A 57671-nucleotide genomic window follows, 5' to 3' on the forward strand; every position below is an offset into this window, starting at 1 on the left:
ACCTGGCTATAGGGCCCAAGGGGGCGCCTACAGCAGCTGGTCGAGCGTGGAGCCGTAGTCGGGGAGGAACTCGCGCACGAAGTCGGCGACCTCCGGCAGCGTGGCAGCCATCTCGTCCACCTTGGTGCGGGTCGCTGCCTCGGCGGTCCTGAACTCGGCGTTGCCGGCCTGGGCCTCGTCCACGCACTTGATGAGGGCCGACAGCTTGTCTGCTGCCTTCACCAGGAGGCGCAGGTGCCCCTCGTTGGGATCCGCGTCGTCGGCGGGGAAGAATATGTCCTCGTAGGTGGGACGCAGATCCGCAGGAAGCTCGTCCAGGAGCGTGCGCTCCGCCTGCGCCTCGACGTCCTTGTAGGCGTCGCGCAGCGTGCCGTTGGCATACTTGACCGGCGTCGGCATGTCCCCGGTGATGATTTCGGACGCGTCGTGGAACAGGGCGACGAGCGCTGCCCTCTCGGCGTCGAGACGCCACCCGTGGCGGACGTTGGCGAGCGTGCAGAGCGCATGCGCGATAATCGCCACGTCGAGGGAATGCTCGGAGAGGTTCTCGGGACGGGAGCTGCGCATGAGCGCCCAGCGCTCGATGTATCTCATCCTCGACACCAGCGCGAAGAAGCTGGACCCCTGTGCCATGACAACCTCCTGACCCGCGCCTCACGACGAAGGCCTATTCCTGCTCCATCTCCTGCAGCGTTGCCATCAGAGGCGGGATGACCTGCTTCTTGCGGCTGACGACGCCGGGCAGCACCGCGATGTCGTCCTTGGGCGTAGCGCCGAAGGTGCGCGAGACGATCTCCTCGGTGTCCTGGCCCCAGTAGAGCATCTCGGTGGTCTGGGTCTTCACGTCGGTGAACATGTAGAAGACCATCGGGATCTCGTTGGCGGCTGCGGCGGCCTTGAGGTAGGGGCCGACGAGGGCCTCGGCGGCCTTGCGCGAGCTCTCGGTCATGAAGCTGCCCTGGCCCACGCCAAAGCGGACGCTGCCACGCGAGAAGACCTTGAAGTCCGAGTTGAAGACCTCCTCGGCGGTGCGACCGGTGAGGTCGGCGCCGGCGTCGAACATGGCGTCTGCGTAGCTGTCGATGTCCTCGCCGCAGATCCGGGCCAGCTGCTCGCCCACGTACTTGTCTCGGGGCGTGCAGGTGGGCGAGCGGAACGCCAGGGTGTCGGAGAGGATGGCCGAGAGCATGAGACCCGCGATGTCGGCCGGAATCTCGACGCCGTTCTCCTGGTAGATGTCGTAGATGATGGTCGAGGTGCAGCCCACGGGCATGTTGCGGAAGAGCACGGGGCCCGAGGTCTCGATGGAGCCGATGCGGTGATGGTCGATGATCTCCATGATCTCGGCCTGCTCCAGGCCGTCCACCGCCTGGGAGCGCTCGTTGTGGTCGACGAGGATGACGTGCTTCTTCTTGACGTTGACCATGTTGGGCGAGCTGACGACGCCGCAGTAGGCGCCGCCCTCGTCCATGACGGGGAAGAAGCGGTGCTGGGAGCGGGCCATGACCTTCTGGGCCTCGTCTATGGAGGTGTTGACCGAGAAGCGCAGGACGTTTTCGGCCGACAGCATCCTGGCCCGCACGGGGATGGACATGGAGACCAGGCGTGCGGCGGCGTAGGTGTCGTAGGGGGTGGTGATGACGGTGCAGCCGTTGGCCTGGGCGGCCTCCACGACGACGTGGGAGACCTGGGCACCGTTGCAGATGATCAGGCAGCCGGCGCCCGCCTCCACGGCGAAGCGCTGGGTCTCGTAGCGGTTGGTGACCAGGACGATGTCGTCCTGCTCGACGTTGCCGTCCATCATCTCGGGCGTGGTGCCGACGCGGATGTCGCCCCTCTCGATGCTGCCCTCGGGGTCGCCGCAGACCATCTCGCCGTCGAGGGTCGTCAGGAGGTTCGAGTACCTGGTCTTGGAGCTGGAGAGCACTGCGGTGTCGAAGATGTCCATGTTGGCGCTGGCAATGTCCTTCACCGCGACGAGGCCGAGGAGGTTGCCGCCCTGGTCCACGACGCAGAGCGTGCCGGTCTTGGTGTCGCGCATGAGGTTCCAGGCGGCGTAGAGGCTCATCTCGCCGTCGATGCCCCGCTGGCGCGAGATCTCGATGTCCTTGATCTGCGGAGTGACAGTGGTGATGAGCTGGGGCTCCTCGAAGCCAAAGTGCTTCAGGGCGAAGGCGGTCTCGCGGTTGATGGCCCCGGCGCGCCTTGCCTCGTACTGCGTGTCGCCGATCTGGTTCTTGAGGTAGGCGTATGCGATCGCGGAGCAGATGCTGTCCGTGTCCGGGTGCAGGTGACCGATGACGTTTACCTTGCGGATGACCTCTGGCATGTCGAATCTCCTTGCTGGTACCGGGCGGCGCGCCAAAGCCCTCGGCGTGTCCGCAGCTGCGGGGGCGGTGTCCCTTGGATTGTGACACCAGTTGGCGTCGATGGCTTCCAGCCCACAGAAAACCCGTCCAAACAGGACCCTGGGCGGAGGGTTTCTGTCGTGAGCGGGGCCCATGCGTCCGGGGATGCGCCCCGTTTCCGCGCCCGTCGCTAGCTTGCGGCAACCAGGACGCCGCGTCGGCGGCCGACGAGCTCGCTCGCCACCGCCCCACCCACGATGAGCATGGCCCCCAGGACGCGCCCCATCGTCACGGCCTCGCCCAGCGCGACGGCGGAGAGCGCGACGGCGGACAGGGGCTCGAGGTAGCCCCAGATGGCCACGCGGTGCACCGGAAGGGTGCCGATGGAGGAGAAGTAGAGGTAGCAGCCCAGACCAGTGTTCACGAGGCCGAGCGTCAGGACGGCCCCCCAGTCGACCTGTGCCAGGCAGGACAGCGTCTCCCCCGCCTCTGCGGGTGAGAGGAGCGTACGTACGAGCTGGTAGGCGGCCACCACGGCGAAGCTCGCGACGAGCTGCACGGACGCCGCCGCGAGCCCCTGGATGTCGGGCGAGCGACGTGAGAACGTGACCATGGCGGCGTACATCACGGCGGACAGCGCCCCCAGAAGGAGTCCGAGCGCGTCCATCTTCCCCCCGCCCTGCGCGACGACGAGGGACGCGCCACAGACGGCGGAGACGATGCCCGCGACCTTGGCCGCACCCAGCCGCTCGGCGAAGAGGAACGGGGAGAGGATCATCACTATGACGGGCCCGCAGTAGTAGGCGAGCGACGCAACGCCAACGCCCGCCAGGCGATATGCCTCGAAGAGGAAGAGCCACCCCACACCCAGGGCGGCTCCGGAGACGGCGAGCGCACCAGCCTGGCGCGGGTGTTGGAAGATGGGGCCCGCGCCGCGGCCAAGCACGACCAGGGCGGCGAGCGACAGCGCCCCGAGGAACGTGCGCAAGAGGACGATCTGGTGGCTGGGGAGGGCGATGCTGCTCGCAACGATCCCGTTGGAACCGAAGAGCAGAAGGGCAGCCAGGTACTTCGCTCCGTCCCTTGACATGCCACCCCTCTCGTCCGTGTCCCAGGCTGGAAGGACCAATCCCAGGTGGCATTCTCATGAAAGGGGGAGCAGAATGAAAGCGCATGTTCTGCATATATAGGATGCCATAATGTGATGGAATGACAGCATGGGGCGGCGAGACGTGGGGAGACGGTGCCCTTGGATACGAACATCCTCAAGTACCAGGCATTTCTCGAATGCGTCCAGAGGGGAAGCATAACGGCGGCGGCTCGGGCGCTGTCCTACTCCCAGTCAGGCGTCAGCCGGATGATCGCGGACCTCGAGCGCGAGTGGGGCGTGGTGCTGCTCGACAGGGGCAGGGGTGGTGCGCGCCTGACCTCAGACGGAGAGTGCCTGCTCTCGACCGTGAAGGAGATCTGCGAGGCGCACCGTCGGTTGCGGATGCAGGTCGATGACCTCAACGGACTGCGGACCGGCTCCATCCGCATGGGGGTCTTCTCGTCCGTCGCGACGCACTGGCTTCCACACGCCATCAGCGCCTTCCGGGCGGACTACCCCGACATCGACTACGAGCTCCTGACGGGTGACTACGCGGAGATAGAGCGCTGGGTGGCCGAGGGTCGCGTGGATTTGGGCTTCCTGCCGCATCGACCCACGTCACGGGGCCTCTCCTTCGAGGAGCTGGCCTCCGACGAGCTGTTGGCGGTCCTGCCGAAGGGCCATCCCTTGGCAGGGCGGGGGAGCGTGGAGGTCGCCGCGCTCTGCGATGAGCCGTTCATCCTGCTCGAGAAGGGTGGTGACGACGAGGTGACCTCTATCTTCTCGGCGGCGGGCCTCGAGGCTCGGGTCTGCTTCACCACCTGGGACGACTACGCCATCATGTCGATGGTCGAGAGCGGCCTGGGAATCTCGATCCTGCCTGCCCTCATCCTGAGGAGGGCCCCCTATCGCATCGAGGCGCGCCGCCTGGATCCGTGCGTCCGTCGCCACATCGGGGTCGTGCGGCGCGCGGGTGGTCCGCTCGCGCTCGCGGCCGAGCGCTTCCTGCCCTACCTTGCCCGCGGCGTCGCATATGAGGTGGACGTTACGGATTGTCCCGGGACTCGGCAACTCGCGTAGACTCGTGGGCATGCACCCACGAACGGCCCGCGCGGCCCGCATGCGCCTGGAGGTAACCATGGCTGACGTCAGGGAAGTCGCCGCACACATGAAGCTCGAGAGCCCCGAGATGGCCTCCGCGTCCCTGGAGTGCAGAAACGAGGCCCTCGCCCGCATCAGGCGGGGGCTCGTTGAGGCCAAGGGCGCCATCTTCGCCGCCAACGCCCGGGACCTCGCCTCCGCACGGGAGAGGGGCGTGGCTGCGGCCGTGGCAGGGCGCCTGCGCTTCGACGAGCACAAGCTTGCAGACGTCTGCGCAGGACTCGACAGTCTCGCCGACCTGCCTGACCCGGTCGGACGGGTGCTGCTGCGTCGCGAGCTCGACGAGGGGCTGGAGCTCACGCGGGTGAGCTGTCCCATCGGGGTGATAGGCGTCATCTTCGAGGCCCGTCCCGACGCCCTGGTCCAGATCTCGAGCCTCTGCATCAAGAGCGGCAACTGCGCGATCCTCAAGGGCGGCTCGGAGACCGCCCGCACCAATCGCGCCATCTTCGACGTCGTCATCTCGTCCGCGCGCGCGGCGGGGCTTCCCGCCTCCTGCCTCTTCCAGGTGGAGGCGCACAGCGAGATAGACGAGCTCCTGGGTTGCTTCGGTCTGGTCGACCTGCTCGTCCCCCGCGGCTCAAACGCCTTCGTCCGCCACATCATGGACAACACGCGCATACCGGTCATGGGCCATGCCGACGGCATCTGCCACATCTACGTGGACGAGGCGGCGGACGTCGGGAGGGGCGTGCCCATCTGCGTCGACGCAAAGTGCCAGTACACGGCGGCGTGCAACTCCGTGGAGACGATCCTGGTCCACGAGGGCATCGCGGCGAGCTTCCTGCCCCGTCTGGCCGAGGCCTATGCCGCGGCGGGCGTGGCCATGCGAGGTGACGCGCAAACCCGTGACGTCATCGCCTGCGAGGCCGCAACGGAGGAGGACTGGGACACGGAGTACCTTGCCCCCATCGTCTCGCTACGGGTCGTCGACGGCGAGGACGAGGCCATCGAGCACATTAACCGGCATGGCTCCCATCACACCGACGCCATCCTGACCGAAGACGATGCGGCTGCCGAGCGCTTCATGCGGCTCGTCGATTCCGCCGGCGTCTACCAGAACGCCTCGACGCGCTTTGCGGACGGCTTCCGCTACGGCTTTGGCGCCGAGGTGGGCATCTCTACGGGCAAGCTGCACGCGCGTGGCCCTGTGGGCCTGGAGGGCCTGGTCACCTACAAGTACCGGCTGCGCGGGCAGGGCCACCTCGTTGCGGACTATGCCGAGGGACGGAGCCGGTTCTGCTTCCGCGACCTGTGACGGCATGCGGGGACGTCGGCCTTGGGGTTTCCATGGAGCTGCCCTGGGGTCGCCCGGTGTCGCGCCCGTAGCCTCCGCACCCTATGCCTGGCGCGGCACGCGGTCGTGGTTCACGGGGCGGTAGAAGAGCTCGCGGATGCGCTGGCGGTCTCGCGTCTGGCCCAGGGCCCACATGAGCTTCGCGACAAGGGCCTCCGTGGTCATGTCGTCGCCCTTGAGGATGTCAGGATGCTCGGCGTAGGCCCGTCCGACCTCATAGACGCCCAGGTCAAGACCCTCCTCGGAGACCTGTGTGGTGAGGGCTATGGTGTGGCCGCCCTCCACCCAGTCGAAGATCGCCCGCTCCCAGGAGGCGTCGGTGCCCTGGGGTATGCCGCCGATGCCGTAGGTCTCGAGGATCACGGCGTCGAAGTTCCCCTCGAGAAGGCTGAGGATGGCGGGGTCGAGCCCCGGTGTCAGGCGCAGGACGCCCACCCGCTCGCAGAGCCTGTCATAGAGGGTCGGGGGCTTGAGGCTCCCATGCGCAGGCGCCGCACCATCCGGGGTCGCCTGTGCCGTGGGGACGCCCGTGATGGACATGCCCATCCCGCCGTCGCGGACGATGCGGTCCGCGCGGATGATGGCGGGAAGCGGGAAGTTCACGCTGTTGAAGGCGTTGAAGCTCATGGTGCGCTGCTTGTGGGCGCGCGTGCCCACGATGACCTGGCCGCCAAACACGATCGATACGTCGCTCGAGAGGTCGTCGGCAGCGTAGAGGATCGACTGGTACAGGTTGAGGCGTGCGTCCGTGAAGGGGCTTCCCATCGGCTGCTGGGATCCTGTGAGCACGATGGGCTTGGGGCTGCCTTGGATGAGGTAGCTGAGCGCGGCTGCGGTGTAGGCCATCGTGTCCGTGCCGTGCAGCACGACGAAGCCGTCGTAGTCCTCGTAGGCCCCGGCGATCGTCGAGGCGATCAGCAGCCAGTCGGCGGGGCTCATGTTGGTGCTGTCGATGTTCAGGGGCTGCACCACGTCGACCCTGGCGACCTCGGATGCCTGGGGCACGTAGTCCGCCACCTGTCGGCCACTGAGCCCGGGCGCAAGGCCCCCGCCCTGTGGGGTCGAGGCGATCGTGCCGCCGGTCGCCACGATGAGAATGTGCTTGAGCACGTCGCCGCCCCCTGGTCCCATGCGGCCCCGCCCCCAGGGGGCCCATTGATAAATTAATGAATCTAACGCATCGAGTATACAATGGATGGTCGAGAAGAGAGGCCGTCGGCGACCCGAGGAGTGACATGGCGGAGTTCATTTACCAGATGTACAAGGTGCGCAAGGCCCACGGGGACAAGGTCGTCCTGGATGACGTGACCATGGGCTTCTTCCCGGGCGCCAAGATCGGCGTGGTGGGTCCCAACGGCATGGGCAAGTCGACCCTGCTCAAGATCATGGCCGGCATCGAGGACATCTCCAACGGCGAGGCACGCCTTGCGCCGGGCTACAGCGTGGGCATGCTCATGCAGGAACCTCCGCTGGACGAGGGCAGGACGGTCAGGGAGAACATAGAGGTCGCCTTCAGCGGCCTCCTGGCAAAGATCGAGCGCTTCAACAGGATAGGCGAGGAGATGGGCGAGCCCGACGCGGACTTCGACGCGCTCATGGCCGAGATGGGCGACCTGCAGAACGAGATCGACGCGGCCAACGGCTGGGACCTCGACAGCCAGCTCTCGCAGGCGATGGATGCCCTGCAGTGCCCCGACCCGGACGAGCCCGTGAGTCACCTCTCGGGCGGCGAGCGGCGTCGCGTGGCCCTCTGCAAGCTCCTGCTCGAGGCGCCTGACCTGCTGCTCCTGGACGAGCCCACCAACCATCTGGACGCGGAGTCGGTGCTCTGGCTCGAGCAGTTCCTGAAGAACTACCAGGGAGCCGTGCTGGCCGTCACGCACGACCGCTACTTCCTGGACAACGTCGCCGAGTGGATCTGCGAGGTCGATCGCGGCACGCTCTATCCCTATGAGGGGAACTACTCCACCTATCTGGAGACCAAGGCAAGGCGCCTCGAGATGGAGTCCAAGCAGAACGCCAGACGCGCCAAGAAGATGAAGAGCGAGCTGGAGTGGGTCCGCAGCTCGCAGAAGGCGCGCCAGGCCAAGAGCAAGGCCCGCCTCGCCGCCTACGAGGAGATGGAGGCACGGGCCGCGCGTGCGGACGCCAAGGTCGACTACGCCGACATCCACATCCCCGTGGGCCCGCGCCTGGGCACCAAGGTCCTGGAGGCCAAGCGGCTTCGCAAGACCTTTGGCGAGCGCGTGCTCATCGACGACCTGAGCTTCAGCCTGCCGCGCAACGGCATCGTCGGCGTGATCGGCCCCAACGGCGTCGGCAAGTCGACCCTGTTCAAGATGATCGTCGGGCAGGAGCCCGTGAGCTCAGGGTCCCTCGAGCTGGGCGAGACCGTGAGCCTGTCCTACGTCGACCAGGGCCGCGAGGGACTGGACGGCGAGAAGAGCGTATGGGAGGTCGTCTCGGGCGGAAACGACCACATCGTGGTGGGGAGGCAGGAGATCCCCAGCCGCGCCTACGTGAGCGCCTTCGGCTTCAAGGGGACCGACCAGCAGAAGGCGGCGGGCGTCCTCTCCGGGGGCGAGCGCAACCGCCTGAACCTGGCCCTGACGCTCAAGCAGGGCGGCAACCTGCTGCTCCTGGACGAGCCCACCAACGACCTCGACACCGAGACGCTCGAGGCGCTGGAGGAGGCCCTTCTCGAGTTCCCGGGCTGCTGCGTGATCACCAGCCATGACCGCTGGTTCATGGACCGCATCTGCACGCACATCCTGGCCTGGGAGGGCACCGACGAGAACCCTGGCTCCTGGCACTGGTTCGAGGGCAACTTCGAGGACTACCAGAAGGATCGCGTCGCCCGCCTGGGTGCGGAGGCGGCGCGCCCGCATCGCCTCCACCGCAAGTTGACGCGCGACTAGCACCTGGACGGGGGCGTGCGCCTGCTGCGCCCGACGTTCGTCAGACAGCCACAGACAGGGGAGGGCCTCCCGAAGCTCGCTTTGGCGAAACTCGGGAGGCCCTTGGCGCCTGCTGCGTGCCAGCCCCTGTGCTGCGTTCCGACCCCTACATGTTGAACGCGTACTCGGCGATGTCCTCGTAGGAGGCATCGTCATAGATGTAAAGCGTGCCCTCGACGGAGCTCAGGGCCTCGGTGCCGCCGCCCAGATCGCTCTTGCTGAAGTACATGAAGCACTCCACGTACTTGCCGGGCTGGATGGTCTCGTACACGTAGGCATCGATCATCTTGCCGTTGACCGAGAAGGTCCCCATCTTGCTGCTGAAGTCGATCGCCCTGTCGGACTTGTTGGTCACGGTCATGGCGTAACCAGGATCGCCAGACCAGTCGGTCCCGATGCCTGTGACGGTGATGGTGCAGTGCTCGTCGTCGGCGATGGTGACGGCTTCGATGGGCTTGATCGTGTCAGTGTCGGACTCGGCCTCGGTGAGCGCGTTCGCCACGCTTTCGTCGGGGTTTCCGATGGTGCCGTCTGGTGCCTTCTTGTTCTCCTTGCCCTTCTTGAACATCATCGAGGTGCCCTCCTGCGAGAGGGTCAGCTCCTCGCCCGAGAGCGTTGCGGACACCGACTGCCCCTCCAGGGTGACCTCGATCTCCGCCGCAGACTTCACCTTCCAGCTGCCCCTCATCGTGGAACCGAAGAGGGCGAGCTCCATCGTATCGTCCTCGTTGAGGTTGAGGAACACGTCAAAGCCCATAGAGCGCATGAGTTCGACGTCATCCTCGCCCAGGTTGTCGTCGGGCTTGTCGCCGCTCATGCGCACGAGATCCCAGGTGCCTGTGAAAAGGGACTTGTCGGCCGGCTTGGCACCTCCTCCAGCCCCACCCGCGCTGCAGCCCACTAGGAGCATGCAGAGAGACAGCGCGGCGACGATCGTCGAGACGATGACGGGCATGCGCCTCCTCATGACAACCTCCTTCGTCCGTCGTGGCGAATCGGTTCCGCCGACTTCCCCCACACTGGGATTGGTCTCATCTTGCCAGCTATTTGCCCCCGTCGGAATGACCCCGGGGCCAAAGAGAGGGGGCCAATTTGGGACAGCTGGACCAATTGGGTCCCACACCCGATAGAATGCAGGTGAGCATCCATCCGAACGGGGGCGCAATGATCCGTGTCATGATCGTGGACGACCAGGCCATGTTACGTGACTCGCTTCGCGTTGCCATCGGCCAGGAGCATGACATGGCGGTGGTAGCGTCCCTCTCGGATGCCTCCGAGGCCCCCGCTGTCGTGGAGCGGCTCGGCCCGGACCTCGTGCTCATGGACGTCTGCACGGAGGGTGGCCAGTCCGGCATCGCCGCGGTACGGCGCATCAAGGCGGCGCATCCCACCGTCCGCTGCATCGTCATGACCGGCATGCCCGAGGTCACCTTCGTTAAGCAGGCGCGTGAGTCGGGTGCGGATGGCTTCGTCTACAAGAACGTGGGAACGCGCGAGCTTCTGGCACTGCTGCGCTCGACCATGGCAGGTTACCAGACCTTCCCCAACGCCCCGGCCCAAGACCAGCTCGTCTCGGGGCTCACGTCGGACGAGATGGGCGTGCTGCGCCTGGTCTGCGAGGCCAAGTCGCGCCGTGAGATCGCCGAGGAGCTCTTCCTCTCGGAGGGTACGGTGAAGCGCCGCATATCCGAGATCCTTGCCAAGACGGGCTACGACAGCATCATGCGCCTGGCCGTCGACGTGGTCTCGCGGGGCTACGTCGTTCCGCGCCTCAGGGGCGAGTGACGCGTGCAAGCCGCTCCCAGGTGACGCGTGCGGGGCACTTGGGAGGCATGCCGTCGTTTGGGACAAGTGGCCCATGTCCACATACCGCAAAGGGACGCGGGGACATTCCGGACCGAGGCGGGGACCGTCACCATCTGAGGCAGGCGGCTAAGGCCAACCTCGGTGACGGGAGGACCCATGGGCATCTTTGGAAACCTGTTCGAGAAGAAGACCTGCGCCATCTGTGGCGGCGAGATCGGGCTTCTGGGCAATCGCAAGCTCGAGGATGGGAACCTCTGCAAGGCCTGCGCGGCGAAGCTCTCGCCGTTCTTCAGCGACCGTCGCAGGAGCACCGTCGAGCAGATTCGCGAACAGCTCGACTACCGCGAGGCCAACAAGGCCGCCGTGACGGCGCTCAACGTGACGCGCACCCTTGGTGACAGAACGAAGATCCTCCTCGACGAGGACGCCCAGAGGTTCGTCGTCACCCCCTCAGGTGGCCGCTGGCGGGACAGCAACCCGGACGTGATGTCGTTCTCCCAGGTCACGGGCTGCAATGTCGACGTGCGCACCACGCGCGAGGAACTCTATCGCGAAGGTCCCGACGGAGAGCGCGTGAGCTACGACCCGCCACGCTATGACACCGACTACGACATCTACGTGATCATCAACGTCAACACGCCCTACTTCGACGAGATCGAGTTCCGTATCAACTCGATGCGCATCGAGAGCCCCGGCTCGCCGGACTACCAGTCCGCCATGGACCAGGCACGCGAGATCAAGGAGGCGCTCACGTCCGTGCGCGAGAACGTGCGTGCAGCCGTGGCCGAGGCGGCTGCCCCCAAGGCGGCCGTGGTGTGCCCGCACTGCGGCGCCACCACCATGCCCGATGCCAACGGTCGCTGCGAGTACTGCGGTGGTGCCGTGGCCTGACGCGCCGAGACCAGATGACGGGTATGACGGAGGAGGGAGCATGGGACTTCTGAAGGCAGGCATCGGCGCGCTCTCGGGCGTGCTGTCCGACAGCTGGCGCGACTACTTCTACTGCGAGTCACTTGCCGCCGACGTGCTTGCGGCAAAGGGCGAGAAGCGTGCGAGCGGGCGCGGTTCGAACGTCTCCGGCGAGGCCAACATCATCTCGGATGGGTCGATCGTCAATGTGAGCGACGGCCAGTGCATGATGATCGTCGAGTCCGGGGCTGTGGTGGAGGTCTGCGCGGAGCCGGGTGAGTTCGTGTACGACGCCTCGAGCGAGCCCTCGATCTTCACGGGGAAGCTCGGCGAGTCGATTGCCGCTACCTTCTCCCAGGCGGGCAGGCGCTTCACCTTTGGGGGCAGCCCCGCGAAGGACCAGCGCGTGTACTTCTTCAACACCAAGGAGGTCATGGGAAACAAGTACGGTACCCCATCCCCCGTTCCCTTCCGTGTGGTCGATGCAAACATAGGTCTGGACGTCGACATCTCCGTCAGCTGCAACGGGGAGTACTCGTACAGGCTCACGGACCCGCTGCTGTTCTACAAGAACGTCTGCGGGAACGTCAAGACGGCCTTCACGCGCGACAAGATCGACAGCCAGCTCAAGAGCGAGCTGCTCACAGCACTCCAGCCGGCCTTTGCGAGGATATCGGCCATGGGTATCCGCTACAGCGCCGTTCCCGGCCATACCGCAGAGCTCGCCCAGGCCCTGAACGACGTCCTCTCGGACACTTGGTCGGGACTGCGCGGCATATCAGTGGCCTCGTTTGGCATGAACTCCATCAGCGCGAGTCCAGAGGACGAACGCATGATCAAGGATCTGCAGCGTGCCGCCGTCATGCGTGACCCCACCATGGCTGCGGCCAACATCGCCGCAGCCCAGTCCGATGCCATGCGCACCGCAGCCGCGAACGAGAACGGGGCGATGGCCGGTTTCATGGGCATGGGTATGGCGGGCGCCATGGGCGGGCTCAACGCCCAGCAGCTCTACCAGGTGGGACAGCCCGCCGGTCCCGCGCCATCGCCTGCTTCTGTTCCGTCCCCGGATGCATGGACCTGTTCCTGTGGAGAGACCAACACCGGCAGGTTCTGCGGAGGCTGTGGCAGCCCGAAGCCCCAACCTGCGAGCGAATGGTTCTGCCCCGAGTGTGGAACCAGGAACGCGGGCAGGTTCTGCCAGAACTGCGGCCATCCTCGCGGTTGAGACAGGTGGCGGTGCCTCCCGCTCTGCTACCCTGAGGACACACGTCTTGCCTTTTGGCCGATGAGGCGTGCACCCTCCCTTTCGACGGCCTTGGGAGGTGACATGGCGACACGGTACGCATGCAGGCACGGGTGGCAGGGTCCTGCCGTCGCGGCGGCCCTGGTGGTCCCCGCGCTCCTTTCCTTGCGGTCATGGGGACCTTCCGTCGTGCCCGTGGTTCCCTATCCGCATGAGAGCCCGTTGGGGACCTCGGCCCTTATGGTCGTCGCCCTTCCCCTGCTCTCCCTGTGGGGCATCTCGGTCAGCCATCGCTGTGCGGACGCCGTCGTCAGGCGTCGGCTCCTGCTCATCGACATCCTGCTTGTCACCTGGAACATCGACGCGCTCGTCAAGTACACGGCCGTGTCGGACGCCGTCGTTGAGCTGTGCTGGTATCTCTATTACATTCCCATCGTGTACCTCCCCCTCCTTCTGGTCCTCGCCGCGCTGCGGGTGTCGGGCCTGGAGGGATGCCCGTGGGCCACCATTGTGCGCAGGGGTGCGGTGCTTGTGGGCGCCGCGCTCTTTGGTGCCGTGGCCACCAACGGTCTCCACGGCCTTGCCTTCGTCTTCGACCGGCTGGACCCCGCCTGGGACGTGAACTATGCCTATGGACCGGTTTATGCCGCCGTTCACGTGTGGACCGCGGTCATGCTGCTTGCCTTCCTTGCCCTCATCGTCATCCATGCCCGCAAGGCGCTGCGCCGCGTGGTTCTGCTGGTGGCCCTCGTCTTTGTGCTGGGCATCGCCTACTCGCTGCTGTATGCCCTGAGGGTTCCGCTTGCGTACCTGACCAACTACTGCCTGCTGTATACCTCCATCTCGGTCATCGTCGTGGAGGCCAGCCTCGACCTGGGTCTTCTGCCCTCGTATCGCGGTGTCGCCCGACTGTTCGAGGACCTCCCCCTCGATATCAAGATCCTTTCGCCCGAAGGTGCCACCGCCTTTGCGTCCCGCTCTGCCACCCCCCTCACGGAGCGGGCATGGCGTGCCTTGGCGGGCCTCGAGCTTCCCCGTGGGAGAATGACCAGCTTCAGGTTGCCCCTGCACCTCGTCTGCCATGCCTTTGGCATCCCCGGGGGCATGGCCGTCCTCACCGAGGACATCGCGGAGCTCGATGACCTGCGACGGGCCCTTGACCTGCGTCGTGAGGATCTTGAGCGGCATAACCGTGCCATCGAACGGGCTCGTGGCGTTCGCGAGGAGCTGTTGGCCCGTCGCATCGAGAGGGATCTGGTTGCCGACGTCGAGCCCCTGCTCTCGGAATCGGTCGACCTCATGCATGACATCCTGTCCTCGCTCCCAGATGCGGGGGACGAGACCTCGCGAGAAAGGCGTCGACGCCGGCTCGTCCTGGTGAAGCTGCTGGTCGCCTATTGCAAGCGCAGGGGCGCGCTCGCCCTTGCGGGGGACGGCGTCGACCCGCTGGGTGCCGAGCACCTGCATCTTTTGCTGGACGAGATCGTCGCCGACGTGCGCAGCGCGGGCATGGTCTGCGCGATGTCCGTCGACGTCTCGGGGAACCTGTCCAACGCATGCATGGGACAGCTCTATGACTGCATCCACGACCTCCTGATGCTGGTCAGCAAGGACGAGGGGGCGACCCTCATCGTCCATCTGGGAGAAGGCAGAGCGGGCCACATAGAGCTCAGGGCCGCGGTGGACGTGGGGGACGAGGAGGCCTGCGAGGCGCTGGGCCGCCAGCTGCGCGGGGACCCAGCGCACGGCCTTGCCGCATCCGCCGTCGATGTCGATGACACGGTCCTGCATGTCCATATGACGGTTTCCCGTGGTACGGTCATGTCCCAGGGGGAGGTGGGCGAGGCATGCTAGGCGGACCGCCGCATCCCGCTCTCCTGGTGTGCGAGCTGCTCGTGGTGCTGTTCTGCCTCGAGTCGGTCCTGCAGACCATCTACGTCGCATCGCTCTTCTCGCGCCAGGACCTCCCCCTGGGATCCATCCACTTGGCCCATGAGCTCTCGCTCGCGGGCGCGCTCGTGGTCACTGCCATCCTCTGCGTCGAGATGACGGAGGGGCCTGTCGTGCTCGTGGTGGAGTTTGGCGTCCTCGGCGTTCCGGTCGATGCCATGGCCGCAGTCGGGTACGCGTGCTTCGCCCTGGGAGCGCTGCGTGTCGTGGGGCCGTCATCGGGCATGGTGCCCTCCGTGCCGCCCTCCGAGGCGGAGGTGGGGGCCGGGCGCCCGGGACCTCTCCTGGGGACGCGCCTGGGCGTCGCCCTCGAGTCCGTGCTCGTGCTCCTTGCGACCACGCATGCGTCGCTGGTCGTCGGCGAGCATTGGTTCGTCTGCCTCGTCCTGTTGGCGGCGGCCATGCTCTATCGCACGGTCAGCCTCGTGCGGTGGGCGCATGACCGGCTGAACGGCTCCCTCACGTGCCTCTCACCCCTGCAGACGCTGTCCGAGCTGCCCGAGGGGGTCCTCTGCGTGACGAGGGACGGGCGGGTGCTCTTCATGAACGACTGCATGCGTCGTTGCCTCGCCACGCTGGGCCTCACGGCCGACCTGGGCGATCTGAGCGGGGCATGGGAGAAGATCGCGGCGGCTGCGATGGCGCACGATGGCGGCAGGGTGTCCGATGGCGGGGTGCGCGTGGGCGTCACCTCGGACGAGGTGCGCTACCTCATGCGCCATGACATGGTTGCGCTGGGTTCTGGCAGCGTATGCATCCTCGCCCTCGACATCACGGAGGAGGAGCGGCTGCGCCAGGGGGCCCAAGCCGTCAACCAGAGCCTCGAGGGGGCACGTCGCAGGCTTGTCGACTCGCTCGCGAACGTGGAGGAGACGGCTCGGATCGAGGCGCGCCTCACCATGCGGGCGCGCGTCCATGACGTGATCGGCCAGAGGCTCTCCATCCTCCACCGTTGCCTTGAGGACGGGGACGTCTCGGACGAGACGGTGGAGCACCTGCAGGTGCTCCTGGATGACATAACCTCCGATCTGCGTGACCCGCACGAGGCGAACCCTTGCAGGTCGCTCGACACGCTCGTGGCGGCCTTTGGCCTGGCGGGCGTGGACGTGCGCGTGACCGGGTCCCTGCCCGCAGGGCGCCCGGTCGCGGCGTTCTTCGTGAACACGTTGCGCGAGGCCTGCACCAATGCGGTGCGCCACGGGCAGGCGTGTCGGGTGTGGGTGCATCTGGACCAGACGGAGGAGCTTCTGCGCCTGAGGGTCACAAACGACGGCGTCTGTCCGGTGGACGGAAAGATCGACGAGCGCGGGGGACTGGGCGGCATGCGTCACGCGGCTGCGGCGCTGGGGGCGACGGTCCGCGTCACCGCGAGGCCACGCTTCGTCGTCAGCGTCGAGGTGCCGCTTGACCCAAGGCCCGTGTCGCGTTGAGGACGCAGAGGACCATGACCCCCACGTCGCCAAAGACGGCGAGCCACATGGGGGCGAGGCCCATGGTGGCGAGGATGAGGATGGCGACCTTGACCGCGATGGCAAAGGCGATGTTCTGGCGGGCGATCGCCAGCGTGTGTCGGGCGACGCGGATGGCCGTGGCTATCTTGGACGGCCGGTCGTCCATCAGGACGACGTCGGCCGCCTCGATGGCGGCATCCGATCCCATTGCGCCCATGGCGATGCCCACGTCGGCGCGTGCCAGCACGGGCGCGTCGTTGATGCCGTCGCCGACGAACGCCAGAGAGGCGCCCTCGCCCCTCTCCGCCAGCAGACGTTCGACGTCGTCGACCTTGTCGGCTGGCAGGAGCCCGGAGCGGCACTCGTCGATTCCAAGCTCCTTGGCCACGTGGGTGGCGACCTCCCTGCGGTCGCCCGTGAGCATGACTATGCGGCGGACGCCCTCTGCCCGAATGGAGCGTATGGCCTCGGCTGCGTCAGGCTTCACGCGGTCGGCTATGACGACGTGGCCGGCGTAGCTTCCGTCTATGGCCACATGGATCACGGTCCCGTCGTCGACGTGCCCCTCGCAGAGGGTCCATGCGGCTCCGACCTGGTCCATGAGCCTGGTGCTGCCCACGGCGACCCTCCGGCCGTTGACGCTTGCGACGACGCCGCGACCCGCGATCTCGGAGACGTCCGTGATGGAGCAGTCGTCCGCCTCGTCGGGATAGGCCTGGCGCAGGGCTGCTGCGATGGGGTGGGTCGAGTTCCTCTCGACATGGGCTGCCAGGTGCAGGAGCTGGTCTTCGTCGACGAGGGACGGATGCACGCCGCCCACCTCGAAGCTTCCTTGGGTGAGGGTCCCGGTCTTGTCGAACACGACGGTGTCCGCCGTGGCGAGGGCCTCCATGAAGTTGGAGCCCTTGATCAGGATGCCGCGGCTGGATGCGCCGCCGATGCCGGCAAAGAACGTCAGGGGCACGGAGAGCACCAGGGCGCAGGGGCAGGACACGACCAGGAAGGTCAGGGCGCGCAGCAGCCAGGTGGCGAAGTTGGCACCAAAGTCGCCGCTTGCGATGGGGGGGAGCAGGGCGACCACGATGGCCAGGCACACCACGACGGGTGTGTAGGCCCTCGCGAAGCGGCGGATGAATCCCTCGGAGCGGGACTTGTTCTGCCCGGCATCCTCGATCAGGCGCAGGATCTTGCTGGCGGTGGACTCCCCGAAGGACCGGGTCACCCGGACGCGCAGCACGCCGGACACATTGACGCAGCCAGAGACGACCTCGGATCCGACGGTGACGTCGCGTGGGAGGGACTCACCGGTCAGGGCGACGGTGTCGAGGCTCGACGCACCTTCGAGGACCACGCCGTCCAAGGGGACACGCTCGCCCGGCCTGATCACGATGGTCTCGCCCGGCCCCACGGATCCTGGGTCGACGACCTCGACCGCCCCCGCCCGCTCGACGCTTGCTGTGTCGGGGCGAATGTCCATGAGCTTGGCGACGGACTTGCGGCTGTTGTCCTCGGCCATCTCCTCGAAGAGCTCGCCGACCTCGAAGAACAGCATGACGAAGACGGCTTCGGCGAACATGGGCTCGCCGCCGGGTATGAAGCCGATGACCAGCGCTCCGATGGTCGCGACGGACATCAGGAAGTCCTCGTCGAAGGGGTCCCCGCGACCGATGTTCTCGGCCGCCTCACGCAGCGTCGAGGCGCCTGCGACGGCATAGCTGGGCAGGAAGGCCAGCAGTTGCAGCCAGAGGGGCAACTCGACGAGCCTCTGGAGGACGCTGGCCGCAAGCAGCAATGCGGCTGCCACGACGATCTTCCTCAGGCGCGCCTTGGGGTCCTCGTCCTGGTCAGCGTCGTGGCTGTGACAGCTGACCCCGGGCTCGTCATGCCCCTCGTCGTGACGGTGGCTGTGGTGTGCGGCGTGGTTGCAGCAGTGGCAGGACATCGTGCCCCCTAACGTAAACGTATGAACAATCGTTCATATATAACGATGCGAGCGTAGCATGTGGAGCACCTGCGGTCAACAGGAGCCGGTCGAGGGGGGTCCTGTCCCAGCGTTGGGCGCGCCCCTCTCGACAGGTCGTCCCTACTGGGATTTCTTGGCGGTAGTGACGGGGGTGAGGTCGAGATCGAGGTCGACCTTCCCGTTGATGCCGTCCACCGATCCCTTGCTGCTGTACTGCCAGAGCGCGAAGTTCAGGCCCATCGTGGGGTGGGACTCGTACTCGGCATACCAGAATCCGTAGGAGGTGAGGTCCTCGAGGTTGTAGTGGGCGAGGTCCACCTGGCTGCCGTAGACGACGGCGTGGTAGCCGCCCGCCTCGCAGGTGCGGCAGAACGCCGCCGCGACCTTCGTGAGCTGGTCCTGGGAGAGGCTGGAGACGCGGTCGGTCCCGCTGGCCCCGGGCTCGAGGTCGAAGGCGATGGGATAGGTGGTCGGCGTTCCGTTGAGCCTCCGGATGACGAACCCGGCCTCCTCGGCGGCCTCGTCCTCGTTGATGGCCTGGGAGTAGAAGTAGACGCCCACGTCGAGTCCGGCGGCCTGCGCACCCGAGAGGTTGGCGTCAAACGTGGCGTCGGGGGCGATGTTGCCCTCGACGGTACCGCGGTAGCCCGCGCGGATGTAGGCGAACTCGATGCCGTCGGCCGCGACCTTCGACCAGTCAATGCTCGCGTTGTGCTCGGACACGTCGACACCGAGGCGCGAGAGCGTCTCGCCATTCACCACATAGCTGTAGTGGTCGCCATTCTTGACGAGGTTGCTCCAGCTGAACGGGCTGTGGTAGAGGTCCGTCGAGCTGTCCAGACCGGTGGTGACGCGTACCTTCGACTGCTGGGCCATGCTCTCCGCCCACTGCCGGTCCTGCGACGAGCAGAGGACGAGCCGCAGCATGCTGAGCAGGAGTAGGATTGCCACGATGCCGATGACGGGCTTCAGGAAGGCGGCACGTGGCTTGGTGGCCGAGGCGGCCCTGCGCGCGCGACTGTTGCTGTACTCGCGCGCGGCGCCGGTGCGCTTCTGCGTCATGGTTTGGGCGCGCGTCGTGCGGGCGGGGTGCATGCGGTTGCGATTGGAATGGTCCTCGCGGCTCCCGCGCAGCTCGCGACTGACACCGCGCTCCGCGTGCGAGGCGCGGGCGCCCCTCGACGGGTGTGGGGAGGTGGCCCGTGACGTGTGGCTGTGGCTGCTGGAGCGCGTTGCTCCCCCGCGTCCGCGCGCGGTTGGCGCCTGGCGCTTTGTCGGCTTGCGGTCATTCATGGGCCCCTCCCCTCGCGTATCGGTGACAGGTGCATATGGGCCTCATTGTCGCATGGGGCATCCTGGCGCACGAGGATAGCTTTTGCAACTTCGCCGAGAGCACATCGGGCGATGGGGCCTGGTGTGGCTCTGAACCTGGTGTGGTTCCGAATGCGGGCCTGGTCATGGGTCTGGTTATGGATCGTGCGGGCCGCTTGGGACCTGGCCCTATCCGCGTGCGCGATCCGCGACCGCTCGGGCGACGACGTCGGCGACGGACTTGTCGAGTGCGGACGGGATGATGTTCCGGGCGCTCAGCTGGTTGTCAGGGACAAGCGACGCGAGGGCCTGTGCCGCTGCGACCTCCATCGCCTCGTTGATCTCCCTCGCCCGTGCGGCAAGTGCCCCCTTGAAGATGCCGGGAAACACGAGCACGTTGTTGATCTGGTTTGGGAAGTCCGAGCGACCGGTGCCCACGACTGCGGCACCGCCACGCAGTGCCTCGTCAGGCATGATCTCGGGGGTGGGGTTGGCCATGGGGAAGACGATGCCCTCGTTCATGCTGGCGACCATCTCGGCCGTCACGAGGCCTGGGCGAGAGACGCCGACGAAGGCGTCGGCACCCCTGAGCGCGTCGGCGAGAGTGCCGCGCTCGTGGTCGGCGTTGGTGACGTGGCTGATGGCCTCCTGGCCAGAGTTCAGACCCTCGTCGCCCTCGCAGACGATGCCGTTGACGTCGCACATGACGACGTTGCCAAAGCCCATGTGGGCGAGCAGCGCGCCGATGGCACAACCCGCTGCGCCTGCACCGTTGATGACGATCTTGACCTGTCCCATCCGCTTGCCGGTGACCTTGAGGGCGTTGATCATGGCTGCGGCCACCACGATGGCTGTGCCGTGCTGGTCGTCGTGGAAGACCGGTATGTCGCAGAGCTCCTTGAGCCTGCGCTCGATCTCGAAGCAGCGCGGGGCGGCGATGTCCTCGAGGTTGATGCCGCCAAAGGACTTGCTGATGAGGTAGACGGTGCGGACGAACTCGTCCACGTCGTGGGTGTCGATGCAGAGGGGGAAGGCGTCGACGTCGCCGAACTCCTTGAAGAGGGCGCACTTGCCCTCCATGACGGGCATGCCTGCGGCGGGCCCGATGTCTCCCAGGCCGAGGATGGCGGTGCCGTCCGTGATGACGGCGACCATGTTGCCACGACGTGTGAGGTCCCAGGACTTGGAGTAGTCTGCTTGGATCTGCCGGCAGGGCTCTGCGACGCCGGGCGTGTAGAGCAGAGACAGGTCGTCGCGGGTCTCCACATGCCTGCGAGAGATGACCTCGATCTTGCCGTGCAGCTGCTCGTGGAGCTCTAGGCTCCGCCTGCTGGTGTCATCCATGCGCTAGACCATCTCCTCGGGTCTGAAGACCTTGTCGAACTCTGCCTCCGTCAGGTAACCCAGGGCGACTGCAGCCGTACGCAGGCTCGTGCTCTCGTCGAAGGCCTTGTGTGCGACACGTGCCGCGTTCTCGTATCCAATATAGGGGTTGAGGCAGGTGACGAGCATGAGCGAGTGGTGGAGGTTGTCGCTCATCCTGTCGCGGTTGGCACGAATGCCTGCGGCGCAGTTGTGGTCAAACGAGCGGATGGCGTCTGCCAGGAGACATGCGGACTGCAGGTAGTCGTAGGCGATGACGGGCATGAAGACGTTGAGCTCGAAGTTGCCCTGGCTCGCGGCCATGCCGATCGCGGCGTCGTTCCCCATGACCTGGACGGCCACCATCGTGACGGCCTCGCATTGGGTGGGGTTGACCTTGCCGGGCATGATGGAGCTACCAGGCTCGTTGGCGGGAATCGTGATCTCGCCCAGGCCCAGGCGTGGGCCGGACGCCAGCCAGCGGACGTCGTTGGCGACCTTCATCATGTTTGCGGCGAGCGCCTTCATGGCTCCGTGGCTGAACACGAGCGCATCCTTGCCCGTGAGCGCATGGAACTTGTTGGGGTCGCTCACGAAGGGCTCGCCTGTGATGTCGGCGATCTTTCGGGCGACCAGCGCATCGAAGCCTGCGGGTGCGTTGAGGCCGGTTCCCACGGCGGTTCCTCCGAGGGCGAGGCGACAGAGGCCGGGCAGGCTCGCCTCGAGCTGCTCGATGCCCGCCTCGACGAGGCCCCGCCAGCCGCTGATCTCCTGGCTGAATGCGATGGGCACCGCATCCTGCAGGTGGGTGCGGCCGCTCTTGACGATGCCCGTGTTCTTCTCCTCGAGCAGCCTGAAGGTCTGGGCAAGCTCCCGCGCGGCGGGGATGAGCCGCCGTTTGACCGCAAGGACTGCGGCAATGTGCATGGCGGTGGGGAAGGTGTCGTTGGAGGACTGGGAGCGGTTGACCGAGTCGTTGGGATGGATGGGCCTCTCCAGCGCGACCCCGTGCTCGTCGGCGGGCCGGCTGGCTTGGCTGACGATTGGGCTTGCCCGGTTGGCGATCTGGTTCGCCCGTCGCGCGATGACCTCGTTGAGGTTCATGTTCGTCTGCGTGCCCGAACCGGTCTGCCAGACCTTGAGGGGGAACTCTCGTTCGTGCGCTCCGGAGAGGATCTCGTCGCAGGCGGCTTCGATGGCTCTGGCGTCGGCGGCGGGAAGGCAGCCCAGCTCGGCGTTGGCCTGGGCGGCCGCCTTCTTCAGGATGGCGAATGCGCGGATGATGCCACCGGGCATGGTCTCGGTCCCGATCCTGAAGTTCTCGAGGGAGCGTTGCGTCTGCGCGCCCCAGAGCGCCGCGGCGGGCACGCGGACCTCGCCCATGGAGTCGTGCTCTATACGGAAGCCATCCGCCTCACCCGTCTCCCCACACATGTGCACCATCCCTCTGTCACTTGTCCCCTGGTTGCGGCATCCGGTTGCACTCGGGCCGCTCAGGTCCAAGCATAGCGCTTGTCGGCATGCCCCTGGGCGGCCCAGACGGCGAGCGTGGCTCGGAAGCCGCAACGGCTCGGAAGTGGCAATGGCTCGAAAGCGGTAAGCTATCTGTGATGCTCCTTCAGCGGATGCCGTTCTCAGGGGGATGCCATGGAAGGCACCACGAAGTCCAATTCCGAGGTGGCCGCCCGTCACGCGCAGGAGCTCTCCTCACAGTTCTCCCCTGGTGTCGTGGAGGTTGTCGGCAATGACAACACTCTCGCCGAGAGTGGCGTGCACTCAAGTGCCGACGAGCTCGCCAGGGCGATGCGCGGTCTCGTCCAGGCCCTCGGCGCGGATGCCGATGCCATCGGGTCTGCCGCAGCGACCTTTGACGAATGGGACGAGGGCCAGACCTACTGAGGCCAAAATGCCAGGTGCCAAGGGCGGGGCGTCGATCGAGGCCAAAGCCACCGGAACGAGGAGGTCCCCCGATGATCCAAATCAGGCCGTCGGCCGTGCAGGCGCAGATCGAGGGCAAGTACGGGGTCATGAGTGCGTTGAGTGACGAGTGCGAGCGCATCGGCCGTGCGGCGCAGTCGTTCGCGGACGAGGAGGCGCTGACGGGTCCGGGGTGGGATGCGGCGAAGAGCCGCATCGCAGCGTACTCGAAGCTGACCGCTGCCATGGTGTATGCCTGTGGGATCATCGGGATCGCCGACAGGCATGTCTTCTCTGCCCTCAGCTCGCGCTTCGGGAGCACGTCGGCCGTCGACGAGGAGGAATGGCTCCAGATGCAGCAGGAGGCCCGACACATGCTCGCTCAGGCCGAGTCGATCCTGAGCTCGTCGACGAGCCGTGGCACGGGACAAGATGGCGCGCTTGGCGAGTACGCGAGCGCGATCCCCGGGTACTTGGAGAGGATCCGGCGCGCCGGCGAGGTGCTCTCGAAGATCTACTCGTACTGCGAGGAGACGAACGGGCTCTATTCCGACGACGAGCTATCGGGCCTGTGCAACTTGGTGGCTCGTGGCACCAGGGCTCTCGCGTCGAGCGGCTTCGATGGCCAGACGTGCTCCTGGTCGGCATGGGATGACGGTTGGGTGGGTGAGCTGGACGTAGTGGTACAGGGCATTGCTGCGTGCGACCCCATGAGCGAAACGGGTGCGGTGGATACCGACGAAGTCTCTCGCGCACTGTACATGATGCGTGCGTTCCCCGAGGGCTCTGCCCCCTACGAGAGTGCCAAGAGGATGCTGGAAGCGGCCCTTGGCAAGATAATGGAGATGGATGAGGGGGTCAGGCGGGCCGCGCTTGCGTGTTTCGCGCAGTCCGGGCTGGTAACGGGGGCTAGGGACGAGTACGGTTACCTCAGCCCCCAGTGCAGCGACGAGTTGGGGACCATCCTGCAGGAGACGGGGACCAGCTGGGATGTCTTCCTGGCCGATGCCGGCTACGACGAGCACGAGGGCGCCGATGACCTGGACGTTGCCGATACGGCGATAGGCACGGTCGTGTCGGGCCTGTTCGAAGCGTCCATGTGGTCTTATGGTCTTGAAGAGCTCGCCAAGGGCTTCAGTACCATTGGTGGTGTGACGTCTGCCACCTTCCTTCTCGCTGAGACGATGCATTCCTATCAGGATGCATACGATGACGCCTTCTACCTGGACGAGCGATCCCGCAGGATACACGCTCGCTCTGAGCTTGATAACACACTTGTGACTGGGGCGGGATCGATTGTAATTTGCGGGTTTATTGGATCAGGGATCGGAGGAGCTGCAGGTGCGGCTATTGGTGCTTTTGGGGGAGCTGCCCTTTCGGTGGGAATGAGTGTGGTTGGTGCTGACAAGGAGGTTCATGGAATGTTAGACCCAATGTTTGATGACTATGCTGCCTGGCTTAATGATTCTGAGAGAGAGCTGTGATGGATGTGTCGAGCTCCGGGGGTAGGCGAATCGCCTCCACCTTCGTCGTGGACGCTGACTTCTATCGCCTCTACGCGAGACATACGATGTCCAAGCGGGTATTTGCTATCCTCCTTGCGGTGGGTGTTGCTGCTGTATGGGCGAGCTTTCTCGTTTTGCGCCTTCCACACGGGAGCCTGCGTGTGCACCTTCGCGTTATCTTCATCGTAATTTCGTTTTGGGGGTTCTGGCAGTTCTCTACCACCTCCATCGCACTGGTTCGCTCTCATCACCTGCAGCGCGTCGAGATTCACATGGTGGGCGGCAAGTGGTGCGAGGGCGTGCTCGTGATGGCAGAGGTGACAGACTCCTCCGCATCGGTGAGCAGGTCTGCCACCGAGTGCGGCAGTGGGGAGAGGCCTCCCAGCAAGCGCGTGCGGAAGATGACCGAGGGACGTTACCGCGACTTCCCGCTGCTTGAGGGTACGTATTCCCTCGACGAGGTGACGAGGGTTGTCTGGTCGGAAGGGTACGCCCTGCTCGTCGTTGGGGGGATGGCGAGGACGCTCCCCTCGGAGACCTATAGGGCTATGGGCATCCGTGAGGCCCCGGCGATACCCGTGGCGCTTGGGCCTCTGGGCGAGGACGGGCGGCGGCGCCTGCGCGCCCTGCTTGACGAGCGCGGCATACCCGTCCGGCGCGTGCGTCGTTAGCCCGGGGCGCATCGCTGGCGCAGGAGAGACAGGAGGTCGTTATGCAGGATGGTCACGCTAGGGGCGTTGGTGCGGATGACTGGCTCCCGCTCGGAAGCGTCGTCACGCTCAGGGGCGCCCGTCACCAGGTGATGATCTACGGACGGCGCCAGCGCGTCCAGGGTGCCGTGGGGGCGGATGCATCCGATGACGCCACGGGGGTGGCGCCTATGGATGGGCGCGAGTGGGACTACGTGGCGTGTCCGTGGCCCGAGGGCAACATGGGCCCTGGCCACACCTACCTCTTTGATGCCGAAAGCATCGATACCGTGTGGTTTCTGGGCTATCAGAACCGTGACGAGTTCAGCATGCGCAGGCGACTTGGTACTGAGCCAAGTGCGGAGGGGCGGCATGGGCTGGCAGAATAACGATGGCGAGCGCTATGCGGAGGGTGCGGAGGATGAGCGTTACGTGGCCAGGTATCGGCAGTGCTGCCTTGACATAGAGCTGCGAGAGGACGGGCTGCGCAACCGCGAACGGAGGGCCTACGAAGAGCTCGATGCCCTAGAGCTCCTGCATGCCGAGAGCCGGCGTTGGGTCGAGCGCTACCAGTCCCTCACCGAGGGCATGCCAGGCGAGGCTGCGAGCGTCGCGTGGATGTACGAGGGGCTCAGTGCGGACGAGCAGGGCCTCTGGCGCTGTCATGACAGGCTCGATGAGCAGTTTGCGAAGGAGCGCAGACGTCTTGAGGATGAGCGCGAGAGCGTCGAGCTTGGGTGGCGCACCCATTGGAGGGGCCGTGGGGCCTAGCGGAGCCCTGAGGCCTCGGAGGCCGTGGGGCCTAGCGGAGGCCGTGATCATCGCACCGGGATCATCAACTTTCGCGCCGATGCCGCCAGAAGTGAGTACCTGCCCCTCGGAAGTGAGTATCTGGTACTCACTTCTGGTGATCCTGTCAATGCGTGTACCTGTGGATACTCTGAGAAACACGTGTTTGTCGAATGTCATATGTCCGCAAGGAGTACCAAAAAGTACTCACTTCTATTAGTTGAGTACTCACTTCTGATGAAGTGTATGCCTCTGACAGCTGGGCATCCACTCCTAATAAACTCCTAGTAATGAACTCCTAGTCAGTAACAGTAAGTGACTTCTGGCGATTGAACCCATGTTTCGCGGGCTCGAGGCCTGCGGTCCTGCGTATCACCTGCGCGATCTGCATTGCCTCTCTCACAGCCGTCCCATCCGCTCGCCGTCCTTCGCAAGCGTTCTCAACTCCCAGGCCCTGGCGACCCCACATGGCCTGGTGGCTCTGCGGACTGGTACCTGCATAGACTGGTGATCACATGGGCTGATGGTTTGGAGTCCGCACCCAGCCGAGCAACTTAGCGCGAGCGGCTCTCACTTCGGGATCTTCGCTCTCAACCGAGGTCCTAAGACACCTCGACAGGCGTTTCATCAGGCGCATCATGTCGGCCTGGCTCCTGAAATGAAGGCTTGATGCCGTGACCACCTCGTATCCGATGGCTCTCAGTCCATCCGCCCGGTCTTTGTCTCGTTCGAGCTCCTCCTCGTTTGCGTGGAACGTCCTGCTGTCGTACTCGCAGATCACGCTCGTGCCGCAGAACAGTATGTCAGGACTCCGGTTTGTGCCACCTGTGAGCTTGGCATCCTCCCCCTGGAACAAGAGGTCCGCGTTAAGCGTAAAGTCCCCCATCCAGTAGCCGCCCTCCTTGGGTGAAAGTCCCAGGAGCATCGCGAGGTCGCTCTCGCGTGGGGACGCGCTACCGTCCCTCAGGTGGCGAAGTACCTCGCCCACCCTCGCAGAGCCACGCAACCCTTTTGCTTCCATAAGAAATCGCTTGATTGCATCGACTGAGGTCAGCGGTTCAAGGTGTGAGGCGAAGCCGGCTTCCAGGGACGGATCGAGGCAGTAGCTGCCACAGAGCTCGTACGCCAGGGCGATGAGTTCCCAGGGGGACAGGTTGGAGGAGAGCAACGTGAGCAGAAGCTCCGGCGACGGCAGGTACACGCCGTTGGCGAGTAGGAAGAACGACCCCTCTGGGAACTCGCCTGTCAGCAGGTGATGCCGAACTCCCTTGATGCGGTGTCGCTGGCTGCGCTTTGCCACGAGGACGTCGAGCTGCCCGAGCGGAGCCTGCGGGCCGTCCGATGGGTCCCTTGCGCATCCGCGCAGGATGCATGTGGCCTCATCCGGTGGAGTCGTGTCGGCGAGAGGCCCCAGCCCGCAATGTGCGAGCTCGACGGCGCTCGTGGCTGGGTCTGCGACGGAGCGGCATGCGCTGCGACGAGGCACCGGGAGCCTGCCCTGTCGTACCTGCCTCCACGCCCTGAGGGCGCTCATGTGTCCGAGGTAGAGTCTCATAGGCTGAACATATCCCTTTGGGGAACCGTCGCACCGGTGTTTTCGAAAAACCTCTGCAGCTGGCTGACGCATAGATTGCATGTGGCTTGCAGAGCGCGTGTCCCACAGAGCGCGTGTCCCACAGAGGCTCGCGCCTGATCAGAGTGCGCGTTCCACTAGAAGTGAGCACCTGCACCGTAGGAGTGCGTACCTGCGCACCGGAAGTGAGCACCCGGCTACCAGAAGTGCGTACCTTCTCGGCTTTCTCGGAGGCATATGATGTCTGGAAGGCATGCGCCGCCTGGAATATCCGCAGGTACAGGGACTGGTGAGATTGACAGGGACGAGCGCCAGATGCGCACTTCTGTCAGCTAGGTACGCACTTCCGGTGCGCAGGTACGCACTTCTGTCGGCCGGGCACTCACTTCCTGCTGCCTTGGGGCGATCGATGCCCCTTGGCGCGACTGATGGTCTTGCCGCAATTAACGGCTCGGGGCGAGACGGGTGCTCTGGGACGACTGACGACCCTGATGCAAAGACCGTGTCCAGCATAGGGCTACGGCGTTGTCAGCTGCAAACCTGCATTGTGGTGTCGCTATCCGCGGCATCGCAAGTTGCTACATCACCAGCTACAGCCTGGTGACGGTCTCCTCGAGTGCCTTACGATTGCCGTGGTTGGCGAGCGGCTTCGTCCCTTCGGCGGGATAACCCAGGTCAAGCGCCATGAGGATGATCTCCCCCTTGGGAAGGGCGAGGGTAGCCGCCAAGGCGTCGGGGTCGAAGAAGTTAACCCAGCAGGAGTCAACACCGAGGCTCTTGGCCGCGAGCATCATGTGCGTTGCGACGATGGCGGCATCCTCGACGCCCGAGTCGTGTGCGTTACCGGGGTACGTGAAGACATTCTCGCTGTCAAAGGCGACGAGAAGAACGGTGCTTGCGCCGTAGCGGCAGGGCGATGCTCCATCGAACTTTGCCAGGGCGTCGGCCGACTCAAGTATGTAGACGTGCTGTTCCTGCAGGTTCTTGGCGGTCGGCGCCAGCCGTCCGGCCTCGAGGATCTGCTGCAGGAGAGACTCGTCCACCTTGCGGCCGTCGAACTTCTTGCACGAGTAGCGCTCTCTTGCGAGTTGCATGAAATCCATGACCGCTCTCCCGTCTTCTCGACTGGGCCCCTTGCTGCTTGGTGTGCCCATTCTAGCAGTCTGGAAGATGGTCAGCGACGGCCTCCTGGAGCCACTGGAGCCAGACCTCCATGTCCTCGTCGGTCGTGACGGAGAGCGGCATGATGGCACGGTCGCGGTTGCGCAAGCGCACGCTCTTCTCGTGCTCCGCCAGGTTCGAGTCGAAGTGGGGCGTCATACCTGCCTTGCTCGCGGGGCGAGGTCCGATGCCCCGAGCATGAGGGGATTGTGGCATCATGGTCCCATGAGGCATGCGGCGCGACGCCGGCGCGATGGCCACGACATTCGACATCAGTGCTGGTGCGGCGCGCCGGTGGGGCGCGCTGCCATGAGCGGCAAGGAGGCACGGTATGGGAAAGTTCGTGGTCGAGGATTCGTTCTGGAAGCTGCTGCCCGAGGTCGAGATCGGCGTCGTCTGCGTGGACGGAATCCTCCCGACAGACCAGATCAGCAAGGAGGGCGCGGTTCGTGCGGCCAAGCTCCTGGACGTTGCCAACAACGCCGCCGAGCGCTGGCTCACGAGCACCACGATCAGCACCAACGAGGTCGTGGCCGTCTGGCGTCAGGCATACCAGAAGTTCAAGACCAAGAAGGGCGCCCGCTGCTCGGTCGAGAACCTGCTCAAGAGAGTCCTGAAGGATAACCCCGTCGGCCACATCAACCCGGCCGTGGACGTCTCGAACGCTATCTCGCTCAAGTACGCGCTACCCATCGGTGCGGAGAACCTCGACGCGGTCGAGGGCACGTTCCGTCTGGCCCAGACCGAGGGCGGCGACCGCTTCCTGCCCATCGGCGAGGAGGAGAGCGATCCCACGCTGCCGGGCGAGGTTGCCTACCTCGATGACGGTGGGGCCATCTGCCGCTGCTGGAACTGGCGAGACGGACAGCGTACCAAAGTCTCCGGTGCGACCCCGCACTGCGTGTTCATCATGGAGAACGTCGACCCCAGCCGCTCCGCCGACCTGCATGCCGCCATCGACGAGGTGGCGCGGCTCGCAGAGGAGATCCTGGGTGGCACGGTGACAGCCAAGGGCTTCGTCACCAAGGATAGCCCTGAGATGGAGCTGGTCTAGCCATGGAGCGTCCGATGAGACGCCAGGACCGTGTGGTCCCTGCGGAACGTGCGCGGGAGATTCTGGAAGTGGGGGAGTATGCGGTCCTGGCGTTGGTCGACGTGGACGGCGAGCCCTATGGCGTGCCCCTCAGCTATGCGGTCGAGGGCGACCGCGCGTTCTTCCACGGCACGACCGAGACCAGCCACAAGCTCGATGCCATCCGCGCCAACCCACGGGCGAGCCTGACCGTGGTCATGAACACCGAGGTCCACGGGGCGCAGTACTCCACGGCGTTCGACTCGGTCATTGCGTTTGGTCCCATACGCCCTGCGCACGACGATACCGAGAAGCGCATGGGACTCATGGCGCTTTTGGGCAAGTACAGCTCGATGGTCCCACCCGAGCGGGCGATGCGCTACCTCGAGGCTCAGCTCGACCGGACATCTGTCATCGTGATGGACCTGGAGCGCGTTACGGGCAAGCACCACGCGTAGCGCCCTGCTCGTGTCCGCGTGTCCGCGGGATGCTTCGATGTCAGTGGCGTGACCGCATGACGTCCATCGCGCTGTGCGGCGCACATCGCATCGCGCCGTATGCCGCATTGCACCACCCTTGTACCCACCGCTTCAGACAATGTCCGAGAAGTCCGTGACATCCTCGATTGTGCGAGCGACCGCCTCAAGCCCGCGCGCATCAGTCTCGGTGAAGTGCGAAAGCAGGGGGCTATCGATGTCGAGTATGCCGACAACGCTGTCGCACGCGTGCAGCGGCACGGCAATCTCTGAGTTCGAGGCGCTGTCGCAGGCGATGTGTCCTGGGAACCGGTGCACGTCCTTCACCAGCTGGGTGCCGTCCGTTGCGGCCGCCGTTCCGCAGACCCCGCGTCCCAGGTCGATATGGACGCAGGCGGCCTTGCCCTGGAAGGGTCCCAGCACGAGACGACCACTGCGCATCAGGTAGAAGCCAGCCCAGTTGACCGTTGGCACCGCGGGGTCACAGGTCCCGGGGGCACGGCAGTCCGGTACGCTCTCGTTGAGCGCGGCATAGACGAGCGCCGACGCGTTCGACAGGACGCAAGACCAGTGGCGGTCTTCCTCTGCGAGGGACAGAATCTGTGCGGCGAGGAGCTCGTAGTCTGGCACGGTATCCCCAATGCGCTCGTGCAACCAGCTGTCTTGCGGCCGGTGCCCATGCAAGCTTGCTGGCAGCTGATCATGTGGTGCTCTGACGGCAGATTATACGGCTCCACTCTGACGCATGGCGCGCTCTTCTGCCGCCTGGCCCTATGTGGTTGAGACAAGTTATCGTCTATACAGAGGACAGCTCACCTCATATGCCCCTTTCGAGGGACCCGGGCTCGCCTGGACCCCTTTTTGCGGTATGGTTGCAAGGCTGAAACAAAGGCGGCGCGGGCCTCTCGTCCGGCATGCATCTTGTCCAATGGCCGTTTGGCATGCAGGTGGCATATCGAACGAGAGAGAAGGCCGTGCCCACTACCCTAGGGGGCTCACTCTGATGGATCGCACCAAGGTCGCGCAGCTCTTTGCGCAGATGGACGAGCTGGGCGGCAGCGAGGTCACCGTCGCGGGCTGGGTTCGCTCCATCCGGGACATGAAGAACTTCGGCTTCGTCGTCCTCAACGACGGCAGCTGCTTCAAGGACGTCCAGGTGGTCATGAACCGCGAGAAGGTCGCCAACTACGACCAGGTGACGACCCTGACCGTGGGATCGGCCCTCGTCGTCACCGGCACTCTGGCGCTGACCCCGGACCGCCCCCAGCCCTTCGAGCTCCAGGCGGCCGAGGTCGTGATCGAGGGGGCCGCGCGTCCGGACTACCCCATGCAGAAGAAGCGCCAGTCCCGCGAGTTCCTGCGTACCCAGCAGCACCTGCGCAGTCGCACCAACCTGTTTCGCGCCGTCTTTCGCGTGCGGTCGGTGGCGGCCTTTGCCATCCATCAGTTCTTCCAGGGACGTGGCTTCGTCTACGTGAACACGCCGATCATCACCGCGTCGGACGCCGAGGGTGCCGGCGAGATGTTCCGTGTCACCACGATCGACCCCGCCAACCCCCCGCTGACGGAGGACGGGAAGGTCGACTACAGCAGGGATTTCTTCGGCAAGGCCACGAATCTCACCGTGTCCGGTCAGCTCCAGGGCGAGAACTTTGCCATGAGCTTCGGTGACGTCTACACCTTTGGTCCCACCTTCCGTGCCGAGAACTCCAACACGCGCCGCCACGCCGCCGAGTTCTGGATGGTCGAGCCCGAGATGGCGTTCTGCGACCTCGCGGGGGAGATGGACGTCTCGGAGGAGATGCTCAAGTACGTCATCACCTACGTGATGGATCGCTGCCCGGATGAGATCGACATGCTCAACAGCTTCGTGGACAAGGGCCTGAGGGAACGCCTGAGCCATGTGGCCAGCTCCGACTTCGCACGCGTCAGCTACACCGATGCGGTGAGTATCCTGCAAGAGGCCCAGGCTGCGGGCGCCACGTTCGAGTATCCCGTCGAATGGGGCGTCGACCTCCAGACCGAGCACGAGCGCTACCTCACGGAGCGGCACTTCAGGCGTCCGACCTTCGTGACGGACTATCCGGCGGCGATCAAGGCCTTCTACATGCGGCAAAACGATGACGGCAAGACCGTTGCCGCAGCGGACTGCCTGGTTCCCGGCATCGGCGAGATCATCGGTGGGTCCCAGCGAGAGGAGCGCCTCGACGTTCTCGAGAGGCGCATCGCCGAGCTGGGGATGGATGTCGGTCAGTACAAGTACTACCTGGACCTCAGGCGCTACGGCAGCTGTCGCCACGCAGGCTTTGGCCTGGGCTTCGAGCGGCTGGTCATGTACCTGACGGGCGTGGACAACATCCGCGACGTCATCCCACACCCACGCACCGTGGGAAACGCGGACTTCTAGCTGGGAAAGGACTGAGGCGCCATGATCAGGCTCGTCCTGACCGATCTCGATGACACCCTCATTCCCTTTGGGGTGGGGCATACGAGCGCGAGGGCGAATCGTGCCATCCACGCACTGCTCGATGCCGGCGCCCACTTTGGTCCGGTGACGGGCCGTATTCCCGCAAGCATGGGGACGATGTTTTGCGAGGACGAGGAATGCTACCGCACGGGCGCCTTTGCAAATGGCCAGGTGGTGTCCATTGACGGCGAGGTTGTCCAGAGGACCCTCATCGAGGGGGCCTTGCTGCGCAGGGTGGCAGGCCTGCTGGATGACCTCTGCGCCAATGCCTGGCTTGCGATCTACGACTCTGACGACCTGCGCAACGTCAACCTGGTTACGGCCCATCCCGAGCGAATACGCGCAAATCCCCCCGAGACCTGGGGTGTCAGTGTGTTCGGCATCGTGTCTGACGTCGAGGACCGTGGCTACCTCAAGGCAAACCTGCAATGCTCGTGCGATCGTGACGAGATGACGTACGTGCGCGATCGGCTGAGACGGTCGATTCCCGAGCTGCGCTTTGTCTTTCCCAGCATGACCGCAAAGGTCATCGACATCAATCCGGGGGACTGGGAAAAGGGCGACAGCGTGCGCCTCATCGCCGCTCGTCTGGGCGTCTCGCTCGATGAGGTCGTGGTCTTCGGAGACTCGGAGAACGATCTCTCCATGATGCGGGCAGTGCCAAACTCGGTTGCCGTGGCAAACGCCGACGAGGCGGTCGCGGCGGCAGCACGTTGGCATATAGGCGACGTGCGTGACGATGCGGTTGCCATCGCGCTTGAGGACATCGCTTTGGCATGCGCGCGAGGGGGAGTCCCGTCGTTTTTCGACTGACGCGCCGCACCGATGACTTGACGCGTCGCGTGGCCAACCGACAGTCCACGTGGCCAACTGACATGCCGCACTGCCGATCGACAGCCCGCACGGGCGCAGGACACATTAGACGAACTCCCTTCTTGGGGCTTTGAAAGCCTTTCGACTTACCGAACGTGCTGCGTACGCGTTACTTTTAGTTCATGGCATCGCGGGCGTGCTAGGAATTTTCTTATGTGTCGTCACATTCCTCTTCTGCGGTCGGGGGTTTGATAGTCGATATGAACAAGAGGACGGTTCACATCGTTCAGAAGCTCTCTCGCACATCAAGCCCATGCAGCTTGGCAAGCCTTGCGAGGCACTTCGAGGTCTCGGAGCGCACGATTCGCAACGACATAAAGGCCCTCAACCGGTTCCTCGACAAGCAGTCCCTGGGCCAGATCAGCTTTGGCCCCAAGGGCGTGATCGTGCTTCCCGATGGCTTCGCGCAGGTCGAGGGCCTTCTGCCGGTCGAGGATACGTTTGCCTACAAGATGTCGAGCGAAGAGCGCAAGGACCTCGGTGCGGCGGTCCTCATAAACGCGACGGACTACATGACGCTAGGAGAGATCGCCGAGCTGTTCTCGGTCAGTCGAGCGACCATCCTCAACGACCTCGACGGCATAAAGGGGCGAATAACCGAGAGCGGGCTGGAGGTCGTGTCAAAGCCCAGCCGAGGCATCCTCGTCAGGGGGCGCGAGAGCGCCAAGCGCACGTTCTTACGCGACTTCATCACCCGAAAGGTGCCTATAGTCGACCAGTGGCTCGCGCTTCCCGAGAACGCCTCCATGCGGCTTGATGGCGTGACGGTCAAGAAGATCATGAACGAGCAGTGCCATGCCCACGGCATCACGATGATGGACGGACCCTTTCGGTTGGCAACCAATCACCTGTGCATCTGCGTCATGCGCAACCGTAGGGGCGCACGCCTCGAGGAGCTGGGGGGCCGTTACCATGATTGCGCCCAGGAGGACGTCGGTGGTTTCGAGCGTGAGGTCGTGGGGCTTGTAAGCCAGTACTGCCTGGTCGACATGGGTACGGACGAGGCGCTGTTCTTTGCGGCGCTGGGGCAGTCCCTTCGCTTTCAGGGAGGCACCCAGTTCAGCATCGATGACATGCAGGTCCAAAAGCTCTCCCGCATGTTCATCCGTGACATGTCGGGCGAGATCGGCGTCGACCTTAATGGTGACTACGACCTGTTCGAGTACCTCTCCAACCATCTCGAGTCGATGTTCACGACCGAGCCGTCCCACTTTCCCGAGACGCCGGCCCTCATGGAGGTCGTCAACGACCAGCCCGAGGTACTCGAGGCCGTCGAGAGGAACGTCGGACAGCTCGAGAGGTATGCTGGTCGCGAGATCACGCCAGTCGAGGTCACGTACATCGCGCTCCACATCTGCGCCGCCCTCGAGAGGCGTAAGAACAGGGGGGTGCGCCCTCGCGTCGTCGTCGTATGTGACGGTGGGATCGGAACGTCGCAGCTGCTTGCCGAGGAGCTGCGCGGCCACTTCGAGATCAAGGTCGTCAAGGTCATGCCGGCCCATGACGTTCCCTATATCGAGGCGTACCATGCCGACCTCGTCATCTCGACGGTGCCTCTCGACAGCTGCCCCGTCGATCACATCGTGATCAAGCTGCCACTCAAGGACAGCGAGTACAGCCTCATCCACGAGAAGCTGGCCTCCATCGAGTCAAGCATCCGCATGTCGGCCTCCGATCTTGACGATCTCAGCGCGCAGGGCCTGCTGGACAGGATCGAGCCCGTCATAGCCGATCGCGTGCCGAAGGACGCCGACCTCCTGAACGCGATTCGCATCGAGGTCAGGCGATACTTCCGTGAGGCCCAGCACCTGGAGGACCAGCTCGTCTCCCCTTATCTGCATCAGCTGCTCCCTCCAAGCCACATCAGCCTCGACGTCGATTGCGCTGATTGGCGAGACGCCATCCGAAAGTCGGCACAGCCCCTGCTGGACATGGGTTACATAGAGGAGCGCTACGTCGAGTCGATGGTGCATGGGGTGGAGAAGCATGGCCCCTACATCGTCTTGGCGCCCGGCTTTGCCATCCCCCACTCGTCTCCCGAGAACGGGACGATAAAGATGGGCATGAGCCTCATACGGCTCAGGAGGCCCGTCCGCTTTGGCAGTGACGAGAATGACCCCATAGAGTTCGTGTGCACGCTCAGCGCGGTGGACCGCAAGACCCATCTGAAGGCGTTTGCCGATCTTCTTGACATGATTGTGATGCCGAGGAACTCGTTTTTGGATGACATGCGCAAGGCCGCCGATCCCCTTGAGGCCGCGAGCCTGATAGAACGCTATGAGTATCTCGTCATACAGAGGTAGCCCCGCATTTTGGGAGATTGCCAAGATGTTGGATCGAGCGGGTCTGCCGTCCTGACGCGCGGATCGCAGGTATGGGGGTTCTGAGGACCATTAGACCACCTTGCTTCACGAGAACATGAAAAAGAATCGACCAGCATATATGCCTCGCCTCCTCGTGAAAGACCTTTGGCTAGTGTGGCGGTTTCGTGGACGATAGCCTGTCCTTGAGCACATAGCAGTTCATATGACCACGTAGATGCGGAATGGGGGTGAAGCATTTCATGCTAGGAAAAGAAATCATCATGCGCGACCTGACCGCTCTCGACCTCGATGCGAAGAGCTGTGAGCAGGTGTTTGACATCATGGGTGCCAGGTTTCTGGAAAAGGGCTATGTCAATGAGAGGTACCTTCCCACCATCAAGGAGCGTGAGGCGCAATATCCGACCGCGCTTCCGGTCGAGCCGTATCCCATAGCCATTCCCCATACCATGGCAGACGCCATCCTCAAACCCTTCATAGCTCCCGTGCGCCTGAAGAATACGGTTGAGTGGGGCGATATGTCCGATCCAGACAACAAGTTTGACGTGAAGCTCGTCTGCATGCTCGGGTTCAAGGACCCTGGTGAGCATATCGAGCTGCTCCAGATTCTCATGCACAACTTCCAAAAGTCCGAGTGGGTCAATCCGCTCTTCTCTGCGAAGACCGAAGACGAGTTCTTCGAAGCGTTCAACAGCATGGAATGGGCGCACGAATAGTGCGTCTGACCACTTGGCTTGGCCGTGCGTGCCAAAAGGGGTCCGCAACACAAAAAGGAGGAGAACATGTCAGTCAAGGTGATCGTTGCGTGCGGTAGTGGTGTCGCCACCTCCCAGACGGTTGCATCCAAGGTCAATCGTCTTCTTGCTGCCGACAAGATCGACGCAAAGGTCGAGGCCGTTGACCTCAAGTCCGTCGACCGCCATCTCAAGGATGCCGCTGCCTATATCACCATCGTGAGGGACAAGAAGACCTACGACCTGCCTGTCATCGATGGCATTGCGTTTCTGACTGGCGTCGGCCAGAAGCAGCAGTACGAGAAGCTGCTCGATGCGATCAAGAGCTACCGGGGCTAGGTGTTCCCTCGAGTCGATTTTTGCGACCGTGGACACGACAGGTAGGCAAGCGAGAAGAAACATGGTTGAAGGAGAGTGAGAAGCGTGGACTTCGCAGCTGCAAGTGCATGGGTTAACGGCTTCCTAAGCTCGGTGGGAGCAGCCGTCTTTGTGCCCATCATCATGATTGTCATGGGCCTCGTCGTCCGGATGAAGCCAAAAGACGCAATCTCTTCCGGCATTTTGCTCGGTGTGGCCTTCACAGGCATGTCGATGCTCATCAGCTATATGGGTGAGATCATCTCGCCCGTCGGCGAGGCAATGCTGAAGAACATCGGTATCAACCTGCCAATCCTCGACGGTGGGTGGACAACCATGGCGGCAATCGCCTGGTCCTGGCCATATGCGATTCTGATGTTCCCCCTGATGATCGCCATCAACATCATCATGCTCGTCGCAAACAAGACCGACACCTTCAACGCTGACCTCTGGAACGTCTGGGGGAAGATCTTCACGGCCGTGGGTGTCGTTGGACTTACCGGCAACATCGTTCTTGCCTTCGTGATCGCCGCCATCCAGATTGTCTTCGAGCTTAAGACGGCCGACCTCTTCTCAGACGAGATCTGCGAGCTTACCGGCATCCCCGGTGTCACCTGCACCCACAAGATGGTCTTCCTGTCTGCAATCTACTATCCGATCGACAAGCTGCTCCGTAAGATTCCGGCTCTCAACCACAAGGCCGATGCCGAGGCCTTGCACGAGAAGGTCGGCATCTTCGCGGAGAATCATGTCCTCGGCTTCATCCTGGGCTGCTTCTTCGGAATTCTCGGCCAGTATGACCTCGGTGCCCTTCTTACCCTTGGCGTCCAGTGTGCTATGTGCCTGACGCTGTTCCCCGTCATCTCCAAGTACTTCATGGAGTCGCTATCCCCGATCTCCGAGGCGGTCTCAGACTACATGCACGGCAAGTTCGAGGGTCGTCAGCTGGTCGTTGGTCTTGACTGGCCGTTCCTTGGTGGCTCCAACGAGATCTGGCTTGCGGTCATCTACGGCATCCCCGTGACCGTCCTCTTTGCGTTCATCCTCCCACAGAACCAGATTCTTCCCTTCGCCGGCATCGTTAACATTGCGCTTGCCGTCCCGGCATACCTGGTCACCAAGGGTAACCTGCCGCGTATGATCATCCTTTCCACCATCGGCGTGCCCATCTTCCTGCTCGTCGGCACCGCCTTTGCTCCGTTCATCTCCGAACTCGCGACCTCTACGGGCGCCGTTGCCGCCGACGCCCTGGGTGCCTCCGGCCTCATCTCCAACTCCTCGATTGACGGCCCCTGGTTCACCTATGCGTTCTCTCAGTTCCTTGCCGTTCAGAACGGAAACGTCCTGCCGTTGGGCATGCTGATTGTCTGGATTGGTGGCTACGCTCTGATGTATCACGATCTCACCAAGGAGCGGAAAGCCAGGAAGGCTGCTGCCGAGGCACAGGCCGAGTAAGCGAAAGGCAGTCCGGACCGGCGTGGACAACGCTCTGCGCAGCTGTTCCAGGCCGGCAGGTGTCAAGGCGCGCCTGTCGGCCTCCTTTTTAGGGGAAGCACCTTTAGATGGAGGTATCAAATGCTGGAGGATCTCAAGCTCAGAGTCATGAACGTCGCAAAGCAGGCACAGAGGGAGGGCATGTGCAAGCATAAGTCCGGGAACTTCTCCGCCCGTGATGAGGAGACCGGTCTCGTGGTCATCACGCCGACGAGCGTTGACCGCGAGGACCTTGTCGTTCCCGATATGGTCGTCATGGATCTCGATGCCAACGTCGTCGAGAACCAGACGGGACTTCGTCCGACTTCGGAATCTCTGATGCACCTCAAGATCTACCAGACCCGTCCGGACGTAAGGGCAATCGCCCACACCCACTCCCAGTTTGCGACAACCTTCGCCGTCCTCGAAAAGCCCATCCCTGCGGTCGTCTACGAGATCGCAAACCTGAACTGCTCCAAGGCTCGCATCCCGGTCGCTCCCTATGGCCGTCCCGGCACCCCCGCTCTTGCGGACTCCGTTGTCGACTCTGTCAAGGAAGCTGACGTCCTCCTTCTCCAGGGGCATGGATCCGTTGCCGTTGACGAGGACAACATCGACGAGGCCTATCTCAAGGTCTGCTACATCGAGGAGCTTGCCGAGCTCTACTACCACGCCCTTACTGCAAATGGCGGCCAGGAGCCCAAGTCCTTCCCCGTCGAGGAGCTTCAGAAGTGGGAGTACCCGAAGGAGATCAAGTTCCCCAATGCGTAATCGTCTTCATGATCATGGCTCACCCCCTTGGGGGGGTGAGCCCTCTGACAACATGATTGGATGACGGATACACATGGACGGCCAAGAAGAATGAAGCTGTGAGATGAGTAAGAAGAATCCAAGGAAGAAGTCGGCAGAGGGCAACGCCCCGAATCAGACCAACCGCAAGGGCTTTTCGCTCCCTAAGGTCTCTGAGCGCAGGCATCCGGAGCCGGTGTCCGCGGGATCACGTGTTGCATCACTTGTTGAGCTCGCGGCCGTCTGCGCCGTCTGGGTTCTGGCGGCCCGCGTTCTCTTCGTGGGAGGGACTCTGCTCACGACAGCTCTTGTTGCCGTCCTGTATTTTGTGGGGGCACTCTCCATGTATGTGGTCCGCGCAGCGCTTGAGGCCAAACGGCGCTACGGCAGGACCGACAAGGACGCGCTGCTCTATTACAACCAGATGATCAAGGGAGACCAGAAGTGGTCCCTCTACATAGGAATGTCGTTCTTCGCGGTGTTCGTTGTCATGCGCTGGCTCTTCCCGAGCCCGAACTTTGACATGGTTGGTATTGATATCGCGACGGCTTTCTATCTCGGATATATCTGGACGGCCAAGTACAAGGGAGAGGAGCACCTGCCCTTCCAGTACATGGAGACCGTCTACCTCTTCCTGACCGTGATTACCAACTACATCGTTTATTTCCTTGGCTGAGAGGACTGCAAGCATGAAGAAGATCATCAACAGTTCCGAGAGCTACGTGGACGAGATGCTCTCTGGCATCTACGCCGCACATCCGGATCAGGTAAAGTATGCGGCCAATGACCTGCGCTGCTACTGCGCCGCCAAGAAGAAGGAGGGCAAGGTCGCCATCATCACTGGTGGAGGTACGGGTCACCTGCCTCTCTTCCTTGGCTATGTTGGCGAGGGGCTGCTTGATGGCTGTGGTGTGGGCGGTGTGTTCCAGTCTCCCTCGGCCGAGCAGATTTATAACATCGCTACTGAGGTTGAGGCTGGTGCCGGCGTCCTCTTCCTGTACGGCAATTACACTGGTGACATCATGAACTTCGATATGGCTGCCGAGATGCTCGAGATGGACGATATCGAGGCCAGGTCCATAGTGGGCGCTGATGACATCCTCTCGAACAAGGATCCCGAGTCTCGCCGTGGTGTCGCTGGAATCTTCTTCATGTACAAGGCGGCTGGCGCCAGGGCCGACCAGATGGGCACCTTGGGCGAGGTCCTTGCTGCAGCCAAGAAGGCTGGCGATAACGTCCGCACCGTTGGCTTTGCGCTCACTCCCTGCATCGTCCCCGAGGTCGGTCGTGCCAACTTCGAGCTTGCCGAGGACGAGATGGCATTCGGTATGGGCATCCATGGTGAGCCCGGTGTCTGGAACGGCCCCGTCAAGACCGCAGATGAGCTTGCCGAGGAGTCTGTGGACGAGATTCTGACCGACATGCCTCTCACTGACGGTGATGAGGTCGCGCTGCTCGTCAATGGCCTTGGAGCCACCTCAGTCGAGGAGCTCTACATCCTCAACAACTCGGTTCGCAAGCAGCTCGAGACTAAGGGCATCAGTGTCTATCGCTCCTGGACCGGAGAGTACGCCACCTCCATGGAGATGATGGGTGCCTCCATCTCCATCTGCAAGGTCGACGATGAGCTCAAAGGTTACTTTGACTATCCCATCGATACCCCCTTCCTGTGCCAGAAGTAGTCTTTGTGCGCTCGCAAAGGGGTTGGTGGGCACCGAGCTTGGAGGGCTTGAGTGATGGATAAGCTTACGATTGAAAACATTCCGCAGATGTTTGACTATGTCGGCATCCTCTTTGCCGAGAAGAGAGACGAGCTTTGCGCGATGGATGCTGTCATGGGTGACGGTGACCTCGGTCTCACGATGAGCAAGGGCTATGGTGCTCTTCCTGCCTTCCTGCGTGACCTTACGGGAGAGGGTGACATCGGCAAGATGATGCTCAAGGGTGCCATGAAGATGCAGAACACCGTACCCTCTACCATGGGAACTCTGATGTCTTCGGGCATCATGGAGGCTAGCAAGGCATTCAGGGGCAAGACCGAGCTTGTCCCTGCTGACATGGTCACGTACGTAACCCAGTTTGCCATCGGCATCAGGAAGCGTGGCAAATGCGAGCTTGGCGACCGCACCATCCTAGATTCCGTCGATGCGGGGGCGAAGCGGGCAGCTGCCTTGGTTGAGTCCGATGCTTCGGCCAGTTTCCTGGACGTTTTGACCGCCGCCGTCGAAGGTGCCGAAGAGGGCTGTGAGGCCACTAAGGGTATGCTCCCGAAGTTCGGCAAGGCGGCCGTCCATTCAGCCAAGGCCAAGGGTATCGTCGACCAGGGTGCCCTTGCAGGCAAGTACATGCTTGAGGGCCTGAAGAACTACTTCGCCGACCAACAGTAGCGTACCAACCCTAGCGGCGTAGGTGGGATAGCGTCTCCCTGCGCCGTTCTACCGCTTCTCAGCCAGTCGAAAGGAGACTCGCATGCTCTACAACGATCCCAAGACTTTCCGCGAGGACATGCTCAGGGGTTATGTCGCTGCGTATCCTGACTATGTCGTCGAGGTCCCCGGTGGTGTCGCCCGTGCGACCAAGATGCCCGAAGGCAAGATCGCCGTCATCAACGGTGGTGGTTCCGGCCATTATCCCGCGTTCTGCGGCATCGTGGGCGATGGCTTCATGGACGGGACCGTGGTGGGCAACGTGTTCACCTCTCCTTCCACCGAGGACGTCCTGGGGGTCGCTCGCTCCGTCGACAACGGTAGGGGCATCTTCATCGTCGGCGGTAACTATGCGGGCGACAAGATGAACTTCAACATGGCCCGCGACCGCCTTGTTGGGGAGGGCGTCGATTGCCGCTCCTTCTACATCACCGATGACGTCGCGGCCGCCAAGGCCGAAGAGAAGGAGAAGCGTCGCGGCAACGTGGGCACCTTCATGGTCTTCAAGGCCGCCGGTGCCGCTGCGGCAGCCGGCGTCTCGTTCGACGACCTCGTCCGCATCACCGAGAAGGCCAACGAGCGCACGCGCACCATGTCCATGGGCTTCCGTGGCTGCACGCTGCCTGGCGAGGCGGCACCGCTGTTCCACGTTCCCGAGGGCAAGATGGAGATCGGCCAGGGCATCCACGGGGAGCCTGGCGTAGGCGAGGATGACCTGAGGCCTGCCGCCGAGGTTGCCCGGATCCTGGTCGACCGCGTCCTGGCCGAGGCGCCTGCCGACGACTCGAAGCGCATCGCCGTCATCCTGGATGGCCTGGGCTCCACCAAGTACGAGGAGCTCTTCGTGGTCTGGGGTACCGTGCGCGGGCTCCTCGAGGACAGGGGCTACACGCTGGTCGAGCCGCTGGTGGGCGAGTACGTGACGTCCCTCGACATGGAAGGTATCGCCCTTGCCGTCGAGTTTCTGGACGATGAGCTCGAGACCTTTTGGAGCGCTCCCTGTGACACCGCCTCGTTCCGCAAGGGCGCAAGCTCCATGGCCGCTGGCGAGCGCAAGGTCTATGCCGAGTCTGTCGAGGCTGCCGAGACCTTCGAGGAGGGCTCCGAGGCCTCGAACGCCGCAGCGGACGGCATCGTCGACGCGTTCGCGCGCATGCAGGCCGCCATTGTCGATGCCGAGGACGACCTTGCCAGGATCGATGGCGTCGCCGGTGACGGCGACCACGGCCGTGGCATGGTGAAGGGCTCCACCTTCGCCGCCGACGCCGCCAAGGCCGCGCGCGAAAGGGGCGCTGCCGCAGGCTCCGTGCTCAAGGAGGCTGGCAGGGCCTGGGCAGCCAAGGCCGGTGGCACCTCTGGCGTCCTGTGGGGCTCTGCCCTCGAGGCTGCCGGCGAGGTCGTGGGTGACCAGGCCGAGTCCTACGACGCAAGTCTGGCCGCAAAGGCCGTCAAGGCCGCCTACGAGAGGATGCTCTCCCTAGGTGGTGCCCATCGTGGCGACAAGACCATGCTCGATGTGTTGATTCCGTTTGGCGAGGAGCTTGAGGCGCAGGCCGCCGAGGGCAGGTCCCTCAGGGACGCCTGGTCTGTGGCCGCCGAGGTTGCGCAGAAATCGGCTGAGGAGACCGCGAACCTGGTCCCGAAGGTCGGCCGCGCCCGTCCCGCAGCCGAGCGGAGCCTGGGCACGCCCGACGCAGGCGCCGTCTCCATGGCCCTCTGCATAAGGGCCGCCTTGGGCCCAGGCCGTCCTGCCTGACAATGCGCGCGCGACGAGGATCGCGTGCACGCGTTTCGAAATCGTGTGCACGCCGGGCCCGGCCGATCGGATCTGTGTGCACGCCGGGCCCGTTCGATCGGGTCTGTGCGCACGCCGGGCCCGGCCGACGGCGGGCCGAGGGGGGCGTTGGACCCGGATGGCATCACACGATAGGCTATGATTCACATACGGCTGTTGTCTAAGCCAGGGCGGCTTCTCCTTCTTGGTACTGCGCCTAGGGTATGTCTGGTGGCTGAGAGACGCGGGGGTGGTTGAGTGCAAAGCAACAGCACGACACCGCTGCATGTCCAGGCCTGTAATTATATCCGTGAAAAAATATATAACCACGAGTGGGAAGTGGGAAAGAAGATCCCTACTGAATTCGAATTGTGCGAGCAGTTGGGAATGAGCAGGGGGTCCATCAAGAAAGGCATCAAGACGCTCGTTGATGAGGGACTTCTCGTTCAATATCGTGGACGGGGGACGTTCGTTACGGAATCCAACCGCTTTTCGCATCCATCGGGGAGCACCCTGCTGTCCTTCGCCGAGTCGCTCAGAGCGCAGGGCATAGAGTTCACCACGGAGGTTCTTGGTAAGGAGCTTATTCCAGCGGATGACTTCCTGAGCAAGAAACTGGGTATTGCCATCGGCGAGCCGGTTTTCTATATGCGGCGAGTGCGCCTTGTTGAAGACGAGCCGGTAATGTATATCGAGAATCGCATCAATCGGACAGTCTGTCCGGGGATCGAAGAGATTGATTTTGAGACCGAGCCGTTGTTTCAGAGCCTAGAGAGATGCTCCAAGCACCGACTGGGCTTTTCGCGCGTGAAGTATGCCGCCAAGGTCGCAGGAGAGGAACGCGGCAGGGTCTTGAAGGTAAGCGAAGATGCGCCAATCCTGCATCTCGAGCAACATATATTCTATGATGACGATACGCCCACGGAGTGGGGAAACGTCTGGCTAAAGGCCAACAGGTATGTCGTGGGTACGGTGTTGCTAAGGACGTAGCCTGGGCTACCGTTTGAATCTTGACGTCGTGAGCGGTATGAATCTCCCTGCGAGTGGCACGGGAGGTTTTTTCACTGCGTGCAAAAGACCGTGTTTGTATAGACGGCCAGATACAAATCTGCTTGGCGCAAACAGGCATACAGTTATTTTAATAAGGTATTTATAGAGTTGGCAGGCCTGTGACGTGGGTCAGATCCTATCTAGAGGCCCTGCTTTGTACACAGATTACAAACTTGTCTGCATCTGTGCGCATTTGTATAAATACGCAGTAATCAGAGAACGACAGGACGACGTCAGGGCTTTTGTCGTGTATCCCAGCAGGTTCAAGAGAAGGAATCGGCCATGCCTCTCATCAATATGGGTGACCTTATCAAGATTGCAAAGAAGAACGACATCATGCTTCCGGCGTACAACACCACAGACGTCGAGATGACCCTTGGCATCATGGATGCGTTCGACAGAGCGGGAATGCCCGGCATCATCCAGATTGCCCCGACAAACGTGAAGGTTACCGGATATGACTTCATTGCCGAGACAACACGCATGGCAGCCGAGAACTACGTCACTCCGTTTGCGCTCCACCTTGATCACGGCAAGGCGTTGGAGGATGTAAGACAGGCAGTCCTTGCGGGGTTCACGTCCGTGATGATTGACGGGGCGGCACTTCCCTTCGAGGAGAACATCCGGCTCTCTCGCGAGGCCGTCGATTTTGCCCATTGCTATGGCGTGTCGGTTGAGGCAGAGCTTGGTGCGATTAGGGGTAAAGAGGACGATCACGTCTCTGAGGCGGACAGTCACACCGATCCGTCCCAGGTGGCAGAGTTCTGCGAGCGGACGGGCTGCGACACGCTTGCCGTGTCTATCGGCAATGTCCATGGCCTTGAAGAGAGGCCCAAGATCGACCTGAGCCACCTTGCGAAGATTGCCGAGGTCGCGCCTGTGCCTCTTGTGCTGCATGGGGGCTCGGGCATTCCCGATGAGACGATTCGTGCGATGAGGCGGTACGGGATGATCAAGGTTAACATTGCCAGCGATCTGAGGCGGGCGTTCATTCGCGCGATTGCATTGCGATACGAAACAAATCACAACGAGGCAAATCTCGCCTCCGTCCTTCTCGATGCGCGCCATGCCGTTACAGAAGTGGCATATCAAAAGACGATGGCAATGAACGCGTCCGAGATGCCTGTCGTCTAGTCTCCGATGCGTGAGCAGTCCTCTGGTCTGCTGAATGTTGGACTGGGTGGGGAGAAGGGAAGGATTGGTCATGACGAAGAAGAGGGTTCTGTTTGTGTGTGCGACTGGCATCGCAACGTCCACAGTGGTTGAGGAAAAGGTCATCGAGTACTGCAAGGACCAAGGCATCGAGTTCGACTATGACCAGCGAAATGTTGCGAGCGTCCCGAACATCGCCGATGACTTCGATTTGATTGTCGCCACTACGAACATTCCGTACAAGCTCGACGTCCCCGTCATGAGCGGCCTTCCCATCCTCACGGGGTGGGGGTCGCAGGAGGTCCTCGACCAGATCGCGGACGCGCTGAGGTGAGATGCGCTGAGGTGATAACGGAGCTCGCTTGGCTAGAAGAGAAGGGAACGAACGCAGATGGATGGGCTGACACAGACGCTGTACGACATAGTGCAGTACATTTTGGGCTTTGGCGCGACGGTCATGCTTCCGCTGGTCATCTTTGTCCTGGCCCTTGTTTTCCGCATCAAGCCTGCCAAGGCATTCAGGTCGGCACTGGTCGTCGGGATCGGTTTCGTTGGCGTCTTCGCAATTTTCAGTCTGATGGGCGAGCAGATCGGTCCGGCCGCGCAGGCAATCGTGGAGCGAACTGGGCTGAGCCTTCCGGCAGTAGACCTTGGATGGGCACCGCTTTCGGCAATCACGTGGGGGTCACCTATCGCGCCCTTTGCCATCGTCCTGACGTTGCTTATCAATCTTGTCATGCTGGCGGTAAAGTGGACGAAGACCATTGACATTGATATCTGGAATTACTGGCACTTTGCCTTTGCCGGTTGCCTTGTCTATGTCGCTACGGGCAATTTTGCGCTCGGCCTCCTCGGGTCTGCGATCGCTGCGGTCATCATTATCAAGATTGCCGACTGGTGTGCGCCGCTTGTCCAGAAATATTGCAACCTTCCTGGCATCTCCCTGCCGACTCTGTCCAGTGCCGTGTTCTTTCCTATTGGACTGCTGGGAAACTGGATCCTCGACAAGGTCCCCGGCATCAACAAGCTGCATGCCGACCCAGAGACGATCCAGAAGCGCTTCGGTATTTTTGGTGAGCCGATGATGGTTGGCTTCATGCTCGGCATGCTCCTTGGGTTGCTCGCCGGCTATGACTTCAAGGGTGTTCTTGCGCTCGCCATTAATCTTGGTGCGGTCATGTACATCCTCCCGCGCATGGTCCGCATACTCATGGATGGCCTTATCCCTATCTCGGATGGCGTGAAGGACTTCATGGCGAGGCGTTTCCCTGACCGCGCGGACTTCTATATCGGTCTGGACATTGCCGTGGCCATTGGCAACCCCGCGATCATATCGACGGGCCTCCTCCTGACCCCCATCGCCATCCTCCTTGCCTTCCTCGTTCCCGGTAATCAGACGCTTCCGGTCGCTGACCTGTCGAACATGGCCGTCTTCTGCTCAATGATTGTCGTTGCGTGCAATCAGAACATAGTGCGTGCAGTCATCATTGCCATTCCCTGCCTGATCGGCGATCTTCTCGTATGCTCTGCCGCCGCGCCTCTCATCACCCAGCTGGCCACAAGCGTCGGATATGACACCTCTGCGAGTGGTAGCCTCGTCACAGCCTTCCTTGATGGTGGCAACCCGTTTAGATACCTCATCTACCAGGTCTTCTCTGGAAACATCGTTGCGGCCGTCGTGGCGGTCATCGTCGCCGTGCTCGTAGCCTTCACCTGGAGGGTGACTCACAGGCAGGCGTATATGGAGGGCTAGCCCAATCTGGTCCTGCCGGGCGCCGCATATGATGCGACGCCCGATTTTTATGAGTCATCAGTTCTGAAAACGAGGTGAGACGGCCATGCCCTATGCGATTGGTATCGATGTCGGCACCACCAATAGCAAGGTCGTTTTATGTGATCTCTCGTCATGCGTGGTCATGGATACCGAGAAGTTCGAGAGCCCTCGCACCGTCGAGGGCGAGCACGTTGATTACGACATCAATGTGCTGATGGAGAGGATCGTGGGGTCACTGCGCCATTGCACGAAACGATTGGGTGCCAGCTCCCGCGATGTCAGATTCGTATCGATAGCAAGTGTCGGCGAATCTGGGGTCCTCGTTCACAGAGACGGGAGCTTCGACGGCCGTTCGATATTTTGGTATGACCGTCGTGGAGAGACATACTCCAACGCAGTATGCCGCGAAGGCTATGCACGCCGCATGTATGGGATAACTGGCCTGCCGGTACATCCCAACTCAGCTCTGTTCAAGATCCTCTGGCTTCGCGACAACGGCGCGGACATCGGCGATGCCGTCTGGCTTCCCTTGGCGGACTTTGTAGCCTGGTACCTGTGTGGAGAGCAGGGCCAGGATCAGACACTGGCCTCGAGAACTGCGGTGCTGGACATGAAGAGTGCGACTGTATCCGACGAGATACTCGATAGGTTCTCGCTACCCCATACCTTTTTCCCTGCAGTGAAAAGGAGTGGCGTGTCTCGGGGTACCGTTCTTGCGGATATATCCAAGGTGACCGGACTCCCAACGGCATGTGAGGTATGCGTTGCTGGTCACGACCATATGGTTGGGTCGATGGCATGTGGCGTGATGAGCGAAGGCAGTATCTTGAACTCGACGGGTACCTCTGAGGGGATCCTCTCCCTAGGTAAGGAACCGAAGCTTGGTGACGAGGCGTTTGATCGCAACCTGAGTAACGGGAGGTACGTCCTCGACGGGGCTTACTCGTTTTACACTTCGGTCCCGGCTGCCGGCTTCTCCTTTCAATGGGGGCTTTCTGTTCTTGGCATGAATCCTGACGATTTTTTTGGTCGAGGCCAATTTGATTTGTACGACAGGTATGTTAAATGCCGACCTGTCGACAACCGGCCTATCGATAGCGACGTGCTCTTTGTCCCTCACCTGAGAGGCAGTGGCCCCCCACATAGGAATCCAAAGTCCCGTGGCGTTTTTTATGGGCTGAGCGAGACGACGAAGAGAGATGATCTGGTCTACTCGCTGCATCTTGGCGTCTGCATGGAGTTCAACCGACTTTTCCGGTGCATGTCGGACGAGAGCATAAGGGCTGCATCGAACATCAAGGTTATCGGGCCTGCGGTAAAGAATCCGCTGTGGATGCAGATGAAGGCGGATGTGCTAGGGGTTCCTGTCATCGGTTGTGATGTGCAGGAGGCGGTTGCCTTGGGTGCGGTTCTCGTGGCCGCTCGCCAGCGTGGGCTTTCCTGCGAGCTTTCGTTCGACAGCTCCCTGTATGAACCTGACTCCCATCGTCATGAGCGACTTCAGGATGTGTATGAGAATCGCTACGTCCCACTGTGTGATTCCATACGGGCATTTGAGGACCGACTGTAACGTCTGCGCACGAACATGCCGTCTGCTGGTGATTGGAAGGGACTCCCGCCCTCCGGGACCCTGGTCGTGATCGGTGCGGCGCGCGACGTCTTGGGGGTTGCCCTACAGATGCATGCTTTTGCAAACGCATGTTTTGTTGCGCGTGCACGCGTTTTGAAATCGTGTGCACGCAGGCGAGAAAAGCCCAGTTCGGAGACGGGCCCGTGCACGCGTTTCGAAATCGTGTGCACGCCGGGCCCGTTCGATCGGGTCTGTGCGCACGCCGGGCCCAGCCGACGACGGGCCGAGGGGAGCGTTGGGCCATCCGGCCCACCTCGGACCATCCGGCCTACCTCGCATTGACCTCCACGGGAGTCGAGTACTCGATGGCGGGGGTTCCGTTGTCGACATCGATGACGGTGTAGCCGCAGTTGGCCTGCTTGACGCTCCAGAAGTCCTTGAGAGGTATGTCAAACAGACATCCCATGATGGCGCAGTTGACCCCGCCGTGTCCCGCCACCAGGATGCCGTCGTGTCGTTCCGCCTCCGGCAGGAGCACCTCGTCTATGAAGCTGCGTGCGCGGGCGTAGACGTCCTCGAAGGTCTCCCCGCCAATGGGCGCGCGGTAGCGTTCGGGGCGGCACTCGTAGTTATATGCCTGTGAGGTGAGCCGAAACCAGGGTGTCCGGCGATAGCTGGTGCTTTCGAGGAGGCCGTAGCCATGCTCGATCAGGCGCTCGTCCTTGATTATGGGTATGTTGCGGTCTTCGAGGGCGAGCTGTGCCGTCTTGAGCGAACGTCCCAGGGGACTGGCGTAGCAGACGTCAAGTGGAAATGGAGAGATCTGCCTTGCAAGGCCCCTTGCCTGTCGGACTCCCACGTCGTTGAGGGGAATGTTGACCTGACCCTGCATCATCTTCCTGGCGTTCCAGTAGGTGAGCCCATGGCGAATGAGTATGACCTTGCATCCCATAAGTCCTCCGTGGCGACGTTTCCCGTCCCAATTCTACTCATCATCGCACTTGCGATTGCGTGTCTGGGGCACAAGGTCAAGTATGAGGCCGACACTCGTGGAGCAGCGGAAGGCCCGCCATCATCCAGATGCTGGCGCGATGCGCGTATCGCGCCAGCCATCCAACGCGCCCCATGCGATCCTCGTTACGGGCCTAGTACAGAGGGAGGCTGCCTGTGATGGGGTCGATCTTGCTGGCGGGCAGCGGCTCGAAGGCGAGGCAGGTGTAGGTGGTCTCCCCGTGGAACTCCGTGAGGCCTGCGTCACGTACGAGCGCGACGGCAAATCCCTGCTCACGGCCCTGGTGGGCCACGTCGAGCAGGGCGTCCTCGCCATCCACGTAGACGCAGACCTTGGCGACGCCCGCGTCAAACCAATCCGAGAGGGGCGTGGGCTCCGTCCCTTCGTCGTCCAGGTAGACCCAGGACTGGTCGTCGGTGACGCGGACCTGGCCCAACCGCCCCTCCCGTGCCAGTGCCATGAGGGTTGCCTCGACGCAGGCGTGCCCGGACTGCGCGGCAATCTTGCCCTTGCGCATTTTGAGGTCGCGTCGCATCACGATCATCTGCTTCGACTTGTAGGAAGAGACTGTCATCAAAGGCTCCTACCACCGGGGCATCTTGCCGCCTTGCCGTCGCTGCCGTGGTCTAACCCTCGACCTCGAGGAGCTCGATCTCGAAGTTGAGGGCCTTCCCGGCCATCTCGTGGTTCATGTCAAGGTAGAGTGCCTCGGGCGTCACGCGACGGACGGTGGCGGGGATGGGGGCGCCCTGCGGTGACCTAAGGAAGAGCTTCTCACCCACGGAGATGCCACGCATGTGTTCGGGCACCTGCGTCATGGGGAACTCCCGGACCAGCTCGTCGTGGTGCTCTCCGTAGGCCTCTGCGGGCTCGAGGTGCACGGTGAGCGTCTGTCCTACCTCCATACCGCGGACCGCCTGGTCAAAGCCGGGAATCATCTGGCCGGCCATGCAGGTGAACGCCAGCGGCTCGCCTCGGTCGCGGCTGCTGTCGAATTTGGTGCCGTCGTCCAAGGTGCCAACGTAGTGGACCTTGACCCTCTTGCCTTCGTTGCTCACGGGTGTGACTCCTGTCATGTAGTCGTGGGGTGGTTCCGTCGTGCCGTCGGCCGCTGTCATACCGCCGGCCGTCTCCCTGCCAACGGTCGTGCCATCGGCTGCCGTGCGAGACTGACTGTACCCAAAACCTGCGGAGCCGTCCATGACAGCACCATCTGTCCGTCATATGATGGAAGACCATCGGTATGGCATGTGGTGGCGCGAAGGAGGCGGCGTGGCGGACAAGAGCAGCTTCGTGGGCGTCTTCGACTCGGGCGTGGGCGGCATCAGCGTGCTACGCCACCTGGTGGATGAGCTGCCGCATGAGGACTTCTGCTACTTTGGTGACTCGGCCAACAACCCCTATGGCGGCAAGACGCCCGACGAGATCCTCTCCCTCTCGCGCGGCATCGTGGACGACATGGCGGCTCGTGGCGCCAAGGCGGTGGTGATCGCCTGCAACACCGCGACGAGCGTCGCTGCCGCGCGGCTGCGCCTCGAGTATCCCGACCTGCCGATCGTCGGCGTGGAGCCAGCCATCAGGCCAGCCACCCGGGCGCCCAGGCACGAACGCATCCTGGTCATGGCGACGCAGGTCACGCTTGCGCTCGACAAGTACCACAGGCTGGCCGAGGAGTGCGGCTCCAGCTCGCAGATCCTGGGCGAGCCCTGTGTGGGCCTGGCCCACCGCATCGAGCAGGGCAACCTCGATGCCCCCGATCTGCACGGACTCATCGAGACCCTTGTGGGCCGCTATCGGGGCACCGTCGACTCCGTGGTGCTGGGCTGCACGCATTACCCCTTCGTCCGCGCGCAGATTCGCGACGTCGTGGGCGACGTGCCCCTCTTCGATGGCGGCACCGGTGCGGCGAGAAGGCTCCGCTCGCTTCTCGCCGAGCGCGACCTTCTCGCCGAAGGCGATGCCCCGGGCAGCGTCGCCTTTGCCTCCAGCCTCAGGGGCCCGGGCCAGCTTGACCTCTACGAACGCTTCTTCAGGCTCGAGGTCTAAGCGCCCCTCCAGGTTCGGGACCTAGGCAGGTCCAGGTGCCCCCTCGAGGGGTGCCCCCTCGAGTTGTGCCCCTTAGACGGTGTCCCTCGGACGCGAGGCCCAGGCGGGCCTAGGCGCGCTCCTTGCCCCAGAAGAACGTGGCAACCGTGCCGGGACCGGTGTGGCAGCCGATGGTGGCACCGATGTCGAAGTGCTGCACCGGGCCATCCATCTGGGGAAACTCCCCCTCGATCATGCGGGCGACGTCCTGCGCGTCTCCCAGGCAGGCGGAGTTGCTGATGAACACCTTGCCACCGTAGCCATCGCCGCCCTGGGCCAGCTCGCGCATGAGCTCCAGGACGCGTCGTTCGGCCCTGCGCTTGGTACGGACCTTCTCGCGTACGGCCAACGAGCCATCGGGCTCCACGTCCATGACCGGACAGATCTTGAGCATGTTGCCGAAGAAGCCCGCGGTCTTCGAGATGCGACCGCCACGGATGAAGAAGGTCAAGTCAGACGAGAAGAACCAGTGCTGCACCTCTCGCCTGTGAGCCTCCGCCCAGGCGGCCAGCCCGTCGAGGTCCATGCCAGCGCGCCTGAGCTCGGACAGCTTGTCCATGAGCAGGCCGTAGCCGGACGAGGCGGCCAGGGAGTCCACCACCACGACGCGACGGTCGGGGAACTCGGAGGCGATCTCGTCTCGTGCGGTGCAAGCCGAGTTGTAGGTGCCCGAGATGCCCGAGGACAGGGTGACGTGGAGCACGTCCTGGCCGGAGGCGAGCATCGGGCGCCAGAATGCCATGTAGTCTCCCACGGACACCTGTGAGGTCTTGGTCTGCGCCCCTGCCTCCATGCGTGCGAACAGGTCGGTGGGGGAGTGGGTCAGACCGAAGTCATCCTTGCACTGTTCGCCATCAAGCTCGTAGTTGAAGAATACGTAGCGGATGTCACGCTCCTTGAGGAAGTCCTCGGTCACGTCTGCCGTCGAGCAGCAACAGAGAGTGTAGTTGGGCATCGGGGGTCTCCAAATCGTAGTGGGCGCGTCTGAGCAAATTGTAGCCGGAGTGGTGGGACATAGCGGTAGAAGAATACATCCTTATGCGAGAGGTTGTGGGTAGGCAAGCCTGCTTTACCATATGCATCGGTAGGTTCCTGGCAGTAGGATGCACCCTTCTACATTCCACATGGGCTGCCTCGGTCCCGGGGAACGTGCCTTCGGACGCATGGACTCTCCCGGGCCGCTGATGGTTCGGCAGAGGGCAGCCCAAGAGCGCATAAGTCGTTCGCTCCTTTGACGCGCTGAGGGATAATGGGAGTGCTCGCAGGGGCCTAGCCCCAAGGGCTTGCCAGCAAATCACGGGATAGAGGGGGAAGACGATGGGATTCTTCGACAGGTTCAAGCGTCCTGCCAAGCCGGAGGCTCTGGGAGTCACGCCATCCGAGGGGGTGGTCCTTGCGCCGGTCAGCGGCGAGGAGATTCGTCTCGAGGACTCGTCCGACCCGGTGTTCAGCTGTCTCGCGCTGGGAAAGGGCTGCGCCATCAAACCGGGCGCGTCTGTCGTGTACGCCCCGGTGTCCGGCACCCTCACTGCTGCGGGCGCCCCGAACTTCCATGCCATCGGCATCACGTCGGACGACGGCGTGGAGGTTCTCATCCATGTGGGTGTGGACACGGTGGAGATGCACGGCGAGGGCTTCGAGGTGTTTGTCGAGAAAGACGCACACGTGCGCGCCGGCGAGCCCCTGCTGCGCTTCTCGGCCGAGAAGATCCGTGCCGCCGGCCACGATGACGCGGTGCTCATGGCCATCACCAACACGGACGACTATTCCTCCGTCGAGCCCGCGGAGCTCGGGGAGGTCTCCGCAGGCTCTCCCGCACTCATCGTGAGAAGGTAGGCGCCTCGCCTCCATCGCCTGTTGGGAGGGCGGGCCGCCGTCGTGCGCGGGCGCCGTCGCGCATGGTTGCTACCGTGCGCGACGGCCTGCCCTTTGTGTCGAGCTCCCATCGGCTGCCTCGCCTGCCGCCCCCAACGAAAGGCCCGCCGTCCCACTGGGGCGGCGGGCCAGCTGTCTCTGATGGGCAGAATGGATGGTGCCTCGCTAGGCGATGGCCTCCTCGACGGCCACGGCGCAGGCCACGGTGCAGCCGACCATGGGGTTGTTGCCCATGCCGATGAGGCCCATCATGTCCACGTGCGCGGGGACGGAGGATGAGCCGGCGAACTGGGCGCTTGAGTGCATGCGGCCCATGGTGTCGGTCATGCCGTAGGAGGCGGGACCGGCGCCCATGTTGTCCGGGTGCAGGGTGCGGCCGGTACCGCCGCCGGACGCGACCGAGAAGTACTTCTTGCCCGCCAGCGTGCGCTCCTTGAAGTAGGTGCCCGCGACGGGGTGCTGGAAGCGCGTGGGGTTGGTGGAGTTGCCGGTGATGGAGATGTCCACGTTCTCGTGCCACATGATGGCGACGCCCTCACGGACGTCATCGGCTCCGTAGCAGTTGACGGCGGCGCGGGGGCCATCGGAGTAGGGGATGGTCTCGACGACGGTGAGCTCGCCGGTGTAGTAGTCGAACTTGGTCTTGACGTAGGTGAAGCCGTTGATGCGGGCGATGATCTGGGCGGCGTCCTTGCCCAGGCCGTTGAGGATGACGCGCAGCGGCTTCTTGCGGGCCTTGTTGGCGTTGTTGGCTATGCCGATGGCGCCCTCGGCGGCCGCGAAGGACTCGTGGCCGGCCAGGAAGGCAAAGCACTCGGTGTCCTCGCCCAGGAGCATGGCGCCCAGGTTGCCGTGGCCCAGGCCGACCTTGCGGTCCTCGGCGACGGAGCCGGGGACGCAGAAGGCCTGCAGGCCCTCGCCGATGGCCGCCGCTGCCTCGGAGGCGTTGGTGACCTCGCCCCTCTCGGCCTTCCTCAGGGCGATGGCGCAGCCGAGCGTGTAGGCCCAGGCGGCGTTCTCGAACGCGATGGACTGGACGCCCTTGGTGATGTCATAGGGGTTGAAGCCCCTGTCGGTGCAGAGCTTGAGGGCTTCCTCGAGATCGGCGATGCCGTACTCAGCAAGCGCCTTGTTGATCTTGTCGATGCGACGCTCGTAGCCTTCGAACGTAACTGCCATGTAAGCTCAGCTCCCTTCTCTACTCTTCGCGGGGATCGATGACCTTGGCGGGGTTGTCCCACTGGCCGTAGCGCCCCATGGCGTCGTCGACGGCCTGCTTGGGGTCGGTGCCGGCCTTGAGGGCATCGGTGAACTTGCCGAGGTTGAGGAACTCGAAGCCGATGATCTCGTCCTTGTCGTTGAGGGCGAGGTGCGTGACGTAGCCCTGAGCGAGCTCAAGGTAGCGCGCACCCTTCTCCTTGGTCCCGTAGGTGGTGCCGACCATGGAGCGCAGGCCCTTGCCCAGGTCGTCGAGGCCGGCGCCCACCGGCAGGCCGTCCTCGGAGAAGGCGGTCTGGGTACGTCCGTAGACGATCTGCAGGAAGAGCTCGCGCATGGCGACGTTTATGGCATCGCAGACGAGGTCGGTGTTGAGGGCCTCGAGGATGGTCTTGCCGGGCAGGATCTCGGCGGCCATGGCGGCGGAGTGGGTCATGCCCGAGCAGCCGATGGTCTCGATGAGGGCCTCCTCGATGACCCCCTCCTTGACGTTCAGGCTGAGCTTGCAGGCACCCTGCTGGGGAGCGCACCAGCCTACGCCGTGCGTGTAACCGGAGATGTCAGAGATCTCCTTCGCCTGTACCCATTTGCCCTCCTCGGGGATGGGCGCAGGGCCGTGGTATGCGCCCTTGGCAACGGGGCACATCTTCTCCACTTCTGCGGAATACTGCATGATTCTCCTCTCCACCACATAGAGCGCCTAGGTCCCTTTCCTGGGCGCCTTTGTCTGGCGACGCCGGCCCTAGGGCCGACCAGTCCTAGTTTATACTTACTTGTCATGAGACTTCCCGAGAACATCCCTGCCAGGGCCTTTGAGCTGGCCATTATGTTTACCGTGGTTATCTGGGGCGCGACGTGATCTCCGAGGCGGCGCTGCGCCGCTCCTGCCGTCCCGCCGTCCTGGGCCGTGCCCAGACCATCGTCCAGCGTGGGGGCCACATCTGGCAGCGCGACTGCCGCCACGACGGTCCCGTCACGCACCTGTCCGCCAACGTGGACGGCTCCTCGGGCCATGACGTCAGCTATCACGCGACCATCTCCTTCGACGAGATTGCCGAGAGGGTCTGTGGCTTCAGCTGCACCTGCCCCGCCGCCGTACGCTTTCCCGGCCCGTGCAAGCACAGCGTCGCCCTGGCGCTGGACTACAACCGCGGCGCGCGCGGCTTCGCGGGCTACGACGCGCTCGTGCACGCCAGTACCTCGCCGGCCCTGAGCAACCTTTTGGACCGCAGCGCGCAGCCCGTGCGGACGCGCCTCTCGTCGGCACCCGAGGAACGCGCGGGCTCCGTGTCGCTCAAGCTCACGCTGGTACACGACCTCGAGCTCTTCGCGCGCTTCGACCTGAGGGGGTCGCGCGGGAGCTATGTCGTGCGCAGCATATCGGACCTGGTGTCCGACGTCGCCGAGGGCGCGTGGCACGAATATGGCAAGAGGCTCGCCTTCACGCATACGGTCGATGCCTTCGACGGGCCCTCCCGTGCCGTCGTGCGCTTCCTCACGCGCTGTGTCAGGAACCGCCGCTCCTTCGCATCGGAGCGGCTCTACGGACATGTCTACGGTACGCCGTCGCCCAGCCAGGTGAGCGTGGGACGCGAGATGAGGCTCTCGTCCCCCGAGGCGGACGAGCTCATCGGCCTCTACATGGGCCGCGAGATCGACCTCGACGACGTGCGGATGGGCTTCAGGGGTCCACTCCGGGTGGCCGAGGGCAACCCGAGCGTGAGCCTGTCCGTCGAGTCCGTGGGCGATGGCGCCTACGAGCTGGTGAGGGGCGGGGACGTTGCGTTCTTCTCGACCGACGAGGCCCTCTACGCCTGCCAGGGTGGCCGGCTGCTGCGCTGCGACGACCGGCTCGCGCGCGTGGCACCGTTTCTCACCGGCGTCTACTGCAGCCCCACGCCGCGGCTTCTGCTGTCCGAGAGGGACGCGCCGCGCTTTGCCGCGACGCTGCTCCCCGCCCTGGAGGAAGCCCTGCCCGTGAACGTCGCCCCCGCCGTCGAGCGCCTGCGGCCTGCCCCATGCCGACTGGAGTTCCGTCTGGACCGCACGCGCTCTGACGTGACCTGCGAGGCCGACGCCGTCTACGGGGAGGAGCGCCACGCCCTGCTCGGGCACACCCTGGGCGAGCAACTCGACCCCGCTCGCGACGCCAGCCGCGAGGCCGACGCCCGCCAGCTGGTGGGCCGTTACTTCGCCGTGGGCCGCACGGGCGTCGCCACGATCGCCGAGAAGGACTCCGACGCGCTGGCCCGCCTCCTCTTCGAGGGACTGGGGGAGCTTCGACGCATGGGCGAGGTGCTCTCGACCGACGCCTTCGACGCGCTGGTGGCCACCGCCGTCCCCCGTGTGCGCGTCGGCCTGTCCGTGCGCGCCAACCTCATCGACCTCAAGGTCTCTGCGGATGACCTGCCGCTCTCCGAGCTCCATGCGCTTCTGGGCAGCTACCGTGCCCATCGGCGCTTCCACCGCCTGCGCGATGGGTCCTTCGTCGACCTTGCGGGGGCGGACCTCTCCGAGGCGGCCCGCCTCGCCGACGAGCTGGGCCTGACGGCGCGCGAGCTCTCTCGCGGCGAGGTCCAGATCCCCTCGTACAAGGCCTTCCTCCTCGATGCGATCGCGAGCGACGAGGAGAAGGACGCCTCGTTTGTGGAGTACGTCGACAACTTCCGTTCGGTCGACCCCAGCTGC

The 57671-nt window shown here is 63.5% G+C and carries 54 protein-coding genes (2 of these 54 running past the window's edge); 35 read left to right on the forward strand and 19 right to left on the reverse strand.

Going from position 1 to position 57671, the window contains the following annotated elements:
* Positions 1–12 carry the end of a 1-phosphofructokinase gene (gene pfkB, locus OLSU_RS01805; RefSeq protein WP_013251239.1) on the forward strand. 918 nt of this gene lie to the left of the window's left edge, so the window shows 12 of its 930 coding nt (coding positions 919–930); its start codon lies off the left edge, out of view; its stop codon occupies positions 10–12.
* Positions 13–27: 15 nt separating this feature from the next.
* Here the strand turns inward: pfkB and yfbR are convergent, their stop codons facing one another.
* From yfbR to OLSU_RS01820, 3 genes are all read right to left on the reverse strand, one after another.
* On the reverse strand, positions 28–633 hold the full coding sequence (yfbR, locus tag OLSU_RS01810; protein WP_013251240.1) for a 5'-deoxynucleotidase: 606 nt from the start codon (positions 631–633) through the stop codon (positions 28–30).
* A 34-nt stretch (positions 634–667) separates the two neighbouring features.
* Positions 668–2329, reverse strand: coding sequence for a putative manganese-dependent inorganic diphosphatase (locus OLSU_RS01815; protein WP_013251241.1), 1662 nt, complete (start codon positions 2327–2329; stop codon positions 668–670).
* A gap of 209 nt (positions 2330–2538) precedes the next feature.
* Positions 2539–3438 (reverse strand): DMT family transporter, encoded by a 900-nt coding sequence (locus OLSU_RS01820; RefSeq protein WP_013251242.1) that lies wholly within the window; start codon positions 3436–3438, stop codon positions 2539–2541.
* 153 nt (positions 3439–3591) lie between these two features.
* Between OLSU_RS01820 and OLSU_RS01825 the strand changes: the two genes are divergently transcribed.
* Complete coding sequence (locus tag OLSU_RS01825; protein ID WP_390905395.1) at positions 3592–4518, forward strand: LysR family transcriptional regulator; 927 nt, start codon at positions 3592–3594, stop codon at positions 4516–4518.
* Positions 4519–4576: 58 nt separating this feature from the next.
* Positions 4577–5857 (forward strand): glutamate-5-semialdehyde dehydrogenase, encoded by a 1281-nt coding sequence (locus OLSU_RS01830; protein ID WP_013251244.1) that lies wholly within the window; start codon positions 4577–4579, stop codon positions 5855–5857.
* An 81-nt stretch (positions 5858–5938) separates the two neighbouring features.
* Here the strand turns inward: OLSU_RS01830 and OLSU_RS01835 are convergent, their stop codons facing one another.
* Entirely contained in the window at positions 5939–7027 is a 1089-nt protein-coding gene (locus OLSU_RS01835) for an asparaginase (RefSeq protein ID WP_013251245.1), read from the reverse strand.
* Positions 7028–7131: 104 nt separating this feature from the next.
* Between OLSU_RS01835 and ettA the strand changes: the two genes are divergently transcribed.
* Entirely contained in the window at positions 7132–8814 is a 1683-nt protein-coding gene (gene ettA / locus OLSU_RS01840; protein WP_013251246.1) for an energy-dependent translational throttle protein EttA, read from the forward strand.
* Positions 8815–8959: 145 nt separating this feature from the next.
* Here the strand turns inward: ettA and OLSU_RS09020 are convergent, their stop codons facing one another.
* Positions 8960–9820, reverse strand: coding sequence for a DUF4352 domain-containing protein (locus OLSU_RS09020; RefSeq protein ID WP_013251247.1), 861 nt, complete (start codon positions 9818–9820; stop codon positions 8960–8962).
* Between the two features lie 197 nt (positions 9821–10017).
* On the opposite strand from OLSU_RS09020, the gene OLSU_RS01850 reads away from it, so the two are divergent.
* The 5 genes from OLSU_RS01850 to OLSU_RS01870 all read left to right on the forward strand — a co-directional run bounded on the left by OLSU_RS01850 (position 10018) and on the right by OLSU_RS01870 (position 16194).
* Positions 10018–10638, forward strand: a complete 621-nt coding sequence (locus OLSU_RS01850) for a response regulator transcription factor (RefSeq protein ID WP_013251248.1) — start codon at positions 10018–10020, stop codon at positions 10636–10638.
* Positions 10639–10815: 177 nt separating this feature from the next.
* On the forward strand, positions 10816–11550 hold the full coding sequence (locus OLSU_RS01855) for a DUF4428 domain-containing protein (protein WP_013251249.1): 735 nt from the start codon (positions 10816–10818) through the stop codon (positions 11548–11550).
* 40 nt (positions 11551–11590) lie between these two features.
* Complete coding sequence (locus OLSU_RS01860) at positions 11591–12796, forward strand: SPFH domain-containing protein (protein WP_013251250.1); 1206 nt, start codon at positions 11591–11593, stop codon at positions 12794–12796.
* Between the two features lie 102 nt (positions 12797–12898).
* Complete coding sequence (locus OLSU_RS01865; protein ID WP_013251251.1) at positions 12899–14668, forward strand: hypothetical protein; 1770 nt, start codon at positions 12899–12901, stop codon at positions 14666–14668.
* Positions 14662–16194, forward strand: coding sequence for a sensor histidine kinase (locus OLSU_RS01870; RefSeq protein ID WP_013251252.1), 1533 nt, complete (start codon positions 14662–14664; stop codon positions 16192–16194). Before OLSU_RS01865 ends, OLSU_RS01870 begins: the two co-directional genes overlap by 7 nt.
* Here the strand turns inward: OLSU_RS01870 and OLSU_RS01875 are convergent.
* The 4 genes from OLSU_RS01875 to fumC all read right to left on the reverse strand — a co-directional run bounded on the left by OLSU_RS01875 (position 16151) and on the right by fumC (position 22285).
* A complete protein-coding gene (locus tag OLSU_RS01875) occupies positions 16151–18157 on the reverse strand; it encodes a heavy metal translocating P-type ATPase (RefSeq protein WP_013251253.1) in 2007 nt (668 codons plus the stop codon). The genes OLSU_RS01870 and OLSU_RS01875 overlap by 44 nt on opposite strands.
* Positions 18158–18298: 141 nt before the next feature.
* The gene (locus OLSU_RS01880; RefSeq protein ID WP_013251254.1) at positions 18299–19471 is read right to left on the reverse strand and encodes a glycoside hydrolase family 25 protein; all 1173 of its coding nucleotides are present in this window, start codon (positions 19469–19471) and stop codon (positions 18299–18301) included.
* Between the two features lie 207 nt (positions 19472–19678).
* Entirely contained in the window at positions 19679–20833 is a 1155-nt protein-coding gene (locus tag OLSU_RS01885; RefSeq protein WP_013251255.1) for an NAD(P)-dependent malic enzyme, read from the reverse strand.
* Positions 20834–20836: 3 nt separating this feature from the next.
* Positions 20837–22285 carry a class II fumarate hydratase gene (gene fumC, locus OLSU_RS01890; protein WP_013251256.1) on the reverse strand — a complete coding sequence of 483 codons (1449 nt, stop codon included), beginning with the start codon at positions 22283–22285 and terminating at the stop codon, positions 20837–20839.
* A 213-nt stretch (positions 22286–22498) separates the two neighbouring features.
* Between fumC and OLSU_RS01895 the strand changes: the two genes are divergently transcribed.
* The 5 genes from OLSU_RS01895 to OLSU_RS01915 all read left to right on the forward strand — a co-directional run bounded on the left by OLSU_RS01895 (position 22499) and on the right by OLSU_RS01915 (position 25733).
* Positions 22499–22750, forward strand: a complete 252-nt coding sequence (locus tag OLSU_RS01895) for a hypothetical protein (protein WP_013251257.1) — start codon at positions 22499–22501, stop codon at positions 22748–22750.
* A gap of 71 nt (positions 22751–22821) precedes the next feature.
* Complete coding sequence (locus tag OLSU_RS01900) at positions 22822–24252, forward strand: hypothetical protein (RefSeq protein ID WP_013251258.1); 1431 nt, start codon at positions 22822–22824, stop codon at positions 24250–24252.
* A gap of 182 nt (positions 24253–24434) precedes the next feature.
* On the forward strand, positions 24435–24944 hold the full coding sequence (locus OLSU_RS01905; RefSeq protein ID WP_148219035.1) for a hypothetical protein: 510 nt from the start codon (positions 24435–24437) through the stop codon (positions 24942–24944).
* A 41-nt stretch (positions 24945–24985) separates the two neighbouring features.
* Entirely contained in the window at positions 24986–25351 is a 366-nt protein-coding gene (locus OLSU_RS01910; protein WP_013251260.1) for a DUF4176 domain-containing protein, read from the forward strand.
* Positions 25335–25733: a hypothetical protein gene (locus OLSU_RS01915; RefSeq protein ID WP_013251261.1), complete on the forward strand. Its 399-nt coding sequence runs from the start codon at positions 25335–25337 to the stop codon at positions 25731–25733. The genes OLSU_RS01910 and OLSU_RS01915 overlap by 17 nt, the downstream gene beginning before the upstream one ends.
* A gap of 529 nt (positions 25734–26262) precedes the next feature.
* Here OLSU_RS01915 and OLSU_RS01920 read toward each other — a convergent pair.
* From OLSU_RS01920 to OLSU_RS09470, 3 genes are all read right to left on the reverse strand, one after another.
* Positions 26263–27051 (reverse strand): hypothetical protein, encoded by a 789-nt coding sequence (locus OLSU_RS01920; protein WP_148219036.1) that lies wholly within the window; start codon positions 27049–27051, stop codon positions 26263–26265.
* 863 nt (positions 27052–27914) lie between these two features.
* Positions 27915–28427 carry a nitroreductase family protein gene (locus OLSU_RS01925; protein WP_013251263.1) on the reverse strand — a complete coding sequence of 171 codons (513 nt, stop codon included), beginning with the start codon at positions 28425–28427 and terminating at the stop codon, positions 27915–27917.
* A 52-nt stretch (positions 28428–28479) separates the two neighbouring features.
* Positions 28480–28644 (reverse strand): P-loop NTPase family protein, encoded by a 165-nt coding sequence (locus OLSU_RS09470; RefSeq protein WP_013251264.1) that lies wholly within the window; start codon positions 28642–28644, stop codon positions 28480–28482.
* Between the two features lie 172 nt (positions 28645–28816).
* Here OLSU_RS09470 and OLSU_RS01930 point away from each other — a divergent pair, with 172 nt between their 5' ends.
* Positions 28817–29539, forward strand: a complete 723-nt coding sequence (locus OLSU_RS01930) for a B3/B4 domain-containing protein (RefSeq protein WP_013251265.1) — start codon at positions 28817–28819, stop codon at positions 29537–29539.
* A gap of 14 nt (positions 29540–29553) precedes the next feature.
* Complete coding sequence (locus OLSU_RS01935) at positions 29554–30015, forward strand: pyridoxamine 5'-phosphate oxidase family protein (protein ID WP_013251266.1); 462 nt, start codon at positions 29554–29556, stop codon at positions 30013–30015.
* A 132-nt stretch (positions 30016–30147) separates the two neighbouring features.
* Here the strand turns inward: OLSU_RS01935 and OLSU_RS01940 are convergent, their stop codons facing one another.
* Positions 30148–30663, reverse strand: a complete 516-nt coding sequence (locus tag OLSU_RS01940; RefSeq protein ID WP_013251267.1) for a GAF domain-containing protein — start codon at positions 30661–30663, stop codon at positions 30148–30150.
* Between the two features lie 373 nt (positions 30664–31036).
* Between OLSU_RS01940 and asnS the strand changes: the two genes are divergently transcribed.
* From asnS to OLSU_RS02020, 16 genes are all read left to right on the forward strand, one after another.
* Positions 31037–32440, forward strand: coding sequence for an asparagine--tRNA ligase (asnS, locus tag OLSU_RS01945; RefSeq protein ID WP_013251268.1), 1404 nt, complete (start codon positions 31037–31039; stop codon positions 32438–32440).
* 21 nt (positions 32441–32461) lie between these two features.
* Positions 32462–33313: an HAD family hydrolase gene (locus OLSU_RS01950; protein WP_013251269.1), complete on the forward strand. Its 852-nt coding sequence runs from the start codon at positions 32462–32464 to the stop codon at positions 33311–33313.
* A 260-nt stretch (positions 33314–33573) separates the two neighbouring features.
* Entirely contained in the window at positions 33574–35676 is a 2103-nt protein-coding gene (locus OLSU_RS01955; protein WP_013251270.1) for a BglG family transcription antiterminator, read from the forward strand.
* 260 nt (positions 35677–35936) lie between these two features.
* Entirely contained in the window at positions 35937–36410 is a 474-nt protein-coding gene (locus OLSU_RS01960; protein WP_013251271.1) for a PTS sugar transporter subunit IIA, read from the forward strand.
* A 66-nt stretch (positions 36411–36476) separates the two neighbouring features.
* Positions 36477–36767, forward strand: a complete 291-nt coding sequence (locus tag OLSU_RS01965) for a PTS sugar transporter subunit IIB (protein WP_013251272.1) — start codon at positions 36477–36479, stop codon at positions 36765–36767.
* An 84-nt stretch (positions 36768–36851) separates the two neighbouring features.
* Positions 36852–38240 (forward strand): PTS galactitol transporter subunit IIC, encoded by a 1389-nt coding sequence (locus OLSU_RS01970; RefSeq protein ID WP_013251273.1) that lies wholly within the window; start codon positions 36852–36854, stop codon positions 38238–38240.
* Between the two features lie 120 nt (positions 38241–38360).
* Entirely contained in the window at positions 38361–39029 is a 669-nt protein-coding gene (locus OLSU_RS01975) for a class II aldolase/adducin family protein (RefSeq protein WP_013251274.1), read from the forward strand.
* A 103-nt stretch (positions 39030–39132) separates the two neighbouring features.
* The gene (locus OLSU_RS01980; RefSeq protein WP_013251275.1) at positions 39133–39723 is read left to right on the forward strand and encodes a hypothetical protein; all 591 of its coding nucleotides are present in this window, start codon (positions 39133–39135) and stop codon (positions 39721–39723) included.
* A gap of 13 nt (positions 39724–39736) precedes the next feature.
* Complete coding sequence (locus OLSU_RS01985) at positions 39737–40729, forward strand: dihydroxyacetone kinase subunit DhaK (protein WP_013251276.1); 993 nt, start codon at positions 39737–39739, stop codon at positions 40727–40729.
* Positions 40730–40783: 54 nt separating this feature from the next.
* Positions 40784–41434 (forward strand): dihydroxyacetone kinase family protein, encoded by a 651-nt coding sequence (locus OLSU_RS01990; protein WP_013251277.1) that lies wholly within the window; start codon positions 40784–40786, stop codon positions 41432–41434.
* A gap of 82 nt (positions 41435–41516) precedes the next feature.
* Entirely contained in the window at positions 41517–43229 is a 1713-nt protein-coding gene (locus OLSU_RS01995; protein ID WP_013251278.1) for a dihydroxyacetone kinase family protein, read from the forward strand.
* A 276-nt stretch (positions 43230–43505) separates the two neighbouring features.
* The gene (locus OLSU_RS02000; RefSeq protein WP_013251279.1) at positions 43506–44237 is read left to right on the forward strand and encodes a GntR family transcriptional regulator; all 732 of its coding nucleotides are present in this window, start codon (positions 43506–43508) and stop codon (positions 44235–44237) included.
* A gap of 342 nt (positions 44238–44579) precedes the next feature.
* Positions 44580–45431 (forward strand): class II aldolase, encoded by an 852-nt coding sequence (locus tag OLSU_RS02005; protein WP_013251280.1) that lies wholly within the window; start codon positions 44580–44582, stop codon positions 45429–45431.
* A 70-nt stretch (positions 45432–45501) separates the two neighbouring features.
* The gene (locus OLSU_RS02010; RefSeq protein WP_013251281.1) at positions 45502–45783 is read left to right on the forward strand and encodes a PTS sugar transporter subunit IIB; all 282 of its coding nucleotides are present in this window, start codon (positions 45502–45504) and stop codon (positions 45781–45783) included.
* Positions 45784–45840: 57 nt separating this feature from the next.
* Positions 45841–47202, forward strand: coding sequence for a PTS galactitol transporter subunit IIC (locus OLSU_RS02015; protein WP_013251282.1), 1362 nt, complete (start codon positions 45841–45843; stop codon positions 47200–47202).
* A gap of 85 nt (positions 47203–47287) precedes the next feature.
* Positions 47288–48793 (forward strand): FGGY-family carbohydrate kinase, encoded by a 1506-nt coding sequence (locus OLSU_RS02020; RefSeq protein ID WP_013251283.1) that lies wholly within the window; start codon positions 47288–47290, stop codon positions 48791–48793.
* Between the two features lie 328 nt (positions 48794–49121).
* On the opposite strand, the gene OLSU_RS02025 is transcribed toward OLSU_RS02020, so the two are convergent.
* The 3 genes from OLSU_RS02025 to OLSU_RS02035 all read right to left on the reverse strand — a co-directional run bounded on the left by OLSU_RS02025 (position 49122) and on the right by OLSU_RS02035 (position 50863).
* On the reverse strand, positions 49122–49745 hold the full coding sequence (locus tag OLSU_RS02025) for a histidine phosphatase family protein (protein ID WP_013251284.1): 624 nt from the start codon (positions 49743–49745) through the stop codon (positions 49122–49124).
* A 193-nt stretch (positions 49746–49938) separates the two neighbouring features.
* On the reverse strand, positions 49939–50379 hold the full coding sequence (gene pth2 / locus OLSU_RS02030; protein ID WP_013251285.1) for an aminoacyl-tRNA hydrolase: 441 nt from the start codon (positions 50377–50379) through the stop codon (positions 49939–49941).
* A 52-nt stretch (positions 50380–50431) separates the two neighbouring features.
* Entirely contained in the window at positions 50432–50863 is a 432-nt protein-coding gene (locus tag OLSU_RS02035) for an FKBP-type peptidyl-prolyl cis-trans isomerase (RefSeq protein ID WP_013251286.1), read from the reverse strand.
* A gap of 214 nt (positions 50864–51077) precedes the next feature.
* Between OLSU_RS02035 and murI the strand changes: the two genes are divergently transcribed.
* Positions 51078–51851: a glutamate racemase gene (gene murI / locus OLSU_RS02040; RefSeq protein WP_013251287.1), complete on the forward strand. Its 774-nt coding sequence runs from the start codon at positions 51078–51080 to the stop codon at positions 51849–51851.
* A 109-nt stretch (positions 51852–51960) separates the two neighbouring features.
* On the opposite strand, the gene OLSU_RS02045 is transcribed toward murI, so the two are convergent.
* Positions 51961–52845: a DegV family protein gene (locus OLSU_RS02045; RefSeq protein WP_013251288.1), complete on the reverse strand. Its 885-nt coding sequence runs from the start codon at positions 52843–52845 to the stop codon at positions 51961–51963.
* A 362-nt stretch (positions 52846–53207) separates the two neighbouring features.
* Here OLSU_RS02045 and OLSU_RS02050 point away from each other — a divergent pair, with 362 nt between their 5' ends.
* Positions 53208–53726 (forward strand): PTS sugar transporter subunit IIA, encoded by a 519-nt coding sequence (locus OLSU_RS02050; RefSeq protein WP_013251289.1) that lies wholly within the window; start codon positions 53208–53210, stop codon positions 53724–53726.
* Positions 53727–53930: 204 nt separating this feature from the next.
* On the opposite strand, the gene OLSU_RS02055 is transcribed toward OLSU_RS02050, so the two are convergent.
* Entirely contained in the window at positions 53931–54944 is a 1014-nt protein-coding gene (locus OLSU_RS02055; protein ID WP_013251290.1) for a GGGtGRT protein, read from the reverse strand.
* A gap of 19 nt (positions 54945–54963) precedes the next feature.
* Positions 54964–55656, reverse strand: a complete 693-nt coding sequence (locus OLSU_RS02060) for an iron-sulfur cluster assembly scaffold protein (RefSeq protein ID WP_013251291.1) — start codon at positions 55654–55656, stop codon at positions 54964–54966.
* A 182-nt stretch (positions 55657–55838) separates the two neighbouring features.
* On the opposite strand from OLSU_RS02060, the gene OLSU_RS02065 reads away from it, so the two are divergent.
* Positions 55839–57671: the 5' portion of a DEAD/DEAH box helicase gene (locus OLSU_RS02065; RefSeq protein WP_013251292.1), read on the forward strand. It continues 1407 nt past the right edge of the window; 1833 of the gene's 3240 nt are visible here — the first part of the coding sequence; its start codon is at positions 55839–55841; its stop codon lies beyond the right edge, outside the window.

The sequence above is a fragment of the Olsenella uli DSM 7084 genome, assembly GCF_000143845.1.
GTDB lineage: Bacteria > Actinomycetota > Coriobacteriia > Coriobacteriales > Atopobiaceae > Olsenella > Olsenella uli.

Coding starts and splice junctions, on each gene's coding strand:
- yfbR (WP_013251240.1), bottom strand. CDS start 633: ATGGCACAGGGGTCCAGCTTCTTCGCGCTGGTGTCGAGGATGAGATAC.
- OLSU_RS01815 (WP_013251241.1), bottom strand. CDS start 2,329: ATGCCAGAGGTCATCCGCAAGGTAAACGTCATCGGTCACCTGCACCCG.
- OLSU_RS01820 (WP_013251242.1), bottom strand. CDS start 3,438: ATGTCAAGGGACGGAGCGAAGTACCTGGCTGCCCTTCTGCTCTTCGGT.
- OLSU_RS01830 (WP_013251244.1), top strand. CDS start 4,577: ATGGCTGACGTCAGGGAAGTCGCCGCACACATGAAGCTCGAGAGCCCC.
- OLSU_RS01835 (WP_013251245.1), bottom strand. CDS start 7,027: ATGGGACCAGGGGGCGGCGACGTGCTCAAGCACATTCTCATCGTGGCG.
- ettA (WP_013251246.1), top strand. CDS start 7,132: ATGGCGGAGTTCATTTACCAGATGTACAAGGTGCGCAAGGCCCACGGG.
- OLSU_RS09020 (WP_013251247.1), bottom strand. CDS start 9,820: ATGAGGAGGCGCATGCCCGTCATCGTCTCGACGATCGTCGCCGCGCTG.
- OLSU_RS01850 (WP_013251248.1), top strand. CDS start 10,018: ATGATCCGTGTCATGATCGTGGACGACCAGGCCATGTTACGTGACTCG.
- OLSU_RS01855 (WP_013251249.1), top strand. CDS start 10,816: ATGGGCATCTTTGGAAACCTGTTCGAGAAGAAGACCTGCGCCATCTGT.
- OLSU_RS01860 (WP_013251250.1), top strand. CDS start 11,591: ATGGGACTTCTGAAGGCAGGCATCGGCGCGCTCTCGGGCGTGCTGTCC.
- OLSU_RS01865 (WP_013251251.1), top strand. CDS start 12,899: ATGGCGACACGGTACGCATGCAGGCACGGGTGGCAGGGTCCTGCCGTC.
- OLSU_RS01870 (WP_013251252.1), top strand. CDS start 14,662: ATGCTAGGCGGACCGCCGCATCCCGCTCTCCTGGTGTGCGAGCTGCTC.
- OLSU_RS01875 (WP_013251253.1), bottom strand. CDS start 18,157: ATGTCCTGCCACTGCTGCAACCACGCCGCACACCACAGCCACCGTCAC.
- OLSU_RS01880 (WP_013251254.1), bottom strand. CDS start 19,471: ATGAATGACCGCAAGCCGACAAAGCGCCAGGCGCCAACCGCGCGCGGA.
- OLSU_RS01885 (WP_013251255.1), bottom strand. CDS start 20,833: ATGGATGACACCAGCAGGCGGAGCCTAGAGCTCCACGAGCAGCTGCAC.
- fumC (WP_013251256.1), bottom strand. CDS start 22,285: ATGTGTGGGGAGACGGGTGAGGCGGATGGCTTCCGTATAGAGCACGAC.
- OLSU_RS01895 (WP_013251257.1), top strand. CDS start 22,499: ATGGAAGGCACCACGAAGTCCAATTCCGAGGTGGCCGCCCGTCACGCG.
- OLSU_RS01900 (WP_013251258.1), top strand. CDS start 22,822: ATGATCCAAATCAGGCCGTCGGCCGTGCAGGCGCAGATCGAGGGCAAG.
- OLSU_RS01910 (WP_013251260.1), top strand. CDS start 24,986: ATGCAGGATGGTCACGCTAGGGGCGTTGGTGCGGATGACTGGCTCCCG.
- OLSU_RS01915 (WP_013251261.1), top strand. CDS start 25,335: ATGGGCTGGCAGAATAACGATGGCGAGCGCTATGCGGAGGGTGCGGAG.
- OLSU_RS01925 (WP_013251263.1), bottom strand. CDS start 28,427: ATGGATTTCATGCAACTCGCAAGAGAGCGCTACTCGTGCAAGAAGTTC.
- OLSU_RS09470 (WP_013251264.1), bottom strand. CDS start 28,644: ATGACGCCCCACTTCGACTCGAACCTGGCGGAGCACGAGAAGAGCGTG.
- OLSU_RS01930 (WP_013251265.1), top strand. CDS start 28,817: ATGGGAAAGTTCGTGGTCGAGGATTCGTTCTGGAAGCTGCTGCCCGAG.
- OLSU_RS01935 (WP_013251266.1), top strand. CDS start 29,554: ATGAGACGCCAGGACCGTGTGGTCCCTGCGGAACGTGCGCGGGAGATT.
- asnS (WP_013251268.1), top strand. CDS start 31,037: ATGGATCGCACCAAGGTCGCGCAGCTCTTTGCGCAGATGGACGAGCTG.
- OLSU_RS01950 (WP_013251269.1), top strand. CDS start 32,462: ATGATCAGGCTCGTCCTGACCGATCTCGATGACACCCTCATTCCCTTT.
- OLSU_RS01955 (WP_013251270.1), top strand. CDS start 33,574: ATGAACAAGAGGACGGTTCACATCGTTCAGAAGCTCTCTCGCACATCA.
- OLSU_RS01960 (WP_013251271.1), top strand. CDS start 35,937: ATGCTAGGAAAAGAAATCATCATGCGCGACCTGACCGCTCTCGACCTC.
- OLSU_RS01965 (WP_013251272.1), top strand. CDS start 36,477: ATGTCAGTCAAGGTGATCGTTGCGTGCGGTAGTGGTGTCGCCACCTCC.
- OLSU_RS01975 (WP_013251274.1), top strand. CDS start 38,361: ATGCTGGAGGATCTCAAGCTCAGAGTCATGAACGTCGCAAAGCAGGCA.
- OLSU_RS01980 (WP_013251275.1), top strand. CDS start 39,133: ATGAGTAAGAAGAATCCAAGGAAGAAGTCGGCAGAGGGCAACGCCCCG.
- OLSU_RS01985 (WP_013251276.1), top strand. CDS start 39,737: ATGAAGAAGATCATCAACAGTTCCGAGAGCTACGTGGACGAGATGCTC.
- OLSU_RS01990 (WP_013251277.1), top strand. CDS start 40,784: ATGGATAAGCTTACGATTGAAAACATTCCGCAGATGTTTGACTATGTC.
- OLSU_RS01995 (WP_013251278.1), top strand. CDS start 41,517: ATGCTCTACAACGATCCCAAGACTTTCCGCGAGGACATGCTCAGGGGT.
- OLSU_RS02005 (WP_013251280.1), top strand. CDS start 44,580: ATGCCTCTCATCAATATGGGTGACCTTATCAAGATTGCAAAGAAGAAC.
- OLSU_RS02010 (WP_013251281.1), top strand. CDS start 45,502: ATGACGAAGAAGAGGGTTCTGTTTGTGTGTGCGACTGGCATCGCAACG.
- OLSU_RS02015 (WP_013251282.1), top strand. CDS start 45,841: ATGGATGGGCTGACACAGACGCTGTACGACATAGTGCAGTACATTTTG.
- OLSU_RS02020 (WP_013251283.1), top strand. CDS start 47,288: ATGCCCTATGCGATTGGTATCGATGTCGGCACCACCAATAGCAAGGTC.
- OLSU_RS02025 (WP_013251284.1), bottom strand. CDS start 49,745: ATGGGATGCAAGGTCATACTCATTCGCCATGGGCTCACCTACTGGAAC.
- pth2 (WP_013251285.1), bottom strand. CDS start 50,379: ATGACAGTCTCTTCCTACAAGTCGAAGCAGATGATCGTGATGCGACGC.
- OLSU_RS02045 (WP_013251288.1), bottom strand. CDS start 52,845: ATGCCCAACTACACTCTCTGTTGCTGCTCGACGGCAGACGTGACCGAG.
- OLSU_RS02050 (WP_013251289.1), top strand. CDS start 53,208: ATGGGATTCTTCGACAGGTTCAAGCGTCCTGCCAAGCCGGAGGCTCTG.
- OLSU_RS02055 (WP_013251290.1), bottom strand. CDS start 54,944: ATGGCAGTTACGTTCGAAGGCTACGAGCGTCGCATCGACAAGATCAAC.
- OLSU_RS02060 (WP_013251291.1), bottom strand. CDS start 55,656: ATGCAGTATTCCGCAGAAGTGGAGAAGATGTGCCCCGTTGCCAAGGGC.